The following is a 56,557-nucleotide window of genomic DNA, read 5'->3' as shown; positions in this document are numbered from 1 at the left end:
ATCTGCTCCCACTCTGGTGTTTTCCCTTCCCACAAATCCTCTGGTCACCCTGGCCATTTCTGCCCGCCAGTAGCTGACTGCCACCCGCTGCCAGTGTGCCGCGTCCGGACGGACACGGGACGGGCGTCTTTATCGCTCAGGCCCGGCGTCGTTGTGATTTTACGCCATGCCCTCGCCTTCTAAGGCGCGCCCTTCAAGCCGCTTTCGCGGCATAACCTTGCCGTCAAAAAAAATGACGGCTGCGGTATTCCACGATCGGCGTTGACCCGTTACCGGACGCGACGAACAGGCAGCGTGCGGCAGGGAACGGTATCGCGGTGATGCCTCCTGCCCACCCTGACTGTGTAAGGAGCTTCCCATGCCGAACTGGTGTGCCAACAGACTGATGTTCAGTGGTATTCAAAACAGTTATGCCCTTAAAACGTGGATTGCCGGAGGTGAACAGTCTCTGCATCGCCGCGCCAGAAAAGAAGGTATCCAGCTTTTCCAGGCGGGCTGCGCGGGGATACTGCGCCCCCTGACAGAACTGTGTTACCCGCCATACCCGCAGCTGGTTGCTCACGGGGCGGCCGCAGACAATCGGCCTTCAGTGCAGGCGTACAGCGACTGGCTGGCGATGTTTATGGCCGGAGCTGTACTGGATGTGGAAACCTGCCTGAAGCTGCATCAGTGCTGGCTGGACAGTCATATTGCCCATGCCCGCTGGGACACCCTCAGTGAACCGGAACAGGTGGTCATCCGTCAGCTGTACCAGCAAAAGTCTTTCGACTGGGAGGACAGTTTCCGGCCTGCGCCGGTGGATGAATGGTGGGACAGCCTGTGTGACGTCGGTTCTGCCGTACCTGCTGCTGATCCAATGGATTTCCGCGACGTGCTGCCGACGCGTCTGGATATTGAGGTGAACGCCTTCAACGGTGGTCTGCTGACGGGTGTCCCGTCGTCATATGACCACTATCTGAAGCAGTACGGTTGCAAGTGGCCGGTCGGTTATGAGGCAGATATCTGTTTCGCCGGAGAGAACTCGCTGACGGTGGATTTTGATACCCCCTGGAGTCCGGTCGGCGAAGACGTTGTGGCTGAACTCTGTCAGCGGTATGGCGGGGAGGTGGAGCACTGGTTTGCGGAGCAGGGCTGTAATTACTGCGGTTATGCCCGGTACGTCAGCGGCGAAACAGATGTGTACATCACGGACGAGCTGGAGTGGGGCGAGGCTGACCCGGACGATGAGGACAGTTTCCCGGACGTAACCGGCCCGGAGTGGATTATCAACAACGTGGCGCATTTTGGCGGCTGACCGGAGGCGGGCGGGAAACCGCCCGGAATAACATGGAATTAAATTTGAATACCTGGCTTGTTGGCCTGAGCATCGACGTCGGTGGCACTGAAATGATGGTGTATTACCTGATTAGCGCGACTGACCTGGAGCATGCCGAAGCGGGCGTTCTGGAAATGGGGCGCACCTGGTGGCCAGCACTGCAACGCGAGGATGACCGGCATCGGTGGGAATATGCCGCAGGCGTGGTCTGGTTCAACAGCATCATTCTGCTCGATGACGTGGAGAACAGTATCCTGCGCGGGCTGAAGTTCCTCGATGCGTGGACAGTGACTGGTTCAACAGACGCGCCGGTACTGCGCGATGAGTGGGCCAATGACTGGCGGGATATCACCCGCTGACGGAATGCCGGGCAGGGCGACTGCCCGGTACTTCAGGCAGGAATAATGATGTCGCGCTGCTCCGCATCCATGCCGCGCGTGGCGCGGGGATATCCACTGCCCGGAGCCAGTGTGCCGCGCCCGGACGGACACGGGACGGGCGGTTTTTCCGCTCCTGTCCGGCGTCGCTGTGATTTTACGCCATCCACTCGCATTTTAAGGAGCGCCCTTCAAGCCGCTTTCGCGGCATAAGCTCGCCGACGATGGGGACTGTCGGCTCGTTATTCCACGGTCAGCTTGACCCGTTACCGGTCGCGGCGTACAGGCTCCGGGCAGCAGGGAACGGACGTCGTACCGACGTCCTCTTGGGTGCCCCCTGTAACCACGAGGTGTCCCTATGTCCCGTTTTATCCTGGGTAACTGCGTCAATATTATGGCCTCCTTTCCGGATCGCGCCGTTGATTTCATCCTCACCGATCCCCCGTATCTGGTCGGGTTCCGTGACCGTTCCGGCCGCAGTATTGCCGGTGACAAAACCGACGAATGGCTGCAACCCGCCTGCAATGAGATGTACCGCGTCCTCAAAAAAGACGCGCTGATGGTGAGCTTCTACGGCTGGAACCGCGTCGATCGTTTCATGGCGGCGTGGAAAAGTGCCGGGTTCAGCGTGGTCGGGCATCTGGTTTTCACCAAAACCTACTCGTCGAAATCGGCCTATGTCGGCTACCGCCATGAATGCGCCTATATCCTGGCGAAAGGCCGTCCGGCGCTGCCGCTGGACCCGTTACCGGACGTCCTGGGCTGGAAATACAGCGGCAACCGCCACCATCCGACCGAAAAACCTGTTACCAGCCTGCAACCGTTGATCGAGAGCTTCACACACCCGAACGCCATTGTTCTCGATCCGTTTGCCGGTTCCGGCTCCACCTGTGTCGCCGCCGTCCAGGCAGGGCGCCGTTATATCGGCATTGAGCTGATGGAGCAGTACCACAAAGCCGGGATTACCCGCCTGTCAGCCGTCCAGCGCGCCATGCAGCGCCCGGCCGCCAACGACGTCTTTTATCCGGAGGCCGCGTGATGAACTATGCCGGACACGAAAAACTCCGCGCAGACGTGGCGGAGCTGGCCAACAGCATGAGTGACCTGCGGGACGCGCTGAACGACGTGGAGCACCGCTATCGCTTTGATTCTGATGTGCTGACCGAACGTCTGACCCGGCAGACGCTTTTCCGCATCAATGCCCTGTTTATGGCGGCGTACAACGAAATTCTTGAGCTGGATTCCTGCTTTCAGGACTAAGGAGAAAAACATGTACGGAACCTGTGAAACCCTCTGCCGGTTGCTGAGTGAGCAGTATCCCGCAGAAACCCCGCTGAACCTGATTGTCTGGTCCCCGGCGGATATCGAAGCGCTGGCCGACGGGATGGAGTATGCCGTTTCTGAACAGGACACAAGGGAGGTGCTGGCGCGTCTGGACGCCATACCGGAAGAACAACGGCTTGAGTCGGGTGTGTCTGCCAGTGCGGTGATGGACCTGATTGATCAGGTGAAACAGGCCGTTCCGGCGGTGATGGTGCCGGCTGACCTGCTTGAAACCCTGCTGACGACCGCCGAACAGGCGTTGTGGCACAGGGAATGGACCGCCCGGGATGACAACCACCCGGTCCCGGACAGCGTAGCCCGCCGCCTGGCTGATACGGCGAAAGTGCGCGCCTTACTGAAAAACTGAATACCCACGCCGCCCCGGCGGCGTGGACTGAATCTGCTCAGAGGAACATAAGATCATGATGTACGGCACCCGTAAGGAACTGAATAAAAAGCTGAAACGTATGTTTGGCAACAATGACCACTTTGCCCTGCTGGTCTGGACGAAGCAGGACGTAATGGCCCAGGTGGAAAACATGACGGAAAGCGAGGCCGCCGCGATTTTGCAGGAAATCGGCAGCGTGACCGGGCATACCGAAGAGGGCGTTTCATTTCGCACGGTCCAGGAGATGTATGCCGGATTACGGGCCGACATCCCGACCGTCATCGTTCCCGCTGATCTGCTGGCACGCCTGGCTGACGTCGCGGGGCTGGCGCTGGACGCAGAGGACGCCCGGGCCTGGCCGCTTGTTAGCCAGCATTACCCGTCCGTGGCTGATGCCCAGGCCGATATTACGTGGCTCAGGCAGCTCCTGGCCGCCTGATGTGACCGCCCGCCCCGCCCGTTCTGACGGGGCGATACTTCCCGTACAGTATACAGAGAGAATAACCATGAATAACGATACCCTGAACGCCCTCATTCTGCGCCACGGTGACAATCTGCTGCGCCGGTCCGGCTGGCCCGACTCAGTTGGTATGACGCCCGTCGCGCCCGAAACCGTATCCGGCTGGCTGTTCGCCAGTGGCGTGCTCGATGCAGACGAGATCCTGGCGCTGACAACCCGGTTGTGCCAGGCCCTGAATGACGGACGGGCGAAACTGCTGACCGCCAGCGCGCAACGGCTGGCAGGTACGCCCGCCCGGCTGCATCTGTACCCGGCTCAGTCTTATCCCCGGCCCGAAGCCCTGACTGATTTTACCTGTATAAGTCTGCCGTATGCCCGGGAATGGCTGACAAAAGCCGAATGCGGGGACCTGCTGGCCTTCCTGAAAGATTTCATTGACCGGATCTGTGACATTGTTCGTCAGGACGCGAAGCGCATCGCGGCGGCTCTGGTGCCGTCTGCCGCGCCGCGGCTGATGGAAAAACGTTTCGGAGTCTGGCGACTGATTGCGGACGAATACGAGCACGACAACTGGCTGGACAGTGAGGACGAGGAACGGCTGGATCAGGTGCTGGACGGCATACTGGTCCGGGGTGCGCGGTTTTGTCCGGTCCTGCTCACCCTGGTGAATGAGTCCCGGGAGGAAATCGAAGCGGCCGGAGTGATGACCGATCTCCTGCGTTTCCCGGGGGAACCGGTCCGCCGCTGGTTTGACCGTCGCGTGTTGCGGGATGTGCTGAACGAGGTCCGCAACACAGACCCCATCGGGGATTAAGTCAGGGAGGGAAGGGGGAAACCCCTTCTTTTATCCGCCGGTGACTCAGAAGCTGAAAAGGATGTCGCCGGCTCCGCTTTTATGGCTCTTCCTCCACGTTGTTCCGGCTTCACAGTGAGTAACGCCCCGTGCGGCCTGCGGCAAACGCCGTGCCTCTACTGTAGCCGGGCCGCGGCTGATGCAAGGGAAGCGTAAACGCCGTCACCTTCACCCGGTCGCAGTTTATTTCAAAGGCATTATCCGCCGTCTTCCCGTCGTTTTTCGGCTCAGTTTTCGCCGTCAAACCGTCCAGCCTGCTCCTGCTTTTTTACTGCGCTGCGGCTTCGGTGACGCCCTTGCATCCTCCGCTTTTCGCCCGGCTGTCGTGTCGGCACGGCGTAAGCCGAAACACAGACGACATCGACCACGGAGGATTTTCTATGAGCAATACGACCACCACACCAGCTGTCTACGTTGGCACCTACCACAAATACAACTGCGGCAGCATTTTCGGCAAATGGTTTGACCTGACGGAGTTTGACGACAGGGAGGATTTTTACGAGGCCTGTCAGGCACTGCATGCCGATGAATGGGATGCCGAGTTTATGTTCCAGGACTGGGAAGGTATCCCGTCGCAGTTCGTTTCTGAATGCTCCATTGACTGGGATTTTATCGCCGCTTACAAACGCGCCGAAGAAGAGGGCAGGGAATCCGCTTTTATCGCCTGGGCAGAGTATACCGGCGAGTGTGACTATGAGGCCTTTGAGGATGCGTACCGGGGCGAAGCGGAAAGCGAGGAAGACTATGCGCAGGAGATGGTGGAGGACAACGGCCTGTTAAATGAGGTCCCGGAGTCGCTGCGCAGTTACTTCGATTTTGAGGCTTATGCGCGAGACCTGTTCAGCAGCGGCTATGTGTTCCATGACGGCTATGTTTTCTGCAACTGATTAATATCCGGCGGGTTTCCCCGCCGGTTAAGGATAAAACGTATGAAACTTGATCCCCAGACCCGCGATATTCTTCGCCAGTACAAAGCCCTGATTAATGCCCGCCGCCGTGATGCCGGTCAGCGGGAACTGAGCACTGCCCAGGTGATGGATGAAATCTGCTATTACATGACCCGTCAGTGTGCGGTATACATCGGCGGCCACTTCATCTTACAGGGAGGAAAAGGCGGGTAAGTTTGATGGCAGGTGGTTATGCCGCCTGTCAGTCCGCGCGAAAAAACCTGCAGGCTTGCGCCTGCGGGAGAAGGACTCGCGCCGCGCTTCGCGCTGCTCCCCGTCCTTTTCCCCCTCTGACTCCGATGGCGTACACTTACAGCAGATTTCCATTTCTGTCGGAGGATATGATGTCCGGACTGAATCTCGCGGCAAAATCTAAATAAGAGCAGGATAAGGTGGCCATTGACCTGCTCGCTTCAGGTGTGGCCTATAAAGAAAGGCTGGCGATGCCGGTGGTCGCTGAACTGGTGGCCAGAGCACAGCCTGAACATTTGAGAGAGTATTTCCGGGCGCGGCTGGAGCATTATCGCCAGGTCAGTGCGCAGCTCCCGGACAAAAATGCCCCGGAATATGCCAGAAAAGAGGATGAGGTTAAAAAATAGCGCCATTCCTGATGCTTTCTGCCTGTCGCTGGCCGGATTTTTCTCATGCCGGGTGATGGTTTTTTCTGGCCAGTGTGTGAGGTTTTTTTTCCTGCCGGTGATAATACTCTGCCTCTGCCTCTGCCTCTGCCTGTTTCCTTTCATGCTGCTGCCGATATTTCCTGACGGATTTCACTGACGACGGGCGACTTCCCTGAAGGGAACCGGGGCTGTCATGCTGCGCACCGGGCCAGCTGCGCTGTCTCTGCCCGGCCCTTCGGGCAGCGGGTTTCCATCCCAGGCTGTCGCAACGTCAACGGCAGGCTTGCTGCGACCGTTCCGGTCACGCCGCCCCTGGCGCGCCGTTTCCTGCGCTTTTCGCAACCCGGCGGTAAGGCTGCCGGGCTGTAAGGTGCAACGCCGTTTCGCGCCCGCGCTTTCCGTCGCTGCGGCGGGTTCCTGCTCATTCCTTATCTGGTTTTTTCACTCTTTTGAGTCCTTTCGCCGGGGCTGAGACAAGCACAGTCGCTGTCAGCTGTCCAGGGTAAATGGCACGCGGTAAACCGCGCCCTGGACATCCGCCATCGCCCGCGCTGGTTTACGCCCTTGCGGCGAACGGCTCTCAAACGGGTGAAGGTAACAACCAGCGGGCGCGTTCAGCAGGTCCCCGCAAAACGTCAAAACCGCGGCCCCGGCAACTCAACGGGTGATGGTTTTTAAAAGCAAAACAAACGGAAGGAGATTCATCATGACAGTACGCGGCATCAACAAAGTCATCATCGTGGGTAATCTGGGCCAGGACCCGGAAGTCCGTTATATGCCCAATGGCGGCGCGGTCGCTAATCTCAGCCTCGCCACCTCGGAGTCCTGGCGCGATAAACAGACCGGAGAGATGCGTGAAAACACCGAATGGCATCGCGTGGTGCTGTTTGGCAAGCTCGCAGAAGTGGCCAGCGAGTATCTGCGCAAGGGCGCTCAGGTGTACGTCGAAGGGCAGTTACGTACCCGCAACTGGCAGGACGACAGCGGCGTAATGCGCTATGTCACTGAAATCGTTGTCGGACAGAACGGCACTATGCAGATGCTGGGCGGTCGTCGTGACGGCGGTCAGCCACAGAACACGGCTCCGCAGCAACCCGCACAACCGCAGAGTCCTGCCGCTCCGGCACAACCTGCTGGCTCCCCTGAAAAATCCCCGAAAGCGAAAGGCGGCAGAAAACCCCGTCAGAGTACCGCGCCGTCTCAGCAGGCGCCGCAGCCGTTACCGGACGATTATCCGCCGATGGATGATGATGCCCCGTTTTGACAAGCATGATGAAAACACCCCGTAACCTGCGGGGGCTGGAAAAGGAGAGATACATGATCAGCAACGTTATACCGCCCCTTCAGTCACTACCCGATGGCACATTCACCCGCGAGCAGGCTGAAGCGGTCGCAGCGCAGTATCAGAATGTCAGGATTGAAGACGATCAGGGGACGCACTTTCGCCTGGTGGTTCGGAAGAACGGCGAAATGGTGTGGCGGGTATGGAATTTTGAGCCGGGTGGTGAGTACCTGATGAACCGTTATATCCGGGACTACGGCATCCGTAAACAGCAGTAAAAAGGTGCCCTGCCGGAGCTGTCACTCCGCAGGGCCGGACAGTCATCAATATCAGAGAGGTATTAACAATGTCAGTAACCGATGTTAAAGCAAAAGCACCCAAAAAAGCGAGCACCAGAAAAATCACGAAGGCGCAGGAAGATTCCCTGAAAGCCGCCCTGGAGGCCGCTGTCATCGAGTATGTTCCGCTGTCCAGTCTCGTTAAATCCCCGCTGAACGTACGCACTATCCCGTATTCAGTGGACAGCGTTCGTGGTCTGGCTGACTCCATCGAGGCGCTCGGACTGCTGCAGAATCTGATTGTTCACACCCTCGCAGACGATAAATCCGGCGTGGCCGCAGGTGGTCGTCGACTGACAGCCCTGAATCTGCTGGCGCAGGAGGACCGCCTTGCGGCAGACCATACGGTCATGGTGAAACGTGTCTCAGACGACATTGCTGCCCTTGCATCCATCGCTGAGAACGAACAGCGCGCCGCCATGCATCCCGCCGAGCAAATCGCAGGTTTCCGTACGCTGGCAGAGCAGGGCAAAACTCCCGCACAGATTGGCGACGCCCTCGGCTTCGGCTCCCGACACGTGCAGCGCATGCTGAAGCTGGCAAACCTCGCGCCGTCACTGATGGAGAAGCTCGCGCAGGACGAACTGACCGTTGAGCAGTGTCAGGCGCTCTGTCTCGAAGACGATCATGCCCGTCAGGCCGAAATTCTCGATACCGTCAAAGCCAGCTGGTCGAATGCCCCCGCGCATCTGATTAAACGCGCCATTACTGAAACCGAGATGCGCACCGACAACGCAAAATTCCGGTTCATCGGGCGAGAAACCTACGAGGCGGCAGGGGGTTACGTTCGTGAAGATCTGTTCAGCCAGGACGAGGGCGACAGTACAGCTGACAGTGTGCTGGTCGAGCGTCTGGTGCAGGAAAAGCTGGAGCGAATCGCCCAGGACATCCGGCAGCGTGAGGGATGGAAGTGGAGTCGCGGACGCGCAGACCGCATCTGGTACCACGGAGAAGATGGTAAAGAGTTTGTTCTGCCAGGCGTTCCCGATCCGGTATACACCCCGGAGCAGCAGAAGCGCCTTGATGAACTCCGTGAGCAGTGGGACGGCTACGACTCACGCTGCGACGAGACTGACGCGCTGGAAGCGGAGATCGAAGCCATCGAACAGGCCGCAGAAGTCAGCGCATGGACTGACGACATGAAGTCAGGCGCGGGGGTGATGGTCAGCCTGTACGAAGGGCAGGTGTACGTGCAGCGCGGGGTGCGCCTGAAAGCGGATATGCCGGAAGATACCGAAACCAGCAGCGTAACGGTACCGTTCACCTCGTGCCAGCCTGACGCCGCAGAGGGGATCAGCGTTCCGCTGCTCACGAAAATGACCTCCGAGCGTACGCTGGCGGTACAGGCGGCGCTGATGCAGCAGCCTGAAAAGGCGGTGGCGCTGATGGTCTGGCGCATGTGTACCTGCGTCTTTTCTGGTTGTCTGACCACGACGCATCCGTTCCGTATCAGCCTGACCGTCTCCCACAGCAGCCTGACGGAAAATGCCCCGTCCGGTAAGGACGGCGCAGCGTTTGGCATTCTGATGACCGAAAAAGCGCGGCTGAAAGCCCTGCTGCCGGAAGGATGGGAGAAGGACTTCACCACCTTCTTTGCCCTGGGCGGGGAGGTGCTGATGTCACTGATGGCCTTCTGTACAGTCTGTTCCGTTGACGGGGTTCAGACCCGCGATATGGGGCATACCTCCCGTAGTTCACTCGATACGGTCGAGGCGGCAATCGGGTTCCACCTGCGCGACTGGTGGCAGCCGACGAAGGAAAACTACTTCGGTAGCCTGAAACATCCTCAGATTATCGCATCCCTGAAAGAGGCGGGGCTGACGGGGGCCGCGGGAGACGCCGGGAAGATGAAGAAGGGCGATGCAGCAGGGCATGCGGAGCATTTCATGCAGCACAACCGCTGGGTTCCGGCATGGCTCAAAGGACCGGAGTCAGCGGCAGACACCGCTGAAGACGAAACCACCCCGGACACTGACAACACAACCCCGGCATACGCCGCCTGATAACGGAGCGCCGCCCTTCGGGGCGGCAATAAGGAGATGACCATGAGTACTGTTCTGACCCCCGATGTACTGAAAACCATGATCCCCCAGGAATATGAGGACTGGCGGGAAGGTGGCGAAGATTTACGCCGCGAACTGACCCATGCCGTGATGCGTGACCTTGACTGCCCGGCTCACTGGGACCTGAACGGCGAGTACCGCAGCGAGTTCGGCGGTTTTTTCCCGGTGCAGATCCGTTTCACGCCATCCCACGGCAATTTCAGCCTGGCGGTGTGCAGCCCCGGAGATATCAGCCCGTCCTGGATGGTGGTGTTTATTCCTGCCAGTGGTCGCCCGTTCTCCGTCATCCGCACGCTGCCAGCCTGGTCGCCGGAGGTTATCAGCCATACGTTGAATCTTGTCGCCCGTCTCGATGCAGATGGTTACAGTCAGGCCAGTATCATCAGCGTTCTGGTTATGGAGGGCACATTATGATCCCGGCAAACCTGTCACTGGTCCCTCTGAGTCATGAACGTCGTGCGGTGATGCAGGCCATCGCAGAGGTGGAAGCAAAATACGAACGGGGTATCCACGTCGCTGAATTTCCCTGGGCCCGCACCTTTTTTCGTATCCTGAACGGCAGTAAGCGTGTCACTGTAAAGGATATCGGCTGGTTCTCTCCGGGGCTGACGGCTCAGTCGCTGCGGGGAAATAAACAGGACTGGCTGGCGGCCATCGACCGGCTGATTGAAAGCCGTGGCGCATGTTGCTGGTTACCCCTGTCGCTGTCGGATAGCTGGCGACTGTTCCCGGAAACGAAGTTCCAGATGCAGGAGCGTACCCGAAGGCACAGTGAACTGGGGGCTGAAAAATACACCCGCCAGCGACGTAAGGAAGCGTGCCTGCGCGAAACCGCGTATCAGGCGCTGGCGGGCCAGGCGGAAATTGAGCTGGCTTTTCATACGCCTGAAACGGTCAGCAGCTGGAGTGCCCGCTGGTCGGGTACTGAACTGCACCAGTACGACCTGGAGGAAATGTTCTGGCGCTGGAGCGAGCGTTTCCCGTCACTGGCGCCAATGGAACGCTGGATGATGGAGAACCAGCCTTTCTGGACGGTAATGGTTGAAACAGATGCGCTTGCACTGGAAAGCCCGGAACCCGTCAGGCAGCTGGAGCGCTGGATGGTGCCGAACAAACTGAATTTTCACGGGGGAGCGGATGAAGATAAGGTGGCGTAGCGCTTTTAAGAAAGCCCCACCGGTTTCCCGGCAGGGCCATCTAAGGCGCAACATTACCAGTGCAGTAAGGTTCTGTCGCGGGCTTCCTCCCTGCCGTGCTGCACTTCGTAAGTGCGATTAATCGGGAAATTCGCCTCCACATAACGCACCACGAGTGGCGCCAGTATATGAATGAGAATCGCGAGTAACACGGCCTTCAGAAAGTCCATGCGATAGTCCTGCTTGCAATGGCTAACGCTGGCGGCTATCCTTGATTTGTCTAGGATCATGGATCACCCCCGTTAGTTGCCTGTTTAACACCGCAACAGCGGGGGTTTTCTCTTTCTGACGCAAGGTGGCCACGAGAGAAAGAGTTCCCCCGCGCCGTTGCACCTGCTGGTTTGTTCATGCCAGCGCCTCGAATCATACCCCAAATCCCCCTCAATAGTTCAATACTATCAAACGCTTTGGCTTGCTTTCCGGGAACCGGGTTGTCTGTGCTGATGTCTGACATTCGGCATTTGCCATTTTGCGTGAAGCAGCTGTCTGCCTAATTGTCGGTGTTCAATTCCGGTGGTCATAAACTTCTTCTGTCGTCGTTTTTCTGTCCCTTAGTCCGGTCTGACTGGTAGTGGGCGTCCGGGCGGGCTGTCATGCTTCGCACTGAGCCTGCTTCGCTGTCTCTGCCCGGGCCCAAAAAGACTGGCCAGCGGGTTTCCATCCCATGACGCGATAATCATAGGGCAGGTCAAAAACGCAGCGCCAGGTCAAAGTCAAAGGCAGCTTGCAGCATCCCGGAGGGATGCGCCGCTCACACCATCCCGGCGGTAAAGCTGCCGGGACTCTGCTGACCGGACCGCGATTCGCCTGCAGCGATTCACGTTCCGGTGCGTGTGCATCCTCCCGCCCTCCGGCGAACCACCTCCCGGATGGTTCCCTGCGGAGGGCGTGGTCGTAGCACCGTCAGTTCGTCATCCGAAGGGTGAAATGCACTCCGCCAAAACTTTTTGCGTGCCGCAAAAACTTTAGTCTCCGCCCTTCTCCTGCCGCTCTGTCGTTGCTCCTTTGCCCTTGCCGCAACGAACTCACCGGGAGATGGAAACATCACCAGAAAAGGAGAAAACCAGAATGCACACACAAAACGTCAAAACCGCCGCTGCCGAATCTTCCGGAAGATGGGGTACAGACCCAAAAGCCCGTCTGACCTGTGTTATCGCTGAGCAGCGTTCTTATCTGCTGGAGTTGTGCCAGGTGTGGAACCTGCAACTGAGCCAGAAAGATGAGGCTGAGGAAATCCTGCGCCTTCTCTGCCTGATGAGTGACAACGTTCACAAGGAAGGCGTGCTGTGCTGGGAGCGTTCATATCCGCTGGTTTCGTTTCATGTCGTACAGCCGTGGTTGCAGGCCAAAGACCATGCCATCCGCTTATACGGTGTTATCGGGCGTGAGGCGTGGGCAATCGCGCGTAAAGACCTTTGCAACAACATTAATTTTGCTCAGGCCATGTTGCGCCAGGGCGAGTGTTAATCACCAAAACCCACGGCGGCAGGGGATGTCGCCATCAACCAAAGAAGGAGAACACCATGCAATTACACCTGACCGAATCCTCTGCTGCCCTGGGGATGCAGGCCACCGCTGAGGCAGAGCGGGCGTACTGGCTGAGCCGGGAGCTGGCGGCGGTGAAAGCACCCGCTGAAATCGACGTGCACGCCTTCCATGATGCGCTGGGGCTGATGTACCCGATGAACTGGCGCTGTAGTGAAGACGGCGAGTGCGAAACTTTCATGCTGGCGGAAATGGTCTGCGGCAACGTGACTGAAATCTACGCGCGGATCGGTATCCGTTATTACCGGATGCGTGACGACAGCAACCTTGACCACGCGGAGATTCTGGCACGCGTTAAGGAGGAAATGCAGCGCCAGAAATGAGAAAAGCAGGCTTTCGCCTGCCTTAACCCGCCGGATTTATTCGCCTAGGAACGATGAATCCGGCCTTCACCAAAAGGAACAAACCAATGCAATTCAGTGAAGTTTCAATTGTTACACCGACCGCCCTGTATGTCCAGATGCTTGAGGCGGAAAACGCACCCGTAAAAAAACAGGTGCGTATTAAACGCAGTGATATCGACCGTGACGACATCAGCACCGAAATGCGGGCGCTGGGTCGTCACATTGCGCACTGCCGGAAGAAGGGGCGCGCCGTTCGTATTCCTGCCATGCGAGTGAGCGAGTGGGGGCAGGTGTTACGTACGCTCGAACTAAAGCGGGCATTTAACTGACGGAGGAGCCGCCCCGCAGGGGGCGGCATTTCAGAGGAAGAACTATGTCTCAACTCAGTTTTGCCAGCTTCTTTGACCTGGCGAAAGAAGCCGCACCAGCAACACCCGTTAAGCCCGTATTATCCGCAGTAAACGCTCAGGTCATACCGCGCCAAATGCTGACCACTGGGGAAGCCCGCCGCCAGTTTATCTGCGTGTTCAGGGATACCGCCCGCAACCTGCGCCGCTGGGAAGTATTCAGTGACTTTATTACGCTGGCGGCAAGCGAGCTTGATATGGCGCGGATCAGATCGCCGGAGAACATCGGGCGAAGCCGTGAAATCTGCACGAAGTACAGCGAGAGCGATATCAGCAATCTGCATACGCTTTTCTGCCTGATAGTCTGCGCGCTGGAGGCGAAATTCCATGACTTCCTCGGCGCTATCTACATGGAGCTTGAGCTGGGCGACGACCGCAACGGGCAGTATTTCACGCCGTATCACATCCAGTCTTTACTGGCGAAGCTGCTGAGGCCGGATGTCGACGAGACGATACGCCGGGAAGGCTTTGTGACCGTCAGCGATCCGGCGTGCGGCGCAGCAGGGATGATTGTAGCTTATGCGGAGGAGCTGCTGGGGAAAGGCTATAACCCGTCAGAACATATGTTCGGTAGTTGTATTGATATCGACCCGATCGCAGCCGATATGGCGTTTATCCAGCTTTCCCTGCTGGGTATTCCTGCCGAGGTCGTCACGGGTAATACGCTCACAATGCAGCTTAACAGGGTTCGCTATACGCCCGTGTACTATATCAACAACTTTGAAAAGAGACTTGACGATCAGCGGCGTATCAATGCCATGCGCGAATTTATGCGCGGCATGAATAAAGCGGCATAACCCACGAGAGAGGCGGGGGAGGAATACCCTGCCTTTCGTGGAACCAAAGGTCGCGCGCCTGCGGCGCAGAATAATACCGGCTGCGCTCCGCGCCGCCCGTATTACTCCGGCGCGTGGGTGTCTTATCATTATTATTTGTTTCGGGCTGTCATCTCTCATCCGGTATCCTGCTGTTGATTTCTTTATGTATTTATCCATTGTACTGAATATAAAAAATATCAGACCGGGCGACTTCCCTGACGGGAACCGGGGCTGTCATGCTTCGCACCGAGCCAGCTGCGCTGTCTCTGCCCGGCCCTTCGTGCAGCGGGTTTCCATCCCAGGCTGTCGCAACATCAACTTCACGCTTGCTGCATCCTGAAAGGATGCGCCGCTTTCACCATGGCGGTAATAAATTCCCCCCATTCTGAAGGCCGGAACGGTCATTCGTCTCGCGCCGATTTTCCGTTCCGGGTTGTGTGCATTCTCCCGGAGAGTACATCGTTAGACTTCATCAGTTCGCGGAGGGCTGCTTTTAGCATCAGTCAGGAATAAATAAAAGGGTATATAAACGCTGCGCGCCCCTTTATTTATTCCTGTCAGCTGCTCATTGCCCTTTGCCGCTCAGTGATGAAGTCGAACGATGTAATAACCCAATGAGGAGAAAACCAGAATGCACACAATAAACGTCAAAACCGCCACTCGTGAATCAGCCGAACAATTTAAAACGGATAAGTATCAGCGATACTGCGTATCAGATGACGATGAGCGTCTTGATTTTATCCCCGCACTATTTTTTACACCTTCAGCCGATAATATGATTGCCAGCTGGTTACGCCAGCACTCAGATTACGATGGTGGTTTCTGGGATTACTGGATCATTCCGCAGGGTGTGGGCGGGAATGTGGCACCGAACAAAATCATCTTCACCACAACGCAAACCGGGTATATCGCTCCGGCAGGAAAACAACGTTATAACATGTGTATCCCCGGTAATTATTTTGAAGCGGAAGTCAGCGCTGATGCAGCGGGAATAATCGCTACGCTGATGATAATGAACTGGCTGTCATGGCAGGTTGCCGATATGGGGCCGGAATATGCCAGGGTGTTAAAACATCTGGTCGCTCGTCAGGATGCGCTGAAGGATTATATCAGCCTTATTCAACATCCCGAGCGGAGCTTAATCTGGCGTGCCATTGATTAAGACAGAGTGCGTCACGTTGGTGGCGCATTATTTTTAATATTCTCGTAAATCGCCTGAACCTCCTGTGCATACTTCAGACGCTTTCTTTCCTGCTCGTCCGTTTCCCTGAATCCTGCATTATAGGCTCCGACTGCCCGCCAGTTTACTCCCCATCGTTTGAACGCAATCGCCAGGTAATAAGCACCCGTATAGATATTCATGCAGTCGTCCGACGTTAATTTATCCGGAGTAATGCCGAACTGAGATAAATGTGCAAAGTTCTGCGAATGTATCTGCATGGCTCCCACCGCGTAGCTTTCTGGTGAAACGATGTTCAGTGCATCAGAACGCCAGGAGGATTCCCGAAATGATATCGCTCGTAATAAATCTGCGTTAATGCCGTAATCCCTTCCTGCCCGTTCAAAGCAGTCCTGTGAAAAAACAGAAGCCGACATCAATAATAACAGTGCTGCGAGCGAAAGGCGCATGACATTTCCTTCTGAATGAGTACTCCCTGCCGGGATTCTCACATTTTTGACGAAAGAGCGAAAGCCATGAATATGCCAGAATCAGGCCGGAACAGGAGGCTGATAAATACGCTTCTCTGAAGTTGAAGTTCCCACACCCGTCGCAAAACTGCATTTTGCTGGATTTGTCTTTGAAAACAGTGAGGTAGTGTTTTTTTATCTGGCAATAATGTTGATTCGTGAGGACTCGCAGCACCGTTACGGTGCCTAATCCAGCCACAATCCGGCACTGCAACAGTGCTAACTACAGTGCTAATCCTTTTTATTCATATTGTTATGACACAGGCAGCACTGTAACAGTGCTGCTTTTATCAAAATCAGGCACCGTTACGGTGCTGATTTTAACCGCTACAGTGCTGCTTACAGTGCCTGATTTTTGCTGTACAGTGCTGCTTACGGTGCCTGGGGTCGTCTACGGTGCTGGATCGAAATGGCTGCTATTTTTTGAACGGTGCTGGTTACGGTGCTGGATCTGAGAAGGAACATATATTTTATGCCGAGACAAAATGTATATCTGAAGCAAAAGACGCTGGATGAAATCCGTCATTTAATGGATGAACGGAAAGCTGAAGGTGCCACTCCCAGCGATGCCAACATGTCGAGTATCTGTTCAGAACTGCTGGAAATTGGGCTGCGGGTAACGTTGCAGATGAAAAAGCGTGAAGAGCAGGAAGAGAAGAATGGCGGGTTAACGGATGAAGAGCGGTTCAGGCGGGAGTGCCTGGACGGGATTATTAAAACAAAAGTGATAAGTCAGAATTTATTGCGGCTTTTTTATAGTCTTGAAGAGGTAAAAATGGATTCACGTTTTAATTACACTGAAATGGTCGATGATATAAGAGAGAAATCGGAACAACAGTTGCTTCAGGCTCTGGGGGAAAATGAAAACTCTGAATAAATAAAGTTGATAAGGTTGTGTGAAAAAATAATAATTACAGGTGAAAAAAATTGCCTGTCGTTATCAGTCAGAGTATAATTTAATCCAGTGCAAATTCTGTGGAATTTAGCGCTCTACAATTTGAATAATTCGTTCAGGCAGGGGAACTCTACTCCCGCTGCCTGAACTAACCAAGGCCTAGTACTTCTTAAGGAGAAACTAGTTATGGCTGAACGACACTCTATTGATCACCCTCCAGGATCTCAAGATCTTTCTTCTGCATTCATGCGTCATTACATGCAAAACGGTGCCCCGTGGTTCATAAAAGATGCTGACGGGCGATATCTGGCTCATTCGTATACACTTCCAAACTTGCTTAGTTCTCACCTCGCAGCTTTTCAATTGGTTTCAGATGAAGAATTGAGCATTTTAACAAGTTGTTACAGGGATAGTATTTCCAGTGCAGAGTTAAGTGCAATAAATTCAGTAGAAAAAATTATAACTCTTCAGATAAATTATTTTTATCATCTTAAAACTTTATCCCCGCTAATTTATATAACAGAACCTTTTTTCTTCGGTCAAGAATGTTTTTCCTTAACTAGGGTTGTTGATATTTGCTCTTTAAGGAATTTCGATTTCATAAGTTTCGATAAAATAATAAATACGGGGGCTTTTCCTGATTCATTGCTGGAGCACCCTATCGGATTTTACTCTGAAATAAATCCGACTGTTATTTTAACTGAGGTTCAGTGGCTAGCTTCATGGCTATGCTTGATGGGGCTGTCATATAGAGACATAGCAAAATTTACTAAGAAGTCACATAAAAATACGAGTGCGCAACTTGCTAAGTCATTTTCTTCTCTAAAAATACATACGCTTAATAATTTTATATTTATCTCAAAATTATATGGGTGGGAAAAGTTTATTCCTCCTGCTGTTCAGTGCATGCCTACGTCCAGAATCCTTAAAAGAGAGATATTGTAAAATTGTGTAAAACAAGGGGGGGGGGTGTACAGTTGTTACGTTCCCGCCATCAAAAAACTGTGAAACAATAACCATGATGTTTGTGTGTAGGAGTTTTTATGATGGACATGTATAAAGCCATTAAACCAATTAAACCTATTCCTGTTGAGATAAATGAGATTACTGACAGACGTCTTAAGGATGCAGCTAAACGTTCTGGCAGGCAGGTGCGACATGAAGCGATGATCCGTCTGGCACACAGTCTTAAATACATCCCGGAAATAGAAGAAGTGTACTGGGAGATTTTGCAGGAGGATTAAGGAAAATAAATCCTGAAATTGAGCTTTAAATAGAAATTATATAAATATTTTTCTTCTTTTACACCGTTAAAAGAAGCCGGGGTCGCTTTATCTGAATTCCGGTGAGTCGCTGTACGCGGTTTTCTTATGCCCTTTTATTTCGGGCAGGGATTGCTGCACCCCGCAGACCGGGAATACCGGTCACGACAGGATTTGCACCCTGGGGCGGTAGCGTGCCTCAAGGGTTCAGGATAACCCGGTAAATATCTGCCCGCGGGTATTTACCGGGCATTCCGCCCGATTCACTTACTTAAAACGTCAATGAGGAATTTTTTATGGCTGAAATCACGGTCATGAATGCAGTAGTCACTCCGCGTAAGCCGGGTCTGCTGTCCCGCTGCCTGTCGGCAGCTAACAAGTCCACCGCAAAAGCGCTGGTGAAGTACATCGCAGCACCACTGGCCCTGTGGCTGGCGGCGCAGGGGATGGCACAGGCCACCGACCTGGCTTCTGCCGGTAAAGCCGATGTGGAAGCCACCTTCGGGCAGGACTCCACCATGATGTACTACTTCATGATTGCGGAAGTGTTCCTGGTTTTCATGCTGTATTTGCGCAACCACAACCCGGCGACTTTCGTACTCATTCCGGTGTTTATTGTGGTCACCAAGGTCATCTTCAGTATCGTTGGCGGGCCGTAAAGGCTCTGTGAACTGAAGGAGTGAGCGGATGAGTGATGAAGTGGAAGACCGCTACATCTTCCCTCAGACGCTGACCGAGCAGAAGCGCCTCATCGGCATCCCGCTGGATGAGGCGCTTGTCGGACTGATACCGGCCTGCGCCGGTATTTATGCCGGTCAGAACGTGCCTGGCCTGATTGTCGGGTTCCTGCTCTGGTTTGCCCTGTCCCATTTCAAGAAGGGGCGGGGAAGCGCCTGGCTCTTCAACATGTGCTACTGGTATCTGCCGGGCTACTGTTTCCGGGGGCTGTACAAAGTCCTGCCGGAATCCGCCTGGCGGTTGTGGCTGAAATAACGGAGGCCATTATGGATGTGAGCGCCCACCGCTCCGCCAGTAAATTTACATCCCTGACATTTGTCATTCTGCTTGTGTTTCTTGGCATGAGTCTTTCCGCCAACCTGTTTGCCTGGCTGCGTGTGGAAGACCTGCAGCGCGGCCAGAAAGAAACCTATATCCCGATGTTCTTTAACCAGCCGTTTTCTCTGTCCCGCAATGTGGCGGATGCGAGCTACCTGCAGCAGGTGGCGGAGTCGCTGATGTTTCTGCGTCTCAACGTTACCCCGGAGTCGGTGAAAGCTCAGCATCAGGCGTTGCTGCGCTATGTGGCCAGCGATGTGCGGGCTCCCATGCAGGACATTCTGGGGGCGGAAGCGCAGCAGATTATCACCAACAACGTCAGTACGGCGTTCTACATGACCGGTATCGATGTATACCCGGCTGCAGGCGTGGTGGATTTTCGCGGGACGCTGAAGACGTGGATAGGCAAGCGGGAATCGTTGCCGGAAGAGAAACAGTTCCGGCTGGAGCTCGGCTACCGGGACGGGATGACCACCATACGGGACTTTAAGGAAGTGTCGAATGAGAAAGATAAAAAGGATTAAGGCGCTGGCCCTGCTGGTATCCCTGAGCGGATCACCTCTGTCGCCTGCAGTGGCTTCTGCCGTGACCGGGAGCGTGGCGCAGCCGGTAAAAATCCCTGTGAGTGCGGATGTGCAGGCCAGAGTGTCTCTGAGCAACACCCAGCCAAACATGGTGGTGGTGCCGGGGGATCGTATTGTTGCCGTGGACAGCGCGCAGGGGATGTTTGTTAACGCCGGTGACTACGGTCAGGCGGGGCAGGCCAATGGCGGCGTCATCCTGATGACGGATAAAACCACGCCGTTCACCTTTTATGTGCGTACCGCCGGGGGCCTGACGGTTTCTCTGGTGGCCCACCCGCAGGCCCGTGACGGGCGGGTCATTCATCTGATGAGTGACCGGGCCGTCAGCCATCCGGCGGCCGAATCCTGGGAGCGCAGCCACCCGTATGTCACCACTCTGGTGAACCTGCAGAAAGCCCTGATGAACGGCCGTGTTCCTGTGGGGTATGAGCCCTCTCCGGTGGTGCAGGCCCCGGTTTTCAGTCTGCCATCCTCACTGTCGGCGACGGCTGAAGCCATGTGGAGCGGCGGTGGTTTGCGGGTTTACCGCTACCGTCTGGTTAACCGGGGAGTATTGCCGCAGTCTGTACCGGAACGCCTCTTCAGTGCGCCGGGTGTACGCAGCGTGGTGGTCAGTCCGTGGGCAGAAACATTGCTGCCGGCGGCAACCTCGACGCTGTGGGTGACCGTCAGCCAGCCGGCAGGGGGACAGTGATGGCCAATATCAACCATATCGTGCGCCGTAAGCAGAACCTGTACCTGCTTCTGGTGGCGCTGGGACTCAGCAGCGTGGGTGGTGTGGCATGGTACATGTCCACATCGAAGTCTGCGCCCCAGAAATCCGCCAAAGCGCCACCGGCCCCCCCGAATATGACAGGGGTTGTGTCCCAGACCTTCGATAAAAAAGTGTCCGATGCAGCCGTCGCTGATATCCAGCACACCGCCAGTGCGGCAGAAAAGAAGCTGAAAAACTTCGAACAACGCCTGGAAAAGATGGAAACCCGGGAGCAGGACTACCGGGCAAAGATTGAAGAGCAGGAGAATGAGCTGGCTATCCTGAGGGCGAAGGTGGAGGCCGACATGGACGCAGGGGGCCCGGAACTGCCAGCCGGTCAGCCCGCACCGACGTTCGGGGCCGGTTCATCGGTACCGCCCCCGACGGCGTTCTATCCGGGCGCAGGTGCTGCCCCGGGCAGTATGGCGCCGGTCACGCAGTATGATGTCGCGCCGGTCCCCCGCAAGGGCCTTTCTTCCTTCAGCATCGATTACGGCGGCGTGGATGGTAAGCCTGTCGCGCCGACGCTCCCCTATATCCCGTCCGGCAGCTTTGCACCGGCGATGGTAATTGAGGGGGCGGATGCCAATGCCTCGGTGACCGGCAACAGCGACCCGTCTCCGATGCAGTTCCGCCTGACCGGCACGGTCCGAATGGCTAACGACAAAACCTACGACCTGACCGGTTGTATGGTGACGGCAGGTGTGTACGGGGACATCTCCAGCGAACGTGGGCTGGTGCGCACTGATCGTCTCGCCTGTAACAAAGACGGGAAGGTGATTGATATGACGTTCAAGGGGCACGTGTCGTTCAAGGGGAAAAACGGCATCAAGGGCGAGCCCGTGATGCGTAACGGCAAAATCATTGGCTGGGCTTTTGCGTCCGGTGTGGTGGATGGCATTGGCAGTGGGGTGTCAAAACTCGGCCAGGAAACGCCGGGAGCGGGCGCAGTGGCATCGGTGAGTGGAAGCTCGGTTCTGAACGGAGCTATCGGTGGCGGGGCGTCACAGGTGGGCAAAACGCTCAGTGACTACTACATCAAACGTGCCGAGCAGTATCACCCGGTTATCCCGATTGGCGCGGGTACGGAGGTTACCGTGGTGTTCCAGGAAGGCTTTCAGCTGAAGTTCACCGACGAAGACAAGAAGAGCGGTCCGGCACAACAGGCAAAGGCCGTGGCAGACCAGGGTATACAGGTATCACAGCAGATGCTGCGTGAGCTGAATCTGGGCGATGCGGTACCGCAACCTCAGATCCCAGGACAGTAAACAGGAGACTGAAGATGACGAAACAACATAATGAACCGGGGAAAACCTCCCGCCTGAACGACCTGATAGCGCAATGTCAGGCTGACGGTATGCGGGTGATAGTGGTGGATATAAAAGAGAAGGCAGCCTGCAGTGATTTCTGGACGGAGGCCGCTCAGCCTGACGCAGAACAACTGGACGGTAAGGCAGCTGTCAGTGTGCATCTTATCCGGGGACGCTCTGATGACAGTCAGATACGGCAGATGTCTCCTGAGGCACAGGCCAGACTTGCTACGGCTGAACGAGAAAATACCCGCTTCGCGTATTCACTCAATAATGAACATGGTGAGAGGGCGTGATGCGTGCCCGGGACTATGACCAACTTTCCTCTGAGGAACTCAACCGCCGGTTAGAGGATGTGCAGAATATCCATAAAAAAGTGACGTTTGCAGCAAGGGATGGTTCTCCCCGTTCACTTCAGGGAATGTGTCTGGCAGGGCTCTTTATGTTCGGGGCCTGGATTTATACCAGTAATCTGATCCTTATCTATGCTGCAGGCCTGCTGGTTTATGTGGTCGTCATGCGGTATTCCCGTGTCCCCGCTGACTGGCAGGAACTGCTGGACAGGTTGCTCTCCCGGCTTGAGCCCCTGCAGTCCTCCCCGCTCCGGTGGCTGCGCACTGACTGTGTGTCCTGGCCGTATGCGGAACACCGCCTGCAGCAGGAAATGGATCTGATCCTGACTGCCCTGCGCCATCCTGCCGATCGCCTTAACGCCTGATGACTGAGACTACTATGAAAATACTTCCCTTTATGCTGGCAGGCAGTGTCCTGCTGTTGTCCGGTTGCACCGGAATGAAGAGTGAGTTCGATTGCGCCGATACGGCACTGAATGGCTGTCTGACAATGGATGAAGCCAACAACCGTGCCCGTGTAAAAACCGAAGGTGAGAAACAGCAAATCCGCCTGCCAGAACTGGCGGAGGTTAAGCCGGTTACTGTTGTATCTCCGGTTGTGGCTGCTGCATCAGTGTCTTCCCGGTCTGTCAGTACTGCAGCGCAGGCCCCTGTTGCGACGGCATCGGTACGTGCAGAGCCGGTTAATGGTACCTCTCCCCGCAATCCGTTCAGGGGGGATACCTTACCGCCACGCCCGGTAGTGACATCTTCAGCGACAGCGGCACCCGTTTCTTCCGCAGCCATGACCGTGTCCAGCACCTCCGCGCCATCTGCCTGGGCGGACACCGGAATGCAACCGCCGGTGCGCCTGCCATCCGGCACAGCGCGACTGTGGATTGCGGCATGGGTTGATGAGAATCTGGTCTACCATCAGCCGTCAGTGGTGTCTTTTGAGGTTGCCCCTGCCCGGTGGGCCACGCAGGGAGGCAACTGATGCAGAACGAACATCCGGAAGCCGGACAGGATAACCCGGCCTGGCAGGTCTGGCTCTCTCAGCTGATGGGGAGCTGGAAAGCGCCGGACGGCAGCCAGAAAGCCCGTCAGATACTCGATGAGATGGACTATCCCTCCTTTGCCAGTCTGCTGCCTTACCGACAGTACTGCCCGGAGAGCGGCTTATTCATCAACGCGGCCACCACCGGTTTTCTGCTGGAGTGCCGGCCGTTGTCGGGGGCGAATGAGTCCATCACCAAATCCCTCGACTTCTTTTTGCGCGATAAAGTCCCCCGTAAAACCCCGCTGACCTTCCTGCTGCTGGGTTCTTCCGGCGTGCGCCCGATGCTGGACCACGGGCTGGCCGATTTCAGCTGGCAGGGCCGGCGGGCTGACGAGTTTAACGCTATCACCCGTGCTTATTATGAACAGGGTGCCCTCAGTGGTTTTGCCAATAAAAAAGGGTATCCGCTGACGCTGCGCAACTATCGCCTGTTTGTCTGCTATGCCGAAGAAACAGGCACACTGACGGATGCCCGCAGGGTGGCGATTAACCAGGTCAGCAACCGGATAGAGGCCGGGCTCGCTTCGGCCGGGCTGTGGGCTTCGCGGGTGGATAAAAGCGGGCTGGTTTCCCTGGTCCGGGAGCTGGCAAACTTCCGCCACGGCAATATCGCCCCGCCGGGCGGGCAGACGGCGGAGTTTGAACCGCTGAACACCGAATGTGTCGACCGTTCCATCCGCCTGATGCTGCATCCTGACCGCATTGAACAGAGCCTGCAGGCGCCAGGCGGCGGGGAGCGTGAACGTACCCGTATTCTCAACTTTATGCTGGAGAAGAACCCGGAGAAGCCGTTTGCCCTGTGGCAGACCGGAGACAATATCAGCAACGTCACCGACCCGCTGTGCAGTATCGCCTGCCCGTTCATGATGACGCTGGCGCTGGAAGTCGAAGACCAGGCCGCCACCCAGCGGGAAGCCAACCGCAAATTTATGTCCTCGGACAAGAAGGCCAACTCGCCTTTTGCCAAATTCGTCCCGTCTGTAAAGCGCCAGGCGAAGGAGTGGGGCAGCCTGCGTGAATCGCTGAGCACTAACCAGGATTCTCTGACGCGCTTTTACTACAACATCACGCTGTTCTGCGAGGACCGGGATGAGGTGGCACTGAACACCGAGATGACGGTCCTCAATACCTTCCGCCGTAACGGTCTGGCGATGTTCATGCCGGAGTTTATGCAGTTGCGAAATTATCTGTCGGTGTTCCCGTTCATGATGGGGGAAGGGCTGTGGAGTGATATCTGTCGCACCAACGCCATTCATCGCGCCCGGGCCAGCAACGTGGCCAATCTGTTGCCGGTGGTGGCGGATAACCAGGTCTGTCGGCAGGGGCTGCCCATCCCGTCCTACCGTAACCAGCTGTCTTTTCTGGACCTTTTCCCCGGTGAGGATGATGCGCTGGATACGGACAATAACAACCTGTCGGTGACCGGTACCTCCGGTGGAGGCAAGTCGTTTCTGATGCAGGGCTTGCTGCGTCAGGTCATCGACAGCGGTGGGCTGGCCTGGGTGTTCGACATGGGGGATTCCTACAAGGGGATGTGCCGCAACGTGGGCGGGGTGTATCTCAATGCACTGGACCTGCGCTTCAACCCGTTCGCCAATATTGTGAACATTAAGGAGTCGGCCGAGAACATCCGTAATCTGCTGGTCGTACTGGCCAGCCCTTCCGGAGACTGCGGGGATACCTTTATGTCCCTGCTGCTCAAGGCCGTGGATAAGGTCTGGGCGGATAAGGGTAACGCCGCGCTTATCGACGATATTGTCCACTGGCTGCGTGAGGCCCTGGAGTCGGCGGAGTACCGCGAAACCACCACGGTGCGGGCGACAATGGAGGAAATCATCGTCGGTCTCGACAAATACTGCTCCTGGGGGGTGTACGGCGAGTACTTTAACAGCCCGAAACCGTCGCTGGATGACAACGTGCGCTTCTCGGTGCTGGAGATGGGCGAACTCAAGAACAAGCCGGACCTGCTGGCTGCCGTGATGTTCTCGATGATGATTTACGTCGATCAGCGGATGTTTCTCTCCGACCGACAGCAGAGCAAAGTCTGTCTGATTGATGAGGCGTGGAAGCTGCTCTCAAAAGACAACAAGCGGGCTGAAGATTTTATCGAGAACGGCTACCGGACCGCGCGTAAGTACAACGGGGCCTATATCACCATCACCCAGGGTATTGAAGATTTTGACGGCAAACGGGCCAGCGGTGCTGCGAAAGCCGCCTGGGCCAACAGCTCGTTCAAGATTGTACTGCGCCAGAACCGGGACAGCTTCCGCAAGTATTGCCTCGAAAACCCGGATGCCTTCAGTACGTATGAACGGGAAGTGATTGAAGGCTTCCCAGCGGCGCGTGAGGCGCATTTCAGCGCTTTTATGCTGCGCTATGGCGGGCAGGTCTCCTTCCATCGTCTGCTGCTCGACCCCATCAGCCGCGTGATGTTCTCCTCTGACGGGAAGGACTATGACTTTCGCGAGGCGGGGATGCGGACCGGGCGCGACATTCACGACATCATTCTGGACCTGGCGGTGCGTAAGCATCCCGATGAAATGCAGAGGTTAATGGCATGGACGACGAAAAACTGAATGACACTTCCGTGGCAACGCTGGTTTCCCCTGGTTCTGACAACACTCCAGAGAAACCTTCTCCCCGTCGCTCCCGTCGCCGCTGGCGCTGTGTGAAGCCAGTGGCCTGTGTGGTGGCGGGCATGACGGTGATGAATGCCGCCATCACCCTGCTGCTTATCCAGTGGCAGCAGCCGGAGACGGTGAGCGTGGATTTGACCGGTACGGTGAACAGCTTTGTGAATCAGGCGGCAGGTCAGCAGCTCGATGAGGCGCAGGTGCAGGCCCTGACGGCACGCTTTCATACGGTCCTCCGGGCCAGCCTGACGGACTGGCAGCAGACGAACCGGGCTGTGGTTCTGGTGGCACCGGCGGTGGTGGGTGGTGCCCGGGATATCACGGCGGAAATACAGGCAGAGGTGGCACGCCAGATGGCGGAAGGAGGTAATCCGTGACAGATGAGACCGAACGTTATCTGGCGGTACAGCGTATGCTGGAAGACCACAGCATTCATCGTATCCGCAGTCGTTTTACCGGCGACAGCGCCCAGTGGTGCGAGGATTGCGGTGCGCCCATTCCTGAAGAACGTCGCCGTATCCTGCAGGGCGTGAAAACCTGCATCGGATGCCAGGAGGTGGCGGAGAATCGTCAGCGGATTTACGGAGGCAGCCGATGAAACTCTCGTTACTTGCCACTCTGTTACTGAGCTTCCCGCTGACTGCAAAAGACCTGGGGACATGGGGAGATCTGTGGCCGGTGCAGGAGCAGAGCATGTTGTCTTTCATCCAGCAACGGCTGGGTGACATGGAGAAAAGCGGCCAGCTGGCTGAACTGCAGCAGGGGTTTAAGGAGAGAGTGGTGGAGAACACCCTGCGCCCGCCACCGGTAGCCGGGCTCAGGACTGACACCCGATCACACACGCATCGGGTCGATCCGACCGTCAGCATCCGTGAGGACATGGCGGACCACAACGGCACTGTGTTTGCCCGTAAGGGACAGCGAGTGAATCCGCTGGATACGGTTTCCCTGCCCGGCCCGCTCTATTTTCTGGATGCGGACGACAGGCGTCAGACCGACTGGCTGGCACAGCAACCGGCGGTGCTGAACCGCAAAGTGATTCTGGTCAGCGGCAATATCCGGGACGCCACAAAACTGCTTGATACGCGCATTTACTTTGATCAGAACGGGGAACTCAGCCGTCGTTTCGGTCTGACCTATATCCCCGCGGTGGTGCGTCAGGAGGGGAAAACGCTGGTTGTTACCTCGGCTGCGATGCCGGAGGGGGCTCCATGACGCTGTTACGAATACTGCTGTGCTGTCTGATATGTTCGTTATCTGCTCCCGCACTTGCAGAAGATGACCGGGACAAGATGTGTGACGGGAATTTCGTAAACCCGATCAGCGATATTTGCTGGGACTGTACTTTCCCGATGACCATCGGGGACTCCGCGGTATTTAAGGGGGATGCACCGGATACCGACAATCCGTCAATGCCCATCCAGTTCTGCCCGATGCCGCCCCCCATCTTTCAGCGGGTGGGCATGGCCATTGGCTACTGGGAGCCGTTCGCGATGACCGACGTGACCCGCTCGCCGTACTGCATGGTCAATCTCGGGGGCTTCAATATTCCGGTGGGGAAAGTGGGGGCCGGTGGTTCAGGTCAGGAGGATAAGCCCACCCCGGGCGGGTTCTACTACGTGCACTGGTACAAATATCCGCTGACCTACTGGCTGAATATCATCATGTCGATGGCCTGCCTGCAGACCGGTGACCTCGATATTGGCTATCTCTCCGAGCTGGACCCGACCTGGGATGATGATGCGCTGTCGCTCATCCTGTCGCCGGAGGCTCTGGTGGTGGCTAATCCGATAGCGCAGGGGGCCTGTGCGGCGGACGCGGTTAAAACCCTGAAGTGGAAGCCCATCAACGCGCTGTTCTGGTGCGCCGGCTCACACGGCAGCCTGTATCCCTTCACGGGCAATATCTCGGATGAGTACAGCCCGCAGTCAGCCTCGGTGCTGCTGTCAGAACGCATGGCGTTCAAGCTGCACCGTCAGGGGATGATCCTCAACAGTGTCGGTGAGGACCGCAAAATCTGTTGGGAATATCCGTCACCCATCATGCCGAAGGACCGGTTCCGCTATCAGATGGTGAACATGCACCCGGATACGAAGGCCTGTCATCCGTTCGGGCGCAGCGTGATGACCTGGGAGGCAGGTCATGCGTCCCCGAATACAAAAAAGAACTACGGCTATCTCATCTGGCGCAAGCGTAACTGCGTGTTTCTCTGAGGTGTACCCATCTATGAAAAATCATATGAATACGTTCCTGATAACAGGGGCGCTACTGAGTTGCATCCCGTCGGCGATGGCCCAGCCTGAACGCAGTGCCGACAGTGCGCAGTTTATCGAGTCCCTGCGCGACCGGTCCGATGCGCAGCGCTACCAGCCCACGCCCCCGGCCTTTTTGCAGCCACCCCGCCCGAGCGCACAGGGTAACGCCCTGGCACAGGGATTGCTGCAGCAACAGCGCGAGGCCTCGCAGCGAAGCAAGAAACAGCCGCGTGCACTCTATTTTGTGTCGTTCTCCATTCCGGAGGAGGGGCTTATCCGCATGCTGCCGGAAGCGCGCGAGCTGGATATTCCGGCGGTGGTGAACGGACTGATTGATAACGATATGCGCAAAACGGCAGAGGCGGTCTTCCGCATTACGCGGGAGAAAAACGTGGGTGGGGTGCAGATTGACCCGACGCAGTTTACCCGCTTTGGCATCACCTCGGTGCCATCTCTGGTCGTGACCTGCGGAGAGTCCACGTATGACCTGGTTCGCGGCAATATTCGTCTGCGTCAGGCGCTGGAGCGCGTGGCCTCAGAGGGTGACTGTGCCACCACAGCGAAGGCCATTCTGGCGGAGAATCCGCTATGAAACGACTGACTGTTGTACTGCTGGCTGCGGCATTAACCGTGATGACCGGCCTGCAGGCGAGCGACAAATACCGTCCGGGGAAGGATTTTGCCGACTCCCTCAAAGGTACCGGCCCTGGCGTGCTGGAGAATTTTAAGCCGGAGGAGAGCATTCCTGGCTACAACCCGAACCCGCCGGAGACCGGGCACTACGGCGGCGTGACGGCCGGTGGGGCGGGAAGTCTGGAGAGTACCGGTGCCGGGGAGCTGATTAACTCGGATGTGGGACAACTGACTTCGGAGGTCATTATGAACCGTCCGAAGGACCCGGTATCGATGGATGCGCCGTTTATCAGCAACGGATTTGAGATACAGGATAAGGCCGACATCATCACCAGTGGCAGCTATGACAAGTGCGAGACCGTGAACGTGAACAAAACGGAGCTGACCACCCACCTGTGTGAACGGACGCCAGCAGTGGAGCTGAGTTGTACGCGAAAAGCCGTCATTGGTGGCCAGTGGGTGGATGCAGAAGAGTATCGTGAGGTCACGATACCGCATTCTCAGTTTCGCTTCAGCCGGGATGGAAAAAGGCTGGTATTCAGTTTTACGTCCCCTGTTACCGGAACTGTTGATCACGCATCGCTGACGATATATGCCGCCTTCTTCTTCCTGAACTCCCGTTACACCTTCCTGAACTCCACGTTCAATGTGGGACTGACCGGAGGACAAACAGGATCCTTCGTTCTTTCCGGTGCAACAGGTATGCAGATCACGGATGGACAGGTATTGACCGGGACAGGGTGTTCCGCCAACGGGAACTGTATTTATGGCGGGAACGGAGATGATGTTATCTATGAAAAACTGGTCAGTGGCGCATCGACGTTTACGCTGAAACTCCGGATGAAAGTTGCCTCGAAAGAGTGGATACCGAAAGTAGAATGGGTGGAGACCTGTCCGTTCGACAAGTCAGAGGAAGTGCAGCAGGGCAGCCAGTGCACGGAGCCGGGCGGTAACCGGGTGGTGAATATGGGGGGCAAAGAACATACCGTCTACAGCGACTGCTGGGCCTGGAAGGATACCTACCTGAGCCAGGAAGCCGATAATGCCAGCTGTGATGTGTACATGAAGAATCCCGCCTGTACCGTACTTAAAACGGAATGCCAGGACAAAACCGGTGGCGCCTGTCTGCAGGAGCAGGTGACTTTCTCCTGTGAGAAGAAGCTCAGCGGGGAAATGCAGCTCTGCAGCGGTCAGCTGGTCTGCGCGAACGGCGAGTGCGATGCGCTGGAGAACAACAAGACCGACAGCTTTGCAAAGGCCGTGTCGGCGCTGGCGGCGGTCTCGGCAGCGGCGCAGGATGTGTCAGAACTCAACGATATCAACGTCCGGGCGTTTACAGGACAGAAGCAGGAGTGCCGGATGGCCATCGCCGGGTTCAGCAACTGCTGTAAGGACTCCGGCTGGGGTCAGGGCATCGGGCTGGCCCAGTGTGATACCGAAGAGAAGGCGCTGGGCAAAGCCAAAGAAAAACTGCTGACGGTATACGTCGGAACCTACTGTTCGAAGAAAGCTCTCGGGGTCTGTCTGCAGAAGAAAAAAGCCTACTGCCAATTCGATTCGAAGCTGGCACAGATAGTGCAGGCACAGGGGCGCAAGGCCCAACTGGGGATCGGTTTTGGCAGCGGGAAAAATCCGGACTGCCGGGGGATCACGGTGGAAGAGCTCCAGTCCCTGCAGTTCGACAAAATGGACTTCAGCAACTTCTACAGCGATCTCGATGCCGGTGCCACCATTCCGGCCGACAGCGAGCTGGCCGACCGGGTGAAACAGCAGATTGAGGCGGCCCTGCAGCAGGCCGCAGGAAAGGGATAATGATGCGAAAAATCATGATGACTGCCGTGCTGTCCCTTGCTGTTACCGGTCAGTCTTTTGCCCAGCGCGCCCCTGTTCGCACCTACGTTGATGAACCGATAGTCGGCTGGCACTGGTACAACGAGCCGGTAACGCCCGAGGAGGAAGAGTCGGTACCTGAGCCGACCGTGCCACTGACCTCACTGCCGCCGACCACCCAGATGAAGGTGCTGCAGCGTCTGACCGCTGACCGGCTGAACAACGCCATTCTGTATCCGACGGTGGAAAACTTCAGCGCCTTTATGAAGATGCAGAACTTCTGGACCACTCAGGCCGGGCGTTTCAGCGCAGTGGCCGCCAAATCGATGCTGGCGCACCCTGAACTCGACTACAACCTGAAGTACAGCCACTACAACAGCACCGTCCCCCTGCAGCTGAAGGCCGACCAGACCCTGCAGGAGGCAGCCCTGCGTGAGCTGACCGCGAAGTATGGCCTGTTCTACTTCTACCGGGGCAATAACGCGCTTGATGCGCAGATGGCAAAGGTGGTGAGTCAGGTGGCACAGCAATACGGGGTGGCCCTGGTGGCGGTAAGCATGGACGGGGCGCGCACCCCGGAACTCCCGAATACGCGCCCGGACAGTGGTCAGGCACAGCGTCTCGGTGTCACCCATCTGCCGGCCCTGTTTCTGGTTGAACCGGGGGCTGAGGACTACAAACCGCTGTCCTACGGCTTTATGACCCAGGACGACCTGATGAAGCGTTTTCTGAACGTGGCCCGGGATTTTGCACCCCGGTCCTGATAACCCGAAGGAGGATAAATATGGATAAATACAAGGACAAGCAGGCCGAGAATTTGCTGATGTATCCGGGAATGGCGTTAATGTGTGCTGCCGTGGCGTATTTTTACCTGGCGGGTCTGCTCAGACTCCCGGATGACCTCGCGAAGGACACCCTTCAACTGGCACTCTGGCAACTGGAACTTGTCCGGGAAACGCTGGCATTGTTCGTGACCGGGGCCGTGCTGGCGGCAGGTGGCTGGGGCCTGTCGGTGTTTAATGCCTGGCGCAGATGGTCAGCGGCCGGACAACACCCGCCTGTGGCGGACAACAATGCAAATAAGGACAACGAATGAAAAAGAAACGGAGTATTGCCCTGCTGTACATTCAGGTCACTCTGCTGGCGGCGGTCGTTGGCTGGCTGTTGTTAAAACCTGCACGTGCGTCAGTACTGGCAGAGGTGCAGCGTCTGGAGGCGCACAAGACGGCAGGTGCCCCGCAGAACCAGGCACAACCGGCATCGGCAGATACGGCACCGGCACCACGTCAGACTCCTGTCATGTGGCGCCTGCCGGACGGCAGCCAGGTGAACCTGCGTAATTACAAAATTGTGCTGTTCATGCAGTCGGGCTGTCAGTACTGCCACCAGTTTGACCCGCTGCTCAAATCCCTCTCGGAGCAGATGGGGCTCAGCGTATTTGCCTACACCCTGGACGGACGTGGCGACGCGTCGTTCCCGGATGCCATTCCGGCCCCGTCAGCGGTCATTCAGGACCTGTTCAGCACCATGAAACCGGTGACGCCGGCGGCGTTCCTGGTGGAAGTCAACACCCTGCGCACCCTGCCACTGCTTTACGGGATGGTCGATGCAGGAACCCTGTCGCAGCGGGTGAATGAGGCGCTGATGCTGTCAGAGCAGGCCCGCGCGCAAACACAACATAAAGGAAAATAACGGATGAACAGTATTAAACCGCAGGATGACCGTGTTTTTCGCAGCCGACTGAGTGCCGTCCTGATTACCACAGGCTGCGCCATTATGGTGGCGGCGCTGCTGACTGACATGTTCTGGGGCCAGATGTTTGAGACGCTGTACGGGGCAACGGCAGAGGATTTGGGCGTTGCCGGACGGGAAACCGATCCGCAGATGCTGGCGGAATATGCGACCCTGAAACCGTTGATTAATTTGACGATGTATATCATCCCGACCACGCTGGGGTTTACCGGTGCCGGATTGTTTCTGACCGGAACGGGTATCGCAGTGGTTGATGCCCTTGCTGAACGCTGGCAGGCATGGCGCCACGCCCGCCGCATAGTGGAGTAATCTTCACTATCAGTTTCTTGTCGTTTCGTTTTATCGCATTCGTTCTTCCTTTCTGATTTACCGCTTAATACGGATTTCATTATGACCCGACATACCTTTGCCCCCATCAGGCGGGCGGCGCTGCCATGCCTGATTGCTGCCCTGCTGGCGCTGCCGGCACAGGCTGACGTCAACAGTGACCTTAACAAGTTTTTCAACAAACTCGGCTTTGAAGGCAACGCCACAAAGGCAGCTGTCTGGCAGGGGCAGGCGGCGGGGTATGTGACCGGCGGCAACCTGTTCCTGCGTAATCAGGTAAATCACCTTCAGCTCGTTTCCTTTACCCCACCCAGTATCACCGCCGGGTGTGGTGGAATTGATGCCTACCTCGGTTCATTCTCGTTTATCAACAGCGAACAGATTGAACGCTTTATCCAGCAACTGATGGGGAATGCCGTCGGCTACTTCTTTGACCTGGCTCTGCAGACGGCGGTACCCGGGATGAAGTCGGTAAAAGACTTTATGCAGAAGCTTGCGACTGACCTCAACAGTATGAACGTCTCTTCCTGTCAGGCGGCTCAGGGTATCATCGGTGGTCTGTGGCCAAAGAGTACCGTCCAGTCTCAGAAAATCTGTCAGGACATCGCCGGAGAAACCAATATGTTCTCGGACTGGGCGGCCTCCCGACAGGGCTGCACGGTGGGTGGTCAGCAGGACAAGGTGCTGGACAAAGCCCCGGAAGACATGAAGGACCAGGTGATGAAGAACAAAAACCTGATGTGGGAAATCCTCAAGAAGAACAAACTGGTGAACGGGGACACCCAGATGATGGAACTGGTGATGACCATTACCGGCACCATCATTTATGACAGTAACGGAGACATCACCTTCCTGGACCCGCAGGCCAACAACAGGGACCTGGTGCGCGCCATCATGCACGGCGGGAAAGTCACCGTCACCGGCTGTGTGTCATCGGGTGATTGCGTGAAAACGACGCAGAGGGACGTGACGGTCAGCCAGGCGAACAGCTTTGTGGAACGGGTGACAAAGATTATCCGCAGTATTTCCGACAAGCTGCGCACGGATGAGCGGCTGACGGACCCGGAGAAGGGCTTTATCGAGAGTACCAGTGTGCCGATTCTGCGCTACCTGATGGACCCGCAGATGCTCAATATCTCCAGTTTTTACCCGAACCTTGCCGACTATATCGGTTATGACATTCTGCTCCAGTACCTCCATGAACTGCTGAAGCAGGCCCGGATGCAGCTGAACAGCAAGAACTACACCGAAGACTCGCTCGAGAAGATGCGGGAGAACCTGAATCAGGCCTCGGCCCAGTTGCAGACCCTGCAGGCGGAGGTGAACGTCAAGGCCAACATCCTGATGGAGCTGGAGCAGCGGATGAGCTATCTGCGCCAGCAGGTTTCCACCCACCTGATGGGTCAGTACGAACAGAATCTTAACTTCAGTACCTCGCCCACGCTGACCAAAGAGACCGGGAGCGTGACGCCATGATTGATACCATATACGTCATGAGCGGCGGAGGCTTTTTCGATGTGGCGTTTAAGGGTGTGGCCACGCTCATCCGCTCATCCACCTGGGATTCGTTGTTTAGCATTGTGGGTTTCTTCTCCGCGATGGTGCTCTTCTGGGTCTACCTGCGCAGCAATGACCCGAAGGAGGTGGTGAAGTTTATTGCGGTATTCCTGTTCATCACCAGCGTGCTGATTATCCCTAAACGCTCGGTGCATATTGTGGACCTGACCAGCCCGGCATCAGTATACAAGGTTGATAACGTCCCGGCAGGTCTGGCTGTGCCGTTTCGCTTTGTGACGAGCTTTGGGGCCAGTCTGACAAAGGCGTTTGAGCTGGTTTTTCACACGCCGGACTCGGTGACCTACAGTAAAACCGGGATGCTGTTTGGGGCAAACCTGATGGCCAATACCACCGACATGATGAGTCAGAACGGGGAGTTGTCACAGCTGTTCGCAGACTACGTGCGCCAGTGTGTCATTGGCGACATCATGCTGACCAGCAAGTACTCAATGCAGGAGCTGATGCACTCCACTAACCCGTATGAGCTGATATTCAAAAAGCCCAGCCCACTGCGTGGGGTGATTGTGCCGTATGGCAATAACCTGGCCGCCCCGGGCTTCCAGACCTGTGAAGAGCTGGCGAACAACGTACTGAAGCCAGCGATGGAGGTGGAGACACGTCAGGGCGGGAAAACATGGGATTACTACGTGAAGCGTCTGTTCGGCACCCGACCGTCCTCACACACGCTGTTCGCGCAGATGATGGCGGACAGCTATGGCTTCTACTACCAGGGCGGGCGCAGCGCCAGCGAGATTATGCGCCAGAATGTGACCATGAGTGCGCTGCGCCAGGGTATCACCAGTCACTCAGCTGCCAGCGGGAATGCGGCCAGCCTGGTGAATCTGGCCAACATCTCCTCGGCCAGCAAAATGCGGCTCAGTCAGGCGGCAGCAGGTGGGCTGGCGGCAAACTTCACCCCGGTCATGCACACGGTGCTGATGGCTATGCTGGTCGGGATGTTCCCGATTATTATTTTGCTGGCAGCCCTTCATGATTTCACTATCCCGGTGCTGAAAGGCTATGTTCTGTCCATCGTGTATCTGCAGAGCTGGCCTCCGCTGTATGCCCTGCTTAATTATGCGATGTCGTTTTATCTGCGCGGTGAAACAAGCGGCTTAAATTTCACACTGGCGAGCACCAGTACTATCCAGCAGACCCACAGTGATATCGGGCTGATGGCGGCGTGGCTGTCTAATGCGATTCCGTTTATTGCCGCCGGTCTGGTGTTCGGACTGTGGCGTGTGGTGTCGCAGGCGGGCAACTATCTCGGTTCGTCCATCAACAGCAATGCCTCGGCAGCGGCATCCCAGGCGACGGATGGCTCCTGGTCATTCAACAACATGCAGATGGACAACGTGGCCGGGCATAAATGGGATACCAACCAGTCGTTCCGTGACGGGCAGATGACCACCCAGCATGCCAGTGGGGCTACCACCACCCAGACGCAAAGTGGGGGGCTGGTTCACGATGCACGCAGCGGTGTGTCGAGCCTGGCGACCGATATTCAGTTCGGGAAGATGTTGAGCAGTGGGTATCAGGCTCAGCACCGCGAGGCAGAAAGTCAGGTGCGCAGCCTGAGTCAGGGCATCAGCCATTCCAGTCAGCTGGCCGGCAGTCAGCTGTCGCAGTGGGCGCAGCAACGCGGGAACAGCGACACCTTCACCCAGGGGGCCGACAGCAGCCAGGCCACTTCTCAGGGGCAGGCGCTCAGTAAACTCGACAGTGTGGCGAAAGCCTATGCGCAACAGAACGGTCTTTCCTATTCGGATTCGCTGGCCGAGGTGATGAGCAAATCGCAGGCGATGAATATTGGCGTAGGCGGTAAGGCTGAAGGCGGTATTAATACTGAGCGTTCTCTGGTCGGGGCGGGGGCTAAATGGGTTACCGGTCTCAGCGGCAGCGCCAGACTCTATGGTGACGTCGGATATACAGGTTCAAACGGCTCTTCACACAGCCTGAACTCTGACCTGTCAAACCAGACCCGCAACAGCCGGGACCTGACGGCGCAACAGGCTAAGGATGTGCGTGAATCAATGGATGTCATCAACAGCACCCGCACCACAGACAGCGGCAGCAGCACGCATAATGCGTCCGGCTCCCTGTCCTCGCAGGTCTCCAGCAGCCTGAGTGAACTGCAGAGTCAGATCCGCCAGTATAACGATGCCCTGAACCGCAGCAGTGAATATGCGCAGATGGCGAGTTATGCCGAGAACAACAGCGCGAATATTAACAGCAACTACAGCCAGGAGTTCGTCAGATATGCTCATGAAGTGGCGCCGGGTCGCGCGACCGCTGTTCTGACCGACTCGGGTGACCCGCAGTTGCGTGCTGAACGTGAACAGCTGGCACAGCAGTTCGTGGATGAAAAACTGAAACCCCAGCTGGAACAGACGTACCACGAGAATCTGACCCGTACGGCAGAAGGTATGGGGGATGTGGGCGCGCCGTCCGGTCTGTCGGGGGATCTGCGACAGCAGCATGATACCAGCACAGAGACCATGAAGCAGATGGCAGACGGCGCTGGCGTACAGCGTGCGGAGCAGACAGGCCAGCAGGTCAGTGATGTGCGTCAGAAAGTGGTAACATCAGTAACAGAAACCGGACAAAAAATGGCAGAATACAAAGAGGATATCAGTGGGCAGAAAACAACGCTGAGCCAGGAGTATCAGAGTAAATCAGGTCAGTTTGAACAGGCAAAATCCAGTGAACAGGAAAGACAAGCTGATTGGATTGGTGATAACTTTAAGGCCAGTGAAAAGGTGGATGAAATAAAAACTAAAATGAAGGATATGAATCCTTTTAAGGATAATAAATGAGAGTGACCCGCAGCATGATCGAGCAGGATGCGCAATACCTGCTGGAGTCAGTCCGGACGGTTGATTATGAAATACCAACGTCTGGCAATATTTTTAAAGTGATCTTCAAGGTTTATGGTTTTGTTTTTTCATTGCAAATGACAGGAGTTTTTGTTGACTGGTTGATTTATTACTCTGATGGTGGGTATTACAGCTACTCTGATATAGCCATTCTTTCAGCAGTTTCTCTTGTTGTTGTATTCGGCGTTCTTTGCATCATGCTGTATCAGAATGTGAGCCTTGCGCTGTGTATTCCGGAAGAGATCAGGAGCCAGTCTCTTATCTGCCAGATAGTCAGAAGAAAACTCCGTTCATACTTCGTTGCTGTAGGCTTGTTTAACACTATTGTTGCATTAATACTTCTCTATTGTGGTCACCGACATGTCAGCTATCTGGGTGCCAGCTGGTTTGTGTCTCTTGGTATCGCATCCGTGTGTTTTAGCTATTCAACCGCACGATACTTCACACCTCAGGTCATGGCAGTGATAGATAAAATAGCTGAGGTGATTACACCATCCACTGCGACTAATAAATAGCGTAATAATTATATTGCGTTGATTTTGTTTTTTCTGGTTTATTGCTCGCAATAAGCGAGTCTTTATTTTGTGACTGAATATGATTTGTGTTGATATTCTGTGTGGGATAACGGCCGTTATCTTTATTGTTTAGGAATTATATGAAAGACGTGATTTTATATAAAAATAGAAATTGTATGGTTGTTGCTGTCATTCTGGGTGCCTTTTTATTATCAGGCTGTGGTGCGATGAGTACGGCAATTAAAAAGCGAAATCTGGAAGTCAAAACCCAGATGAGTGAAACCATCTGGATTGAACCCACTAATGAAAAAACGGTGTATCTGCAGATAAAAAATACGTCAGATAAAGACATGAGTGGGCTGCAGAGTAAAATCAACAGCCAAATCCAGTCTAAGGGATACCGTATTGTTTCTGCTCCGGGTGATGCGCATTTCTGGATTCAGGCTAATGTTCTGAAGGCCGACAAAATGGATCTGCGTGAATCTCAGGGCTTCCTGAGTCAGGGCTATCAGGGCGCTGTTACTGGCGCGGCACTGGGTGCCGGCATTGCAGCGTACAACACCGGCTCTGCCGGGACCACACTGGGCGTCGGTCTGGCGGCTGGTCTGGTTGGAATGGCTGCTGATGCAATGGTGGAAGACATCAACTACACCATGGTAACGGATGTACAAATCTCCGAAAGAACCGGGGCTGAAGTGACCACGGATAATGTGGCGGCGCTTAAGCAGGGGACATCCGGCTATAAGGTCCAGACCAGCACGCAGACCGGTAATCAGCATAAGTACCAGACGCGTATTGTCTCGAACGCCAACAAGGTAAACCTCAAGTTTGAAGAGGCGAAGCCAGTACTGGAAGACCAGTTAGCGAAATCCATTGCCAACATTCTCTGATAACACCTGAAGTCTTAATGGCCGCCGCATTCGCCGCGGCCTTTTCTCCCCAAAATAACGGAATCTCCCTCATGAATCTCCTGCTGCTGTCAGGAGCGATGCTCTGCATCCTGCTTCTGACAATGTTGTACCGAAAAGCCGGTGTTCCCCCGGGTAACCGGACTCACCGTCTGCTGCAAAAGCGAACCTGCTATCAGGCGAAGCCGTTTCTGACTGACCGGGAGCGGCGCTTTTATGGCGATCTCGTACACGGGCTGTCCGGTACGTCTCTGCAGGTGATGGCGCAGGTCCGTCTGGCCGATGTGGTGCAGACTGCCGGGGGACTTAACCGGGCTGACGCCCTGTCTCTGTTTCGCCAGATATCACAGTGGCACTGCGATTTTGTTGTCATTGATGCCCGGACGTTTGCGGTGAAAGCCATTGTTGAACTGGATGACCGCTCGCATCTTCGACCGGAACGCCAGCGCCGGGATGCGCTGTTCAATCTGATTGTGGCACAGGCGGGTATTCCGCTGCTGCGGCCCCGCTCAGTGAAGATGGTCGGTGAAGTGGCCGAGGTGTTACGCCGCCTGACCTGAAGGGACTGTCGCTGATTACTGTCTGCTTTTGATTTGATGTGTCGTTGTTCGTGTTCCACTGCTCTTTAACAAACAGGACGTTATCCATGAGTTCTACCAAGCATATTACGCAGGGTGGACAGGTCTTCAGCTACATGCTGAACATGTTCATGCAGGTTAACCGGCGTATTTCCTTCTGGCTGCTCAACGCCTTTATTCTGCTGGTCCCGCTGATTTTCTGGTTCCGCCTGCCCTGGGAGACTATCCGTAACGGCGGGCTGTACTGGTGGCTGCGAATATTCGCCGGCGGTGAGAAGGCGCTGTACCGCGTACCGCCCGTCTATGATGTGCCGTTCAACGGCAAGACCCTGAATGCCACTTCAGAGCAGATTCTGGCCGATGCCTATATGCGCTGGGCCGGGGAAATGTTTCTCCAGGAGCTGTATCTGTCCCTGTTCTGGGCGTCGGTCGTGGTGGTGGCCATTGCCTTTGCGGTATATGGTTTCCTGCGCCGCCTGGGTGCCCGTCAGGCCCGGGATGAGCGGATGGGCGGGCGTGAACTCTCGGACGATGTGAAGGCCGTGGCCCGGGAGATGACGCGCCGGGGGGAGGCGTCTCCGTTGCGTATCGATGGTCTGCCGCTGATGCTTAACAGCGAGGTGCAGAACCTGCTGATGTACGGCACTCCCGGCTCCGGGAAGTCCAACACCATCAACAAGCTGCTGCGTCAGCTGCGGGCGCAGGGCGATATGGTGATTGTCTATGACAAGGGCTGTTCGCTGATAAAGAAGCATTTTAACGAACGTGATGACGTCCTGCTCAATGCCCTGGACCGCCGTTGTGCCTACTGGGACATGTTCCGTGAGTTCCAGACCATCCCCGATTTTGACAGCGCCTCCTCCACCCTGATACCGATGGGTACGAAGGAGGACCCGTTCTGGCAGAGTTCGGCCCGCACCATTTTCTCGGCGGTGGCGTACCGGCAGAAAAAAAGCGGCAACCACAGCTATAACGCGCTATTGCGCACGCTTCTGGCCATCGACCTGAAAGCTCTGCGTGAGTATCTGGCCGGGACCGAGGCCAGCAACCTGGTGGAAGAGAAGGTGGAGAAGACTGCCATCTCGATTCGCAGCGTGCTGACCAACTACGTCAAGGCATTGCGCTATCTGCAGGGTATCGAACGCAGTGGCAAAAAACCGTTCACCATCAGGGACTGGATGAGCAGCGTCAACGACCCGCAGATTAAACAGCACAGCTGGCTATGGATAACCAGTAATGCCCGCCAGCATGAGTCCCTCAAGCCACTGATTTCCATGTGGCTGGCGCAGGCGGCCAACTGCCTGCTGGAGATGGGGGAGAACCAGCACCGTCGGGTGTGGTTTATCTATGACGAACTCCCGTCGCTTAACAAACTTCCTGAATTACCGGGCGTACTGGCGGAGGCCCGTAAGTTCGGTGGCTGTTTCGTGTTGGGTTTCCAGGCCAAAGCCCAGATGGATTACACCTACGGTAAGGACTTTGCCGACGCCATGCTGGGACTGGTGAATACCCGCTTCTTCTTCCGTAACCCCTCCCGGGATGAGGCGGAGTGGGTGCAGGGGGAAATCGGGCAGACCCGCGATAAAGTCTTCAGCGAGCAGTACAGCTACGGGGCAGACACTGTCCGTGACGGGGTGTCCTTCAGCAAGGATGAAGAGGACCGCTATCTGGTCAACTACACCGACGTGCAGACCCTGCCGAATCTCAGTTGTTATGTGACGTACCCCGGTGACTATCCGGCGGTACGCATGAGCATGCGCTACGAGAAGCTGAAGGACTGTGCTGACGAGATTCAGATGCGCGATATCAACGACAGTCTGGCCCCGGAAATCGAGGCGCAGATTGCCGAACGCGAGCGGGAAGAAGGGGATATCTCGCGTCTGATGGCGGTACTGGACGGGACATCAGCAACTGGTGCCCCGAAGGCTGTGAACAATACATCTCCAGCGACTACAGCTAATGCCGCAACAATTGAGCCGTCTGCTGTCTCACCTTCATCTGCTGTGGTCAGTCAGGCGACAGCAGCGACGGTGACCACTGCTGTGGTGGCTGCGGCAACCACAGCGGCAATGGCAGATGACAGTAACCCGGTGGAAGAGCAGGAGTTGCGCAGGGAGGATGACGGTATCGTGAATATGGACACCGGGGAAGTGTTGTACCCGGGCGATGCCGGCTATGAAGAGCTGGATGAGAAGTTCAACCGGGCCTTCGGTGAGGCGGTGGACGCGCTGCGCGAGGATGAGCGCAACATGGTGTTTCATGCACGCGAAGGCCGGGAGTTTGACGGCGATGACCGTGAGCCGGGAGACTGGTGATGCTGAGCATAGCCCCGATTGCCGGTGGCGGTGCCGGCTATTACACCGCGCAGGACAACTATTATTTTCTCGGCAGCGCCGAATCCCGCTGGCTGGGTGAGGGCGCGAAAGTGCTGGGACTGGAGGGCGCGGTGGACGCGCGCCAGCTGGATGAACTTATCGCCGGGCGCCTGCCGGACGGGACCAGTCTGGAGCGAATGTCGGGAGGTGTAAACACCCACCGCAGCGGCTATGACCTGACCTTCTCGGCCCCCAAAAGCGTGTCGGTGCTGATAACCCTGTACGGGGAAAACCGGTTGCTGGACGCACATAACAACGCTGTGGAGGCGGTCAGCCGGGAAATTGAGTCACTGATTGGAACACGCGTAATGACTGACGGTATCCGTCAGCAGATCAGTACCGGCAGTATGGTTGCTGCCATGTTCAATCATGATACTTCCCGTGAGCTTGATCCGCAGGTTCACACCCATTTTCTTCTGCTGAACATGACGGAGAAGGACGGTCAGTGGTACACCCTGTCCAGCGACACCCGGGGGCGCAGTGGCACCATCGATGCGCTGTACGACAACAAAATAGCGCTGGGACAGATTTACCGCAGCGAACTGCGGCGGCAGGTGGAGGTGATGGGGCTGGAGACTATCAGTGCCGGTAAGCATGACCTCTGGGAAATCAAGGGTGTGCCCACCGAGCCGTTTTCCACCCGCAGTCAGCAGATACGTGAGGTGGCGGGTGAGGATGCGAGTGCAAAATCCCGTGATGTGGCGGCGCTGGATACCCGTCAGGCCAAACAGAAAGAGCCGGACCGTGATGAGCTGCTGACGCAGTGGCACGAACGGATGGATAAAACCGGTTTTAATTACCGGGAACTGCGTGAGAGGGCTGCGGTCCGGGCGCAGGAGCAAACTCAGCAGCCACAGGTGAACAGTGTGGATAAGGCGCAGACGGTCGCCGCGGATATGCAGCAGGCCGTCAGCCAGGCCATTTCGCTCCTGAGCGACCGTAAGACACAGTTCAGTTATTCGGAGGTCCTGAGTCGCACGCTGGCGCAGATAAATGCACAACCGGGAAGCATCGCGCTGGCGCGCGGCGGGATTGAGGTCGCTATCGGACGCGGAGAGCTGGTTCCGCTGGACAAGGAAAAGGGGCTGTTTACGTCCTCCATCCATCTGCTCGATGAGCTGAGTGTGCAGCATCTGGCCCGCCAGATGGCACGGGACAACCGGGTGATGGTGACCGCCCGTCCGGAGGTGGCACCTGTCGGTGCGATGGCGGTGCTGGCCGATACCCTGCCAGCGGTGGCCATTGTTGCTACCGGACGCGGGACTGCTGCGCAGCGGGAAGGCATTCAGGCGATGGTGGCGCTGGCGGAGGGTCAGGGGCGAACAGTGCAGGTGATGGCCACGGACAAACGGTCGGCGGCGTTTCTTTCTGAGCAGTCCGGTCTGGCAGGGCGCGTGACTGACAAAAGCCTGCTGACCGCCGACAACCTGGTGCCGGACAGTACACTGGTGGTGAGCGGGGCGGAAAAGCTGTCGGTGAAGGAGGCGCTTACCCTGCTGGACCAGGCTTCACGCCGTAACGTACAGGTTCTGCTGGCGGACAGTGGAGGGCGTCAGGGGACCGGCAGCGCGCTGGCCACCCTGCAGGAAGCCGGGGTGGTACGTCTGCATACCGACAGACAATCCGGCGTGAGTGTTGAGGTGGTGAGTACCGGCGACCGTCGCCAGCGCTATGCGCAGCTGGCCTCAGATTATGCGGCGTTCAGCGCCCGGGGTGAAGCCGTGGTGGCACAGGCTCCGGGCCGGGAGCAGCCCGCGCTGGTTGAGGCTATCCGACATCGCCTCCGCGAAGAGAGCGTTCTGGCGACAAAAGAAAACATGGTTAAAACGCTGACCCCGGTCTTTCTCGACAGTAAAACCCGCAGCCAGACTGACAGCTACCGTGAAGGCCAGGTGCTGGAACGCTTTAACCCGGACACCCGGCGCACGGAGCGTCACACCATTGACCGGGTGACCGCCCGCAGTCGCACCCTGACCCTGAAAGACGATTCTGGAAAGTCACAGGTGATGAAGCTCAGTGATATCGACAGCAGCTGGCGTCTGTATCAGCCCGGGACGTTAGCGGTGGCTGAGGGTGAAAAACTGGTATTAACCGGACGGCAGGGAAAATTATCTGCCGGTGACACTGTCACGGTAGAAGGGGCCGCAGCCCGCACTCTGACCGTGCGGCACGGCGACCGGACTCACCGTCTGCAGGTCGGAGACGGACTGAAGGTGGTGCAGGGGTATGTGACCTCACCGGGGAAAGACGTTCGCGAACAGGGCACGGTACTGGCGGCGGTCTCCGCCCGGGATACGCAGGCGCAGATGCTGAATACGCTGGCCGTCAGCGGCGACAAGGTCCGATTGTACACGTCGCTTGCTGAAGATGAGGCGCACAGTCGTCTTTCCCGCTCGCCGCTGTATCGTCAGGCCCGGGAGCAGGTCAGTCCGGATGGTCGTCCCCTGGATACCGCGATGCAGCAGGCGCGGGACAGCCTGATGCCCGTCCCGGAGAAGGCGGTCCGTCAGGCGATTGCGGTGGTGCAGGGCAGCGAGGTGGTTTTCTCGCGTCTGGATGTGGCGCAGGAGGCCCTGAAGATGCACCCGGAGATGACCCTGCAGAAAGTGAACGCGACCTTCCGTGCCCTCGTCAGCAGCGGTGAGATGCTGGCGGTGCCGGGGGACAAAAGCGGCACCCGCTTTGTCCCGGCGGAATCGTATCTGCAGGAGAAGGCCATCATCCGCACCCTGGCGGAGGGTAAGGCCACGCAGCCTGCGCTGATGCCCGGCGCAGACCCGGCCCTGTTTCAGGGGCTTACACCCGGTCAGCAGAGCGGCAGCCGTCTGATACTGGAAAGCACGGACCGTTTCATCGCCATCCAGGGCTATGCCGGGGTGGGAAAGACCACCCAGTTTCGCACCGTACTGACGGCCCTCGATACGCTGCCGGCAGAGAGCAAACCCGATATTCTGGGGCTTGCGCCCACCCACCGCGCCGTCAGCGAGATGCAGGGCGTGGGTGTAAAGGCTCAGACCATCGCTTCCTTTCTGATGGACACGGAACGTCGTCTGCAGTCAGGAGAGAAGCTCAGCTTCGGCAATACCCTGTTCCTGGTGGATGAAAGCTCGATGGTGGGAAACCGGGATATGGCGGACACCCTGACCCGGATTGCCGCTCTGGGCGGTCGGGCTGTGCTCTCCGGAGACAGCCTGCAGCTGCAGGCCGTGGCCAGCGGTGCGCCGTTCACTCTGATGCAGCAGCGAAGCGCCATCGATGTGGCGGTGATGAAGGATATTGTGCGCCAGATTCCGGAACTGCGCCCCGCGGTGTATGCCCTGCTGGAAGGGCGGGCACCTGAGGCTCTCGATACCATCCGCAGCGTCACCCCGGCGCAGATAACCCGTGAGAACGGCGGTTATGTCCCGGTCTCTTCCGTGACTGAAATCCGGCAGACAAAAGAGCAGAAAGAACAGGACGGGGACCGTGTCATCGCGGCCATTGTGGATGACTACACCGGGCGTACGACAGATGCCCGTCGCCAGACCCTGATAGTGACCCAGACCAACGCGGACAGCGCGGCCATTAACGCCGGTATCCATGAACGGCTCCATGAACAGGGGAAGCTCGGTGCCCGTGAAGTGGATACCGAGATACTGGTGCGTGAGAAAACGCAGACGGAATCCCTCAAATCGGTAGCTGGTCTGGCCCGTTATAGCGGAAATATCGCCCTGATTAACCAGCAGTACTACACCCTTCACAGTCCGGACGGTAAGAACGGCGTGGTGATACTGCAGGACCAGGAGGGAAAAGACCATCTGCTGTCGGCTTTTGAAAGCAGCCTGCGGGATATCGCCGTATTTTCGCGCCAGAGTATCCGGCTGTCGGAAGGGGACCTGGTGCGTTTCACCCGTAACGACCGGGAGCAGGGGCGGGACACGCAGACCCTGTGGACCGTCAGTCAGGCAAACGCTGACGGCTCACTGACCCTGCAACACGGCAGTGAGACGCGTCTGATACAACCCGGAAAAGACCTGCAGGACAGCCATCTGGACTATGCGTACGCCGGGACCGCGCACCGGGCGCAGGGGGCCAGTGAGTCTTTCGTCATTGCGCTCGCCGGTGCCACCGGCAGCAGAAAAATGCTGGCAGGGCTCAGCGATGCGTATGTGGCGTTATCGCGTATGAAAGAGCACGTGCAGGTGTATACCGACAATCTCAGTGACTGGATGTCAGCGGTGGCAGACAGCACCGCCCGACTGACCGCTCATGATGTGCTCGGTAAAGAGCAGGACCGACGCGCCGCGACCGGACAAACGCTGTGGGAGAGTGCCGGTCAGCTTAATACGACTGCCATCGGGCGTGCGTTGCTGCGTGAAACAGGTCTCCCGGCAGAAGGCGAGGCCCGGTTTATCGGCGGCAGCCGGAAGTATCCGTCTCCTCATGTGGCGTGGCCTGCGTATGACCGCAGCGGAAATCAGCAGGGCGTCTGGCTGAGTGAAATTCGTCGGGATGAGGAGGGCAGGCTGCAGGGCATCGGCGAGAGCGGACGTCTGCTGGGTGCGGAAAGCGCAGAGCTGATTGTGCTCCAGCAGAGCCGGAGCGGTGTGACGCTCCAGGCCACAGACCAGCAGGAGGCGTTGAAGCTGGCGGCATCCCATCCGGAAAGCGGGGTGGTACTGACATCAGAGAAAGCGGCCCTGCCGGACTGGCTGCTGCAGAAACTCACGCAGGGGCAGCGCCCGGAGAATATCGCCCCCCTGGCGTCAGCACAGACTCAGGACAGCACGGTGGTGGTTCTGCAGACGCCAGAGGAGAAGGCACAGCAGGCCGCTGAGCAGGCGGTACGCGAGGCGCTGCGACAGGAGAAGGACCGGAACATCGTGCTGCCAGAGCGAGACGGGAAACCGGAGCAGGATGCGCTGATACAGCAGGGGGTGGAACAGGAGCTGCGGCGCGCCGACCGGGAACAGCGTCTGGAAGAGCGTGAAACCGAACGCCAGGCGGCCCGGGAGATACAGGCGGCGAAAGCCGTCACGGCGCAGGAGCATCTGCGCGAACTGGAGAAGGAGATCGTACTTACCCGGGAGAAAACACTGTGATCGACAAAAAAGAATACGTTTACAATCCAAAACTTTTTCGGCGTAACGTTCAGCGTTTTCAAAAAAGAGCCGGGAGAGAAGGGATATTTTTCGCAGGCGTAATGGCGGGCATGGTGATGTCGGGCATCGCAGTATTCCTGTTTCCTCATGAAACGCTGGAGCTGGTTGTCTTCGTTATACGTTTTCGACAATACGGAAGTTTAACCTGGCCATTGTCTTAAGCGGTGCTGACGCCTTCGCTGCGCTCAGTTGCCGAAATCCAACCCTGGCAGAATTTAGCTGCCAAAAAGGAGCATCCGATGAGCTGGTTTAACGATATTTTTGGTTTCGAGGAATCAACTTACGCCGAGACCCGGGCTAATTTCTACATCGATGGTCCCCTGCTTCATGCCAGGGGGCAGCCATCTCGTACTTTTCATGCCGGTATACTGACTCTGCCGAGTCTGGCTGAATTACGGAAGGCTGTTTGTGCCACGGAGGTAAGCAGAGGAGGCGGGATAAAGCTTAGTAGCCTGGTGGCTGACGTCTATGAACTTCATGGCTGGCCGGAGGCGAATGGCGCATTGATCCAGGTAGCCAGTCAGTTCAACCTGTTAGAAATGCCGAGCCAACACACTACACCGGAGAAGGGGATCACCAGCTATCAACACGATTATACGCAAGGTCCCTCCTGCGCAATGGCCTGTGCTGCCGCTACGGTGTTTCGTAACTATCTGGTTCCGGTTGGCTCGCAGACAGGCCAGACTCAAACCTGTCAACTTAACGCTCTGGCGGACATGGACAGAGTTATCGGCATTGGGGGGATCCGGATGCAAAATGGCTATGCGCTTCTGCAACCGGACACGGTGCTCGCCATCGGCAAACATATTGAGGCGATGGATGAACTTTCGCGGGATAAGGTGAGGCAGTATCTTCGTGTCGGACTACATTCTGACACGGAAGTGACAACCCCGGGTGTACCGAAGGGCCAGCGGGTTTCTCAGGCACTCTGTTCTGCTTTACCTGTTGCGTATCACTACTCCCCGCGCAGGGACTGGGCTCCTTTTGCCACACTGGTGCTTGAGGCCAGCTATGAGGCAACTCTGCTGGCGGCAGTGCTCAATTATCACCATACAGGCAACCCCAGAGTTTATCTGACCCTGGTTGGTGGAGGCGCTTTCGGTAATGATCTCATCTGGATTGTCTCTGCTCTTAGACGAGCGCTGTACCTGGTCAGCCATCATCCTCTCGACGTGCGTCTGGTGAGTAAACGCAAGGTACCTGTAGCGATAAATTCGTTGATCAGAGAGTTTAAAAGCTAATCAAAAGCCTGACGCCTCCGCGTGGCGGAGTTGTCCAACCCCGGTAATCGGGGAAAAGCAAGTTTCCCCCGATTCCGACGTTTTCTATTAGAACGCCCCACGAATTTTTTTTCATATTGAAGCTCATTTTTGACCATTAACGTACCAGAACCGTGCGCCAACGCGGATCTGCGTATGAAAGTTAAGTCGCTGATTTCAGGAATCTGTAGTATTCTCTGCAAAGATCCTTATTTGATCCTTGAGGAGGCAGAGATGTCGCAGCCCGGAAATGCAGTAACTTCCTCATCGAAAGAAATGCGTCTACAGCGTAAGGGAAGCCCGATGTCGGCTTCCGAAAAACAAATGGCCGCAGTTGCAAGAAAACGTATTACGCATAAAGAAATAAAAGTTTTTGTTCGTAACCCACTGAAAGATATCATGATTGAGTTGTGTAACAGAGAGGGCATTACGCAAGCCCAGTTTGTTGAGAAGCTGCTTGAAAATGAATTAAAAGCTCAGGGACTACTGAAGTAAAGACTTTACTTTGATTTGCAGCGTGATAGATTACTGATCGTTTTAACGATTTCTTGGCTGGCCACGCCATAAGGTGGCAGGGAACTGGTTCTGATGAGGTGTCTACCCGGAGCCAGAAAAGCAAAAACCCCGATAATCTTTCTAATCTTGGCGGGTAAGAAGATTATCGGGGCCCTAACTAAACCGTACAGAAGCTGTTGCTCTGTACGGGGAGTATAGTTTTATGCTCAGAAAACTGCAATACCCGTTTCTGTGCCATTTGCTCCTTCCGTGCAACATAAGCGCAGGAAGGGGTGACTGAAAGGCACAATCCATACCACTGGAGTCAGCTGTCGGCCGAAGACCAGATCCGTTTCTGGGAGCGTGTCGATGAGGGCGATACATCTTCTTTTCTGGTTACGCCAGAGAAGAAGCGTACACGTCGCCGCCGTGGCGATCACTCCACCAAAGCCAAATGCGAAAATCCGTCATGGTTCCGTCCTGCGCACTATAAAGCGTTGGGGGGACAGCTTGGTCATGCCTATAACCGTCTGGTGAAGAAAGATCCGGCTACGGGGCAGTACAGTCTGCGCATGCATATGTCCCTGCACCCTTTTTATGTTCGCGAACGGCATCGTGCCGGGCGTAAGTATGCCTTTCGTCCGGAGAAGCAACGACTGCTCGATGCCCTGTGGCCGGTGTTGATCAGTTTCTGCGATGCCGGTAAACATACCGTGGGTATGTGTGTGTCCAGGCTGGCCAGAGAACTCAGCCCAAAGGATGCAAAAGGGAATGTCATACCTGAAACTGAAGTCACCGTTTCCCGTCTTTCCTGTCTGATTTCTGAGCAGGTGCGCTTCGGCACGCTGGGGGTGTCAGAAGAAACCAGCTGGGACCGGGAATCCCGTAAGCGACTGCCAAAATACGTCTGGATAACCACCACAGGCTGGCAGATACTGGGCGTGGACCTGATGAAACTGCAGGCTCAGCAGGAGAAGCGCCTGCGTGAGAGTGAAGAACGTCGCCGGCTCATTGAGGAAGGTATTCTGGGTGAAGATGAAGATATTTCTGTCCACGCGGCCAGAAAGCGCTGGTATCTGCAGCGCAGCCAGGAAGCGCTGAAATACCGCAGGGAAAAAGGTGCTGCGCGTAAACGTGCCAACCGTCTGGCCAAACTTCCCCGGGACCGCCAGATTCACGAGATGTCGCGCCATATCATGAAAACGTTGCCGCCTGATGAGGCTTACTGGTGCACAGCTGAACGGCTTGAACAGATGGCCATCCAGAATCTGTACCAGCTGGAGCTGTCGCTGGCCACCCCGCCACCACACTAGCGATATTAGCACCCGTTAAATTTTCTTCAGACTGCCCCTTTCGGGGCTTGTGGTGCTGGTTCCGCTCGCCTGTTTTTTGCCCGGCCACCGCTGTTTCTTCATCATTCTCCGGTTATCCCTCATTTTTACGGTCACAGGAGCGTTCATATTGATGAGAGGAAAGAGTTATCCACACATTTCCGCAAACAGATAAATTCAGCTTTTCACAAACGGATATCAGCAAAGCCGGAAAATAGTCTAAACCCAGTTATTAATCCCCTGCCTCGCAAGCCTGCAGGGAGATCCTTTATCCTCTGAAACCCTGTGAATATCTGACATAAGGCCCGCCCTTGCAGCGGACTTACGTCCGCGCCGGTTCGGAAACACCAGAAGCACCTCCCGTCGCTCTGCGCCGGGCCCCGACCGTACATATAGTTACAACATCCAAAATTTTGACCAAAGAAACCAGAGCAAAAACCCACCATCGAGCCCCTCCCGGCACTGAAAAGCGAGGCCGCCCCGGCCCGAAGGGCCGGAACAACATCGCTTTTAATTCTGGATGATGTAACTAAGTTCTGAGTGGCTGTCAGAGGTGTGGTCTGGAGAGATTGTGTAACACGCCCGTAAGCGGCCCTAACGGCCCGCCAACGCGGAGATACGCCCCGACTACGGCTTCGCCTTGTCGTGACCACTCCGACAGCGCACATCAGTTCCTGAGCAGTCTGTCAGTGGGTTATGGCTTTTCAGGGCGTGGGGGGTTAATAGCGATCGTCTATCAATCAACCGGCTGTGCCGGGCTACGGCGCCACTCACCCGCAGAAACATATTCACCACCTGCTGGCGCCTCCATGCCGCTTCGCGGCATTCAGAAGACCGGCTGCGCACTGCTCGCCAGCCAGATTACACTGTTACTCATACCGATGAATTTGCGATAAACTGGTTTTTATTCAGGGAGTAAGAGCCTAAACCAGGGAGAGTCAATATGAACCGAAAACAGTTTATCCGCAGTCGTGGGGCCACCTGCCGGAACTGGACGTGGAGCTGGTCATTCATCAATCATGATGAGCAGTTTGTCATTTTCGGTGCCTGGGATACCGAACGGGAAAAAGAACGCGCAGTTATTGGGGTCTGACGCTCAGTGGAACGAAAACTCACGTTAAGGGATTTTGGTCATGAGATTATCAAAAAGGATCTTCACCTAGATCCTTTTAAATTAAAAATGAAGTTTTAAATCAATCTAAAGTATATATGAGTAAACTTGGTCTGACAGTTACCAATGCTTAATCAGTGAGGCACCTATCTCAGCGATCTGTCTATTTCGTTCATCCATAGTTGCCTGACTCCCCGTCGTGTAGATAACTACGATACGGGAGGGCTTACCATCTGGCCCCAGTGCTGCAATGATACCGCGAGACCCACGCTCACCGGCTCCAGATTTATCAGCAATAAACCAGCCAGCCGGAAGGGCCGAGCGCAGAAGTGGTCCTGCAACTTTATCCGCCTCCATCCAGTCTATTAATTGTTGCCGGGAAGCTAGAGTAAGTAGTTCGCCAGTTAATAGTTTGCGCAACGTTGTTGCCATTGCTGCAGGCATCGTGGTGTCACGCTCGTCGTTTGGTATGGCTTCATTCAGCTCCGGTTCCCAACGATCAAGGCGAGTTACATGATCCCCCATGTTGTGCAAAAAAGCGGTTAGCTCCTTCGGTCCTCCGATCGTTGTCAGAAGTAAGTTGGCAGCAGTGTTATCACTCATGGTTATGGCAGCACTGCATAATTCTCTTACTGTCATGCCATCCGTAAGATGCTTTTCTGTGACTGGTGAGTACTCAACCAAGTCATTCTGAGAATAGTGTATGCGGCGACCGAGTTGCTCTTGCCCGGCGTCAACACGGGATAATACCGCACCACATAGCAGAACTTTAAAAGTGCTCATCATTGGAAAACGTTCTTCGGGGCGAAAACTCTCAAGGATCTTACCGCTGTTGAGATCCAGTTCGATGTAACCCACTCGTGCACCCAACTGATCTTCAGCATCTTTTACTTTCACCAGCGTTTCTGGGTGAGCAAAAACAGGAAGGCAAAATGCCGCAAAAAAGGGAATAAGGGCGACACGAAAATGTTGAATACTCATACTCTTCCTTTTTCAATATTATTGAAGCATTTACCAGGGTTATTGTCTCATGAGCGGATACATATTTGAATGTATTTAGAAAAATAAACAAATAGGGGTTCCGCGCACATTTCCCCGAAAAGTGCCACCTGACGTCTAAGAAACCATTATTATCATGACATTAACCTATAAAAATAGGCGTATCACGAGGCCCTTTCGTCTTCAAGAATTTTATAAACCGTGGAGCGGGCAATACTGAGCTGATGAGCAATTTCCGTTGCACCAGTGCCCTTCTGATGAAGCGTCAGCACGACGTTCCTGTCCACGGTACGCCTGCGGCCAAATTTGATTCCTTTCAGCTTTGCTTCCTGTCGGCCCTCATTCGTGCGTTCTAGGATCCTCCGGCGTTCAGCCTGTGCCACAGCCGACAGGATGGTGACCACCATTTGCCCCATATCACCGTCGGTACTGATCCCGTCATCAATGAACCGGACTGCCACGCCCTGAGCGTCAAATTCCTTTATCAGTTGGATCATATCGGCAGTGTCGCGGCCAAGACGGTCGAGCTTCTTAACCAGAATGACATCACCTTCCTCCACCTTCATCCTCAGCAAATCCAGCCCTTCCCGGTCTGTTGAACTGCCGGATGCCTTATCGGTAAATATACGGTTTGCTTTCACACCTGCGTCTTTGAGTGCTCTGACCTGAAGATCAAGAGACTGCTGACTGGTTGAGACCCGAGCGTAACCAAAAAGTCGCATAAAAATGTACCTTAAATCGAATATCGGACAACTCATGTCTATTATTACAAATTTACGATTTAATAGACATATTAATGTAACAGTTTTACGATGTCCGATAATTTATAATATTTCGAACGGTTGCAGTTGTGTTAAAAAAGCCGTCAGGCAGGGAGGCCGATATGCCCGTTGATTTTTTGACCACTGAGCAGGTTGAGAGTTATGGCAGGTTCACTGGCGAACCCGATGAACTTCAGCTGGCGCGTTATTTTCATCTTGATGAAGCGGATAAAGAATTTATCGGGAAAAGCCGGGGTGATCACAATCGACTTGGTATTGCCCTGCAAATCGGGTGTGTGCGTTTTCTGGGCACTTTTCTTACTGACATGAATCATATTCCTTCCGGCGTCCGGCATTTTACCGCCAGACAGCTCGGGATTCGTGATATCACCGTTCTTGCAGAATACGGTCAGAGGGAAAATACCCGCCGTGAGCATGCAGCGCTGATACGTCAGCACTATCAGTATCGTGAATTTGCCTGGCCCTGGACATTTCGCCTTACCCGTCTTTTATATACCCGGAGCTGGATAAGCAACGAACGTCCTGGCCTGCTTTTCGACCTGGCGACAGGGTGGCTTATGCAACATCGTATTATTCTCCCCGGAGCCACCACGCTGACCCGGTTGATTTCAGAGGTAAGGGAAAAGGCGACGTTGCGCCTGTGGAACAAACTGGCACTGATACCGTCAGCCGAACAGCGTTCACAGCTGGAGATGCTGCTGGGGCCAACTGATTGCAGCCGCCTGTCTTTACTGGAATCACTGAAAAAAGGCCCTGTGACCATCAGTGGTCCGGCGTTTAATGAAGCAATTGAACGCTGGAAAACTCTGAACGATTTTGGCCTGCATGCTGAAAACCTGAGTACACTCCCGGCTGTGCGCCTGAAAAATCTCGCACGTTATGCTGGTATGACTTCGGTGTTCAATATTGCCAGGATGTCACCGCAGAAAAGGATGGCGGTTCTGGTTGCCTTTGTCCTTGCATGGGAAACGCTGGCGCTGGATGATGCACTGGACGTTCTGGACGCCATGCTGGCCGTTATCATCCGTGACGCCAGAAAGATTGGGCAGAAAAAACGGCTCCGCTCGCTGAAGGATCTGGATAAATCTGCATTGGCGCTCGCCAGCGCATGTTCGTACTTGCTGAAAGAAGAAACACCGGACGAATCGATTCGTGCTGAGGTGTTCAGCTACATCCCTAGGCAAAAGCTGGCTGAAATCATCACGCTTGTCCGTGAAATTGCCCGGCCCTCAGACGATAATTTTCATGACGAAATGGTGGAGCAGTACGGGCGCGTTCGTCGTTTCCTGCCCCATCTGCTGAATACCGTTAAATTTTCATCCGCACCTGCCGGGGTTACCACTCTGAATGCCTGTGACTACCTCAGCCGGGAGTTCAGCTCACGGCGGCAGTTTTTTGACGACGCACCAACGGAAATCATCAGTCAGTCATGGAAACGGCTGGTGATTAACAAGGAAAAACATATCACCCGAAGGGGATACACGCTCTGCTTTCTCAGTAAACTGCAGGATAGTCTGAGACGGAGGGATGTCTACGTTACCGGCAGTAACCGGTGGGGAGATCCTCGTGCAAGATTACTACAGGGTGCTGACTGGCAGGCAAATCGGATTAAGGTTTATCGTTCTTTGGGGCACCCGACAGACCCGCAGGAAGCAATAAAATCTCTGGGCCATCAGCTTGATAGTCGTTACAGACAGGTTGCTGCACGTCTTGGCGAAAATGAGGCTGTCGAACTCGATGTTTCTGGCCCGAAGCCCCGGTTGACAATTTCTCCCCTCGCCAGTCTTGATGAGCCGGACAGTCTGAAACGACTGAGCAAAATGATCAGTGATCTGCTCCCTCCGGTGGATTTAACGGAGTTGCTGCTCGAAATTAACGCCCATACCGGATTTGCTGATGAGTTTTTCCATGCCAGTGAAGCCAGTGCCAGAGTTGATGATCTGCCCGTCAGCATCAGCGCCGTGCTGATGGCTGAAGCCTGCAATATCGGTCTGGAACCACTGATCAGATCAAATGTTCCTGCACTGACCCGACACCGGCTGAACTGGACAAAAGCGAACTATCTGCGGGCTGAAACTATCACCAGCGCTAATGCCAGACTGGTTGATTTTCAGGCAACGCTGCCACTGGCACAGATATGGGGTGGAGGAGAAGTGGCATCTGCAGATGGAATGCGCTTTGTTACGCCAGTCAGAACAATCAATGCCGGACCGAACCGCAAATACTTTGGTAATAACAGAGGGATCACCTGGTACAACTTTGTGTCCGATCAGTATTCCGGCTTTCATGGCATCGTTATACCGGGGACGCTGAGGGACTCTATCTTTGTGCTGGAAGGCCTTCTGGAACAGGAGACCGGGCTGAATCCAACCGAAATTATGACCGATACGGCAGGTGCCAGCGATCTTGTCTTTGGCCTTTTCTGGCTGCTGGGATACCAGTTTTCTCCACGCCTGGCTGATGCCGGTGCTTCGGTTTTCTGGCGAATGGACCATGATGCCGACTATGGCGTGCTGAATGATATTGCCAGAGGGCAATCAGATCCCCGAAAAATAGTCCTTCAGTGGGACGAAATGATCCGGACCGCAGGCTCCCTGAAGCTGGGCAAAGTACAGGCCTCAGTGCTGGTCCGTTCATTGCTGAAAAGTGAACGTCCCTCCGGACTGACTCAGGCAATCATTGAAGTGGGGCGCATCAACAAAACGCTGTATCTGCTTAATTATATTGATGATGAAGATTACCGCCGGCGCATTCTGACCCAGCTTAATCGGGGAGAAAGCCGTCATGCAGTTGCCAGAGCCATCTGTCACGGTCAAAAAGGTGAGATAAGAAAACGATATACCGACGGTCAGGAAGATCAGTTGGGAGCTCTGGGGCTGGTCACTAACGCCGTCGTGTTATGGAACACTATTTATATGCAGGCAGCTCTGGATCATCTCCGGGCGCAGGGTGAAACACTGAATGATGAAGATATCGCACGCCTCTCCCCGCTTTGCCACGGACATATCAATATGCTCGGCCATTATTCCTTCACGCTGGCAGAACTGGTGACCAAAGGTCATCTGAGACCATTAAAAGAGGCGTCAGAGGCAGAAAACGTTGCTTAACGTGAGTTTTCGTTCCACTGAGCGTCAGACCCCTGAGTGGGTTGCGCTCCGGCAGCGGTCCTGATCAATCGTCACCCTTTCTCGGTCCTTCAACGTTCCTGACAACGAGCCTCCTTTTCGCCAATCCATCGACAATCACCGCGAGTCCCTGCTCGAACGCTGCGTCCGGACCGGCTTCGTCGAAGGCGTCTATCGCGGCCCGCAACAGCGGCGAGAGCGGAGCCTGTTCAACGGTGCCGCCGCGCTCGCCGGCATCGCTGTCGCCGGCCTGCTCCTCAAGCACGGCCCCAACAGTGAAGTAGCTGATTGTCATCAGCGCATTGACGGCGTCCCCGGCCGAAAAACCCGCCTCGCAGAGGAAGCGAAGCTGCGCGTCGGCCGTTTCCATCTGCGGTGCGCCCGGTCGCGTGCCGGCATGGATGCGCGCGCCATCGCGGTAGGCGAGCAGCGCCTGCCTGAAGCTGCGGGCATTCCCGATCAGAAATGAGCGCCAGTCGTCGTCGGCTCTCGGCACCGAATGCGTATGATTCTCCGCCAGCATGGCTTCGGCCAGTGCGTCGAGCAGCGCCCGCTTGTTCCTGAAGTGCCAGTAAAGCGCCGGCTGCTGAACCCCCAACCGTTCCGCCAGTTTGCGTGTCGTCAGACCGTCTACGCCGACCTCGTTCAACAGGTCCAGGGCGGCACGGATCACTGTATTCGGCTGCAACTTTGTCATGCTTGACACTTTATCACTGATAAACATAATATGTCCACCAACTTATCAGTGATAAAGAATCCGCGCGTTCAATCGGACCAGCGGAGGCTGGTCCGGAGGCCAGACGTGAAACCCAACAGACCCCTGATCGTAATTCTGAGCACTGTCGCGCTCGACGCTG

Annotated in this window: 59 protein-coding genes and 5 pseudogenes; 57 read left to right on the top strand and 7 right to left on the bottom strand. The window is 55.9% G+C overall.

The genetic code is table 11. The features are described 5' to 3' along the window. Positions 1-73 precede the first annotated feature (73 nt). The 3 genes and pseudogenes from AC534G_RS26400 (at position 74) to AC534G_RS26390 (ending at position 1,674) form a co-directional block, all read left to right on the top strand. Positions 74-321, top strand: a pseudogene (locus tag AC534G_RS26400) (hypothetical protein). Between the two features lie 37 nt (positions 322-358). Continuing rightward, complete coding sequence (locus AC534G_RS26395; RefSeq protein WP_253076353.1) at positions 359-1,294, top strand: DUF1281 domain-containing protein; 936 nt, start codon at positions 359-361, stop codon at positions 1,292-1,294. A 32-nt stretch (positions 1,295-1,326) separates the two neighbouring features. Then, positions 1,327-1,674 (top strand): hypothetical protein, encoded by a 348-nt coding sequence (locus AC534G_RS26390; RefSeq protein ID WP_253076354.1) that lies wholly within the window; start codon positions 1,327-1,329, stop codon positions 1,672-1,674. Between the two features lie 32 nt (positions 1,675-1,706). On the opposite strand, the gene AC534G_RS26385 is transcribed toward AC534G_RS26390, so the two are convergent. Then, the gene (locus AC534G_RS26385) at positions 1,707-1,868 is read right to left on the bottom strand and encodes a hypothetical protein (protein WP_239043177.1); all 162 of its coding nucleotides are present in this window, start codon (positions 1,866-1,868) and stop codon (positions 1,707-1,709) included. A gap of 182 nt (positions 1,869-2,050) precedes the next feature. Between AC534G_RS26385 and AC534G_RS26380 the strand changes: the two genes are divergently transcribed. The 13 genes and pseudogenes from AC534G_RS26380 (at position 2,051) to AC534G_RS26320 (ending at position 11,123) form a co-directional block, all read left to right on the top strand. After that, positions 2,051-2,731: a DNA methylase gene (locus AC534G_RS26380; RefSeq protein WP_079827123.1), complete on the top strand. Its 681-nt coding sequence runs from the start codon at positions 2,051-2,053 to the stop codon at positions 2,729-2,731. Next, on the top strand, positions 2,731-2,952 hold the full coding sequence (locus AC534G_RS26375) for a YubE family protein (protein WP_253076355.1): 222 nt from the start codon (positions 2,731-2,733) through the stop codon (positions 2,950-2,952). The genes AC534G_RS26380 and AC534G_RS26375 overlap by 1 nt, the downstream gene beginning before the upstream one ends. Positions 2,953-2,962: 10 nt before the next feature. Continuing rightward, a complete protein-coding gene (locus AC534G_RS26370; RefSeq protein WP_097361866.1) occupies positions 2,963-3,382 on the top strand; it encodes a DUF1380 family protein in 420 nt (139 codons plus the stop codon). 55 nt (positions 3,383-3,437) lie between these two features. Beyond that, positions 3,438-3,842, top strand: a complete 405-nt coding sequence (locus AC534G_RS26365; protein WP_253076356.1) for a DUF1380 family protein — start codon at positions 3,438-3,440, stop codon at positions 3,840-3,842. A gap of 67 nt (positions 3,843-3,909) precedes the next feature. Beyond that, the gene (locus tag AC534G_RS26360; RefSeq protein ID WP_253076357.1) at positions 3,910-4,677 is read left to right on the top strand and encodes a YubG family protein; all 768 of its coding nucleotides are present in this window, start codon (positions 3,910-3,912) and stop codon (positions 4,675-4,677) included. Positions 4,678-5,096: 419 nt separating this feature from the next. Further along, entirely contained in the window at positions 5,097-5,603 is a 507-nt protein-coding gene (locus AC534G_RS26355) for an antirestriction protein ArdA (protein WP_253076358.1), read from the top strand. A gap of 42 nt (positions 5,604-5,645) precedes the next feature. Further along, the gene (locus tag AC534G_RS26350) at positions 5,646-5,837 is read left to right on the top strand and encodes a hypothetical protein (RefSeq protein ID WP_253076359.1); all 192 of its coding nucleotides are present in this window, start codon (positions 5,646-5,648) and stop codon (positions 5,835-5,837) included. A 218-nt stretch (positions 5,838-6,055) separates the two neighbouring features. Then, a pseudogene (locus AC534G_RS26345) lies at positions 6,056-6,341 on the top strand (DNA polymerase III subunit theta); the annotation flags it as partial. A 648-nt stretch (positions 6,342-6,989) separates the two neighbouring features. Continuing rightward, positions 6,990-7,547: a single-stranded DNA-binding protein gene (locus tag AC534G_RS26340; protein WP_253076415.1), complete on the top strand. Its 558-nt coding sequence runs from the start codon at positions 6,990-6,992 to the stop codon at positions 7,545-7,547. A gap of 53 nt (positions 7,548-7,600) precedes the next feature. Then, the gene (locus AC534G_RS26335) at positions 7,601-7,843 is read left to right on the top strand and encodes a DUF905 domain-containing protein (RefSeq protein ID WP_253076416.1); all 243 of its coding nucleotides are present in this window, start codon (positions 7,601-7,603) and stop codon (positions 7,841-7,843) included. A gap of 68 nt (positions 7,844-7,911) precedes the next feature. After that, a complete protein-coding gene (locus AC534G_RS26330; protein WP_253076360.1) occupies positions 7,912-9,906 on the top strand; it encodes a ParB/RepB/Spo0J family partition protein in 1,995 nt (664 codons plus the stop codon). Between the two features lie 42 nt (positions 9,907-9,948). Then, on the top strand, positions 9,949-10,380 hold the full coding sequence (gene psiB / locus AC534G_RS26325) for a conjugation system SOS inhibitor PsiB (protein ID WP_253076417.1): 432 nt from the start codon (positions 9,949-9,951) through the stop codon (positions 10,378-10,380). Continuing rightward, positions 10,377-11,123: a plasmid SOS inhibition protein A gene (locus tag AC534G_RS26320; RefSeq protein WP_253076361.1), complete on the top strand. Its 747-nt coding sequence runs from the start codon at positions 10,377-10,379 to the stop codon at positions 11,121-11,123. Before psiB ends, AC534G_RS26320 begins: the two co-directional genes overlap by 4 nt. A gap of 53 nt (positions 11,124-11,176) precedes the next feature. Here AC534G_RS26320 and AC534G_RS26315 read toward each other — a convergent pair whose 3' ends face one another. Continuing rightward, positions 11,177-11,332, bottom strand: coding sequence for a hypothetical protein (locus tag AC534G_RS26315; protein WP_496594623.1), 156 nt, complete (start codon positions 11,330-11,332; stop codon positions 11,177-11,179). Positions 11,333-12,230: 898 nt separating this feature from the next. Between AC534G_RS26315 and AC534G_RS26310 the strand changes: the two genes are divergently transcribed. The 5 genes and pseudogenes from AC534G_RS26310 (at position 12,231) to AC534G_RS26290 (ending at position 15,438) form a co-directional block, all read left to right on the top strand. After that, positions 12,231-12,629: an ammonia monooxygenase gene (locus AC534G_RS26310; protein WP_496594622.1), complete on the top strand. Its 399-nt coding sequence runs from the start codon at positions 12,231-12,233 to the stop codon at positions 12,627-12,629. A gap of 56 nt (positions 12,630-12,685) precedes the next feature. Beyond that, complete coding sequence (locus tag AC534G_RS26305) at positions 12,686-13,030, top strand: hypothetical protein (RefSeq protein ID WP_253076418.1); 345 nt, start codon at positions 12,686-12,688, stop codon at positions 13,028-13,030. An 86-nt stretch (positions 13,031-13,116) separates the two neighbouring features. Then, complete coding sequence (locus AC534G_RS26300) at positions 13,117-13,380, top strand: hypothetical protein (RefSeq protein ID WP_253076419.1); 264 nt, start codon at positions 13,117-13,119, stop codon at positions 13,378-13,380. Between the two features lie 44 nt (positions 13,381-13,424). Then, positions 13,425-14,255, top strand: a complete 831-nt coding sequence (locus AC534G_RS26295) for an N-6 DNA methylase (protein WP_253076364.1) — start codon at positions 13,425-13,427, stop codon at positions 14,253-14,255. Positions 14,256-14,851: 596 nt separating this feature from the next. Beyond that, positions 14,852-15,438: pseudogene (locus AC534G_RS26290) on the top strand (antirestriction protein). An 11-nt stretch (positions 15,439-15,449) separates the two neighbouring features. Here AC534G_RS26290 and AC534G_RS26285 read toward each other — a convergent pair. Continuing rightward, entirely contained in the window at positions 15,450-15,905 is a 456-nt protein-coding gene (locus AC534G_RS26285; RefSeq protein WP_253076365.1) for a transglycosylase SLT domain-containing protein, read from the bottom strand. Positions 15,906-16,407: 502 nt separating this feature from the next. Here AC534G_RS26285 and traM point away from each other — a divergent pair. The 32 genes from traM (at position 16,408) to AC534G_RS26125 (ending at position 48,352) form a co-directional block, all read left to right on the top strand. Continuing rightward, positions 16,408-16,842, top strand: coding sequence for a conjugal transfer relaxosome DNA-binding protein TraM (traM, locus tag AC534G_RS26280; RefSeq protein ID WP_326203784.1), 435 nt, complete (start codon positions 16,408-16,410; stop codon positions 16,840-16,842). A gap of 204 nt (positions 16,843-17,046) precedes the next feature. After that, on the top strand, positions 17,047-17,805 hold the full coding sequence (locus AC534G_RS26275; protein WP_253076367.1) for a hypothetical protein: 759 nt from the start codon (positions 17,047-17,049) through the stop codon (positions 17,803-17,805). 98 nt (positions 17,806-17,903) lie between these two features. Beyond that, positions 17,904-18,104 carry a TraY domain-containing protein gene (locus AC534G_RS26270; RefSeq protein ID WP_253076368.1) on the top strand — a complete coding sequence of 67 codons (201 nt, stop codon included), beginning with the start codon at positions 17,904-17,906 and terminating at the stop codon, positions 18,102-18,104. 314 nt (positions 18,105-18,418) lie between these two features. Continuing rightward, on the top strand, positions 18,419-18,781 hold the full coding sequence (locus AC534G_RS26265; RefSeq protein ID WP_253076369.1) for a type IV conjugative transfer system pilin TraA: 363 nt from the start codon (positions 18,419-18,421) through the stop codon (positions 18,779-18,781). A 28-nt stretch (positions 18,782-18,809) separates the two neighbouring features. Continuing rightward, positions 18,810-19,115, top strand: a complete 306-nt coding sequence (gene traL / locus AC534G_RS26260) for a type IV conjugative transfer system protein TraL (RefSeq protein WP_253076370.1) — start codon at positions 18,810-18,812, stop codon at positions 19,113-19,115. Between the two features lie 11 nt (positions 19,116-19,126). Then, positions 19,127-19,702, top strand: a complete 576-nt coding sequence (traE, locus tag AC534G_RS26255; RefSeq protein ID WP_253076371.1) for a type IV conjugative transfer system protein TraE — start codon at positions 19,127-19,129, stop codon at positions 19,700-19,702. Then, on the top strand, positions 19,680-20,456 hold the full coding sequence (gene traK / locus AC534G_RS26250; RefSeq protein ID WP_253076372.1) for an F-type conjugal transfer protein TraK: 777 nt from the start codon (positions 19,680-19,682) through the stop codon (positions 20,454-20,456). The genes traE and traK overlap by 23 nt, the downstream gene beginning before the upstream one ends. Beyond that, a complete protein-coding gene (gene traB / locus AC534G_RS26245) occupies positions 20,456-21,784 on the top strand; it encodes an F-type conjugal transfer pilus assembly protein TraB (protein WP_253076373.1) in 1,329 nt (442 codons plus the stop codon). The genes traK and traB overlap by 1 nt, the downstream gene beginning before the upstream one ends. 14 nt (positions 21,785-21,798) lie before the next feature. Further along, positions 21,799-22,122 (top strand): hypothetical protein, encoded by a 324-nt coding sequence (locus AC534G_RS26240; protein WP_496594621.1) that lies wholly within the window; start codon positions 21,799-21,801, stop codon positions 22,120-22,122. Then, a complete protein-coding gene (locus tag AC534G_RS26235; protein WP_496594620.1) occupies positions 22,119-22,544 on the top strand; it encodes a hypothetical protein in 426 nt (141 codons plus the stop codon). Before AC534G_RS26240 ends, AC534G_RS26235 begins: the two co-directional genes overlap by 4 nt. Before the next feature lie 14 nt (positions 22,545-22,558). Then, the gene (gene traV / locus AC534G_RS26230; protein ID WP_253076467.1) at positions 22,559-23,155 is read left to right on the top strand and encodes a type IV conjugative transfer system lipoprotein TraV; all 597 of its coding nucleotides are present in this window, start codon (positions 22,559-22,561) and stop codon (positions 23,153-23,155) included. Continuing rightward, the gene (gene traC / locus AC534G_RS26225; RefSeq protein ID WP_253076466.1) at positions 23,155-25,794 is read left to right on the top strand and encodes a type IV secretion system protein TraC; all 2,640 of its coding nucleotides are present in this window, start codon (positions 23,155-23,157) and stop codon (positions 25,792-25,794) included. The genes traV and traC overlap by 1 nt, the downstream gene beginning before the upstream one ends. Next, positions 25,776-26,228, top strand: a complete 453-nt coding sequence (gene trbI / locus AC534G_RS26220; protein ID WP_253076378.1) for a type-F conjugative transfer system protein TrbI — start codon at positions 25,776-25,778, stop codon at positions 26,226-26,228. The genes traC and trbI overlap by 19 nt, the downstream gene beginning before the upstream one ends. Then, complete coding sequence (locus AC534G_RS26215) at positions 26,225-26,449, top strand: TraR/DksA C4-type zinc finger protein (RefSeq protein WP_253076465.1); 225 nt, start codon at positions 26,225-26,227, stop codon at positions 26,447-26,449. Before trbI ends, AC534G_RS26215 begins: the two co-directional genes overlap by 4 nt. Continuing rightward, a complete protein-coding gene (traW, locus tag AC534G_RS26210; protein ID WP_253076380.1) occupies positions 26,446-27,066 on the top strand; it encodes a type-F conjugative transfer system protein TraW in 621 nt (206 codons plus the stop codon). The genes AC534G_RS26215 and traW overlap by 4 nt, the downstream gene beginning before the upstream one ends. Then, positions 27,063-28,064 carry a conjugal transfer pilus assembly protein TraU gene (gene traU / locus AC534G_RS26205; protein WP_370612413.1) on the top strand — a complete coding sequence of 334 codons (1,002 nt, stop codon included), beginning with the start codon at positions 27,063-27,065 and terminating at the stop codon, positions 28,062-28,064. Before traW ends, traU begins: the two co-directional genes overlap by 4 nt. Before the next feature lie 76 nt (positions 28,065-28,140). Then, positions 28,141-28,698, top strand: coding sequence for a type-F conjugative transfer system pilin assembly protein TrbC (gene trbC / locus AC534G_RS26200; protein WP_253076421.1), 558 nt, complete (start codon positions 28,141-28,143; stop codon positions 28,696-28,698). Then, complete coding sequence (gene traN, locus AC534G_RS26195; protein WP_253076381.1) at positions 28,695-30,551, top strand: type-F conjugative transfer system mating-pair stabilization protein TraN; 1,857 nt, start codon at positions 28,695-28,697, stop codon at positions 30,549-30,551. The genes trbC and traN overlap by 4 nt, the downstream gene beginning before the upstream one ends. Then, positions 30,551-31,333: a type-F conjugative transfer system pilin assembly protein TraF gene (gene traF / locus AC534G_RS26190; RefSeq protein WP_496594619.1), complete on the top strand. Its 783-nt coding sequence runs from the start codon at positions 30,551-30,553 to the stop codon at positions 31,331-31,333. The genes traN and traF overlap by 1 nt, the downstream gene beginning before the upstream one ends. 20 nt (positions 31,334-31,353) lie before the next feature. Further along, entirely contained in the window at positions 31,354-31,665 is a 312-nt protein-coding gene (locus tag AC534G_RS26185) for a hypothetical protein (protein ID WP_253076464.1), read from the top strand. Beyond that, positions 31,662-32,261 carry a type-F conjugative transfer system pilin assembly thiol-disulfide isomerase TrbB gene (gene trbB, locus AC534G_RS26180; protein WP_253076463.1) on the top strand — a complete coding sequence of 200 codons (600 nt, stop codon included), beginning with the start codon at positions 31,662-31,664 and terminating at the stop codon, positions 32,259-32,261. The genes AC534G_RS26185 and trbB overlap by 4 nt, the downstream gene beginning before the upstream one ends. 3 nt (positions 32,262-32,264) lie before the next feature. Continuing rightward, on the top strand, positions 32,265-32,630 hold the full coding sequence (locus AC534G_RS26175; protein WP_253076462.1) for a hypothetical protein: 366 nt from the start codon (positions 32,265-32,267) through the stop codon (positions 32,628-32,630). An 81-nt stretch (positions 32,631-32,711) separates the two neighbouring features. Further along, positions 32,712-34,124: a conjugal transfer pilus assembly protein TraH gene (gene traH, locus AC534G_RS26170; RefSeq protein ID WP_253076461.1), complete on the top strand. Its 1,413-nt coding sequence runs from the start codon at positions 32,712-32,714 to the stop codon at positions 34,122-34,124. Beyond that, positions 34,121-37,021: a conjugal transfer mating-pair stabilization protein TraG gene (traG, locus tag AC534G_RS26165; protein ID WP_496594618.1), complete on the top strand. Its 2,901-nt coding sequence runs from the start codon at positions 34,121-34,123 to the stop codon at positions 37,019-37,021. Before traH ends, traG begins: the two co-directional genes overlap by 4 nt. Continuing rightward, positions 37,018-37,596, top strand: coding sequence for a hypothetical protein (locus AC534G_RS26160; protein ID WP_253076387.1), 579 nt, complete (start codon positions 37,018-37,020; stop codon positions 37,594-37,596). Before traG ends, AC534G_RS26160 begins: the two co-directional genes overlap by 4 nt. A gap of 140 nt (positions 37,597-37,736) precedes the next feature. Then, positions 37,737-38,486, top strand: a complete 750-nt coding sequence (gene traT / locus AC534G_RS26155) for a conjugal transfer complement resistance protein TraT (RefSeq protein WP_290446764.1) — start codon at positions 37,737-37,739, stop codon at positions 38,484-38,486. A 71-nt stretch (positions 38,487-38,557) separates the two neighbouring features. Then, complete coding sequence (locus AC534G_RS26150) at positions 38,558-39,064, top strand: DUF2726 domain-containing protein (RefSeq protein ID WP_496594617.1); 507 nt, start codon at positions 38,558-38,560, stop codon at positions 39,062-39,064. 86 nt (positions 39,065-39,150) lie between these two features. Continuing rightward, positions 39,151-41,397 (top strand): type IV conjugative transfer system coupling protein TraD, encoded by a 2,247-nt coding sequence (gene traD, locus AC534G_RS26145; protein ID WP_253076389.1) that lies wholly within the window; start codon positions 39,151-39,153, stop codon positions 41,395-41,397. Further along, positions 41,397-46,538, top strand: coding sequence for a conjugative transfer relaxase/helicase TraI (gene traI / locus AC534G_RS26140; RefSeq protein WP_253076390.1), 5,142 nt, complete (start codon positions 41,397-41,399; stop codon positions 46,536-46,538). The genes traD and traI overlap by 1 nt, the downstream gene beginning before the upstream one ends. Then, on the top strand, positions 46,535-46,759 hold the full coding sequence (locus AC534G_RS26135) for a hypothetical protein (protein WP_253076391.1): 225 nt from the start codon (positions 46,535-46,537) through the stop codon (positions 46,757-46,759). Before traI ends, AC534G_RS26135 begins: the two co-directional genes overlap by 4 nt. A 78-nt stretch (positions 46,760-46,837) precedes the next feature. Continuing rightward, positions 46,838-47,839 (top strand): hypothetical protein, encoded by a 1,002-nt coding sequence (locus tag AC534G_RS26130; protein ID WP_253076413.1) that lies wholly within the window; start codon positions 46,838-46,840, stop codon positions 47,837-47,839. Between the two features lie 252 nt (positions 47,840-48,091). Next, positions 48,092-48,352, top strand: coding sequence for a replication regulatory protein RepA (locus AC534G_RS26125; RefSeq protein ID WP_047089822.1), 261 nt, complete (start codon positions 48,092-48,094; stop codon positions 48,350-48,352). A 42-nt stretch (positions 48,353-48,394) separates the two neighbouring features. Here AC534G_RS26125 and AC534G_RS26120 read toward each other — a convergent pair. Next, a pseudogene (locus AC534G_RS26120) lies at positions 48,395-48,519 on the bottom strand (replication protein RepA). Between the two features lie 56 nt (positions 48,520-48,575). Between AC534G_RS26120 and tap the strand changes: the two are divergent. The 3 genes and pseudogenes from tap to AC534G_RS26105 all read left to right on the top strand — a co-directional run. Then, positions 48,576-48,653 (top strand): RepA leader peptide Tap, encoded by a 78-nt coding sequence (gene tap / locus AC534G_RS26115; protein ID WP_015405817.1) that lies wholly within the window; start codon positions 48,576-48,578, stop codon positions 48,651-48,653. After that, positions 48,646-49,665 carry a plasmid replication initiator RepA gene (repA, locus tag AC534G_RS26110; RefSeq protein WP_253076392.1) on the top strand — a complete coding sequence of 340 codons (1,020 nt, stop codon included), beginning with the start codon at positions 48,646-48,648 and terminating at the stop codon, positions 49,663-49,665. The genes tap and repA overlap by 8 nt, the downstream gene beginning before the upstream one ends. Positions 49,666-50,626: 961 nt before the next feature. After that, positions 50,627-50,767: pseudogene (locus tag AC534G_RS26105) on the top strand (HNH endonuclease); the annotation flags it as partial. 147 nt (positions 50,768-50,914) lie between these two features. Here AC534G_RS26105 and AC534G_RS26100 read toward each other — a convergent pair. After that, complete coding sequence (locus AC534G_RS26100; protein WP_000027057.1) at positions 50,915-51,775, bottom strand: broad-spectrum class A beta-lactamase TEM-1; 861 nt, start codon at positions 51,773-51,775, stop codon at positions 50,915-50,917. Between the two features lie 182 nt (positions 51,776-51,957). Continuing rightward, positions 51,958-52,515, bottom strand: a complete 558-nt coding sequence (locus tag AC534G_RS26095; RefSeq protein WP_001235713.1) for a recombinase family protein — start codon at positions 52,513-52,515, stop codon at positions 51,958-51,960. A gap of 161 nt (positions 52,516-52,676) precedes the next feature. On the opposite strand from AC534G_RS26095, the gene AC534G_RS26090 reads away from it, so the two are divergent. Continuing rightward, positions 52,677-55,682, top strand: a complete 3,006-nt coding sequence (locus tag AC534G_RS26090; RefSeq protein ID WP_001143775.1) for a Tn3-like element Tn3 family transposase — start codon at positions 52,677-52,679, stop codon at positions 55,680-55,682. A 64-nt stretch (positions 55,683-55,746) separates the two neighbouring features. On the opposite strand, the gene tetR(A) is transcribed toward AC534G_RS26090, so the two are convergent. After that, the gene (gene tetR(A), locus AC534G_RS26085) at positions 55,747-56,397 is read right to left on the bottom strand and encodes a tetracycline resistance transcriptional repressor TetR(A) (protein ID WP_000164043.1); all 651 of its coding nucleotides are present in this window, start codon (positions 56,395-56,397) and stop codon (positions 55,747-55,749) included. Positions 56,398-56,557: the final 160 nt, after the last annotated feature.

The sequence above is a fragment of the Citrobacter sp. CRE-46 genome, assembly GCF_059615875.1.
This window is presented reverse-complemented; position numbering and strand designations above follow the sequence as displayed.

Coding starts and splice junctions, on each gene's coding strand:
- AC534G_RS26395 (WP_253076353.1), top strand. CDS start 359: ATGCCGAACTGGTGTGCCAACAGACTGATGTTCAGTGGTATTCAAAAC.
- AC534G_RS26390 (WP_253076354.1), top strand. CDS start 1,327: ATGGAATTAAATTTGAATACCTGGCTTGTTGGCCTGAGCATCGACGTC.
- AC534G_RS26385 (WP_239043177.1), bottom strand. CDS start 1,868: ATGCGAGTGGATGGCGTAAAATCACAGCGACGCCGGACAGGAGCGGAA.
- AC534G_RS26380 (WP_079827123.1), top strand. CDS start 2,051: ATGTCCCGTTTTATCCTGGGTAACTGCGTCAATATTATGGCCTCCTTT.
- AC534G_RS26375 (WP_253076355.1), top strand. CDS start 2,731: ATGAACTATGCCGGACACGAAAAACTCCGCGCAGACGTGGCGGAGCTG.
- AC534G_RS26370 (WP_097361866.1), top strand. CDS start 2,963: ATGTACGGAACCTGTGAAACCCTCTGCCGGTTGCTGAGTGAGCAGTAT.
- AC534G_RS26365 (WP_253076356.1), top strand. CDS start 3,438: ATGATGTACGGCACCCGTAAGGAACTGAATAAAAAGCTGAAACGTATG.
- AC534G_RS26360 (WP_253076357.1), top strand. CDS start 3,910: ATGAATAACGATACCCTGAACGCCCTCATTCTGCGCCACGGTGACAAT.
- AC534G_RS26355 (WP_253076358.1), top strand. CDS start 5,097: ATGAGCAATACGACCACCACACCAGCTGTCTACGTTGGCACCTACCAC.
- AC534G_RS26350 (WP_253076359.1), top strand. CDS start 5,646: ATGAAACTTGATCCCCAGACCCGCGATATTCTTCGCCAGTACAAAGCC.
- AC534G_RS26340 (WP_253076415.1), top strand. CDS start 6,990: ATGACAGTACGCGGCATCAACAAAGTCATCATCGTGGGTAATCTGGGC.
- AC534G_RS26335 (WP_253076416.1), top strand. CDS start 7,601: ATGATCAGCAACGTTATACCGCCCCTTCAGTCACTACCCGATGGCACA.
- AC534G_RS26330 (WP_253076360.1), top strand. CDS start 7,912: ATGTCAGTAACCGATGTTAAAGCAAAAGCACCCAAAAAAGCGAGCACC.
- psiB (WP_253076417.1), top strand. CDS start 9,949: ATGAGTACTGTTCTGACCCCCGATGTACTGAAAACCATGATCCCCCAG.
- AC534G_RS26320 (WP_253076361.1), top strand. CDS start 10,377: ATGATCCCGGCAAACCTGTCACTGGTCCCTCTGAGTCATGAACGTCGT.
- AC534G_RS26315 (WP_496594623.1), bottom strand. CDS start 11,332: ATGGACTTTCTGAAGGCCGTGTTACTCGCGATTCTCATTCATATACTG.
- AC534G_RS26310 (WP_496594622.1), top strand. CDS start 12,231: ATGCACACACAAAACGTCAAAACCGCCGCTGCCGAATCTTCCGGAAGA.
- AC534G_RS26305 (WP_253076418.1), top strand. CDS start 12,686: ATGCAATTACACCTGACCGAATCCTCTGCTGCCCTGGGGATGCAGGCC.
- AC534G_RS26300 (WP_253076419.1), top strand. CDS start 13,117: ATGCAATTCAGTGAAGTTTCAATTGTTACACCGACCGCCCTGTATGTC.
- AC534G_RS26295 (WP_253076364.1), top strand. CDS start 13,425: ATGTCTCAACTCAGTTTTGCCAGCTTCTTTGACCTGGCGAAAGAAGCC.
- AC534G_RS26285 (WP_253076365.1), bottom strand. CDS start 15,905: ATGCGCCTTTCGCTCGCAGCACTGTTATTATTGATGTCGGCTTCTGTT.
- AC534G_RS26275 (WP_253076367.1), top strand. CDS start 17,047: ATGGCTGAACGACACTCTATTGATCACCCTCCAGGATCTCAAGATCTT.
- AC534G_RS26270 (WP_253076368.1), top strand. CDS start 17,904: ATGATGGACATGTATAAAGCCATTAAACCAATTAAACCTATTCCTGTT.
- AC534G_RS26265 (WP_253076369.1), top strand. CDS start 18,419: ATGGCTGAAATCACGGTCATGAATGCAGTAGTCACTCCGCGTAAGCCG.
- traL (WP_253076370.1), top strand. CDS start 18,810: ATGAGTGATGAAGTGGAAGACCGCTACATCTTCCCTCAGACGCTGACC.
- traE (WP_253076371.1), top strand. CDS start 19,127: ATGGATGTGAGCGCCCACCGCTCCGCCAGTAAATTTACATCCCTGACA.
- traK (WP_253076372.1), top strand. CDS start 19,680: ATGAGAAAGATAAAAAGGATTAAGGCGCTGGCCCTGCTGGTATCCCTG.
- traB (WP_253076373.1), top strand. CDS start 20,456: ATGGCCAATATCAACCATATCGTGCGCCGTAAGCAGAACCTGTACCTG.
- AC534G_RS26240 (WP_496594621.1), top strand. CDS start 21,799: ATGACGAAACAACATAATGAACCGGGGAAAACCTCCCGCCTGAACGAC.
- traV (WP_253076467.1), top strand. CDS start 22,559: ATGAAAATACTTCCCTTTATGCTGGCAGGCAGTGTCCTGCTGTTGTCC.
- traC (WP_253076466.1), top strand. CDS start 23,155: ATGCAGAACGAACATCCGGAAGCCGGACAGGATAACCCGGCCTGGCAG.
- trbI (WP_253076378.1), top strand. CDS start 25,776: ATGGACGACGAAAAACTGAATGACACTTCCGTGGCAACGCTGGTTTCC.
- traW (WP_253076380.1), top strand. CDS start 26,446: ATGAAACTCTCGTTACTTGCCACTCTGTTACTGAGCTTCCCGCTGACT.
- traU (WP_370612413.1), top strand. CDS start 27,063: ATGACGCTGTTACGAATACTGCTGTGCTGTCTGATATGTTCGTTATCT.
- trbC (WP_253076421.1), top strand. CDS start 28,141: ATGGCCCAGCCTGAACGCAGTGCCGACAGTGCGCAGTTTATCGAGTCC.
- traN (WP_253076381.1), top strand. CDS start 28,695: ATGAAACGACTGACTGTTGTACTGCTGGCTGCGGCATTAACCGTGATG.
- traF (WP_496594619.1), top strand. CDS start 30,551: ATGATGCGAAAAATCATGATGACTGCCGTGCTGTCCCTTGCTGTTACC.
- AC534G_RS26185 (WP_253076464.1), top strand. CDS start 31,354: ATGGATAAATACAAGGACAAGCAGGCCGAGAATTTGCTGATGTATCCG.
- trbB (WP_253076463.1), top strand. CDS start 31,662: ATGAAAAAGAAACGGAGTATTGCCCTGCTGTACATTCAGGTCACTCTG.
- AC534G_RS26175 (WP_253076462.1), top strand. CDS start 32,265: ATGAACAGTATTAAACCGCAGGATGACCGTGTTTTTCGCAGCCGACTG.
- traH (WP_253076461.1), top strand. CDS start 32,712: ATGACCCGACATACCTTTGCCCCCATCAGGCGGGCGGCGCTGCCATGC.
- traG (WP_496594618.1), top strand. CDS start 34,121: ATGATTGATACCATATACGTCATGAGCGGCGGAGGCTTTTTCGATGTG.
- AC534G_RS26160 (WP_253076387.1), top strand. CDS start 37,018: ATGAGAGTGACCCGCAGCATGATCGAGCAGGATGCGCAATACCTGCTG.
- traT (WP_290446764.1), top strand. CDS start 37,737: ATGAAAGACGTGATTTTATATAAAAATAGAAATTGTATGGTTGTTGCT.
- AC534G_RS26150 (WP_496594617.1), top strand. CDS start 38,558: ATGAATCTCCTGCTGCTGTCAGGAGCGATGCTCTGCATCCTGCTTCTG.
- traD (WP_253076389.1), top strand. CDS start 39,151: ATGAGTTCTACCAAGCATATTACGCAGGGTGGACAGGTCTTCAGCTAC.
- traI (WP_253076390.1), top strand. CDS start 41,397: ATGCTGAGCATAGCCCCGATTGCCGGTGGCGGTGCCGGCTATTACACC.
- AC534G_RS26130 (WP_253076413.1), top strand. CDS start 46,838: ATGAGCTGGTTTAACGATATTTTTGGTTTCGAGGAATCAACTTACGCC.
- AC534G_RS26125 (WP_047089822.1), top strand. CDS start 48,092: ATGTCGCAGCCCGGAAATGCAGTAACTTCCTCATCGAAAGAAATGCGT.
- tap (WP_015405817.1), top strand. CDS start 48,576: ATGCTCAGAAAACTGCAATACCCGTTTCTGTGCCATTTGCTCCTTCCG.
- AC534G_RS26100 (WP_000027057.1), bottom strand. CDS start 51,775: ATGAGTATTCAACATTTTCGTGTCGCCCTTATTCCCTTTTTTGCGGCA.
- AC534G_RS26095 (WP_001235713.1), bottom strand. CDS start 52,515: ATGCGACTTTTTGGTTACGCTCGGGTCTCAACCAGTCAGCAGTCTCTT.
- AC534G_RS26090 (WP_001143775.1), top strand. CDS start 52,677: ATGCCCGTTGATTTTTTGACCACTGAGCAGGTTGAGAGTTATGGCAGG.